The following is a 57,107-nucleotide window of genomic DNA, read 5'->3' as shown; positions in this document are numbered from 1 at the left end:
GGGCCACCAGTTCTTTGTGTTCCATCGTATCCCCTTAAGAAATCAGCTCACCGAGGAGGGCAGCTCGTCGTCAGGCATGACCGGCAACGGCGGCAGCGTCGTCAGAAACTGCTCCAGTGCCACGCGCAGCAGGTCGGAGAAGGTGCAATCCAAAGCCTTGGCATGAGCCAGGGCGCGGGCCTTGAGCTCAGGATCCAGCCGCAGGGCGATGACAGGGGTAGCCATGGTCGGTGTCCTCGGTGGAAGTTAGGCAGTTGGCTGTTGGGGCTTGGTCAGGGCGTCGAGCTGGGAGTTCAACCGCCAGATCTCCTGCTCCATGTGGAAGATCTTCTCGTCCTTTTCGATCATGGCGACGGCGGCATTAAGGGTTTCATCAGTGACATAGCTGAGCTCGGAAAAACCCCGCAAGCTGTAACCGATCAGCTCCGCGAACTGCTCGCGATCTGATTGGGTGAAATCCAGACAAGCGAGTGCGTTCATGTCGATACCCCCGTTATCGAGGAGGTGTACGACGATGGCGTTTTCCTTGAAGCGGGCAAGGCCGCTCTGGTCGATATACAGGGGCTGGATCGGGTGTTTCAGGGTCAGGCTGGCGTCGGTTTGGTGGCTCATGGTCGGCTCCGTTGGGTTCAGTGTGGTTGCAGGACTTTTACGGCCGGGCTTAGTAGCCCAGCGTCACCAGGTATTTGCCCATCACTTGCGCCTCCTCGTCGGTGACAGGGCGCAGCTCGGGCAGGGCCACGGCGCACCCGTCAGCGCCCATGTAAACCCCTTCCTGCTCGCAGAACTCGGCTTCACCGCGCCAGTCGCTGGCGATGGTGTCGGCCAATTCATTCAGATCGGCGTCTTTGTCGCAGCACACCAGAATGCTGGTGGTGTACTCGCACTCGCCGTTGAGCTCGGTAATGGCTGCAAAGAGATGCTGTTTCATGGGTGCTTCCTCGTCTGTGATGGGTTGGCTTGTTGTCCGGCTTGCACACCGGCCAGCGTGATCAGTTCACGCGGTTGATGGTGTGGCCTCGGGGGGCGTGCATTTCCAACACCCCGCCGCAGTAGTTGAAGGAGAACGTCCGATACGTGCGCTGCTCGGTGATCTTGTTTACCTCCACCGTTTGCGCCCGACTCCCAAACCAGAGCTCAATCTGATGGCCTTGCTTGACCTGCTCGATGGCGATTCTCATCTCTCTGATCTCCTCAATGCGGTGCGTGGTGGAGCGGGGCGCTACCTAGCGGCGACCGCCGATCTTTTTGCGCTTGAACCACTCGGGGTGACGTAGCTCGTCCTGCTTGCGGGCCTCGCTGGTGGCTCGCAACACTTCGCTGTTGTGCATCACAATGTCGGGTGACCGGCAGATGAAGGGGCGCAGCAGGCCGTCGTCGCCCGTTTCGGGGTAGATGTTCACGAGAAAATGCAGGCGGTCACTGCCCTTTGCGGTCTGACACCACACGCGATAGCAACCTGTGCCCTTGGCGTAGACCTTCAGGGCAGCAACTAAGGTGGCTTCCTCCTTGGCCTCCAATGACCCTTCCTCAAACTTCAGCATCAGATGAGCAAGGCAAGCCGTTGCCATATCAAAGGTGAACTGGTGAGGCACGAACTCGTACCAATCGTCTTGCGAGACGCAGAACAATTGGGTGCGCTGGGTGCGATAGTCACGCAGATAGAACATGTGAGAGTGGAGCGGGTTGCCGTGATTGAAGCCCTCCATCTCCCAACCACCAGCGGCGAGGTGCGCCTTGCTGATGGATTCATCTACGAACTGATCGTGCTCTATGTGGGTGGTCATCTTGCGGCTCCGTTATTGGTTATCGGTGATGACGTATGACAACCACTCTTCATGCGATGGCATCTCATTGAGGATCGCCATGAAGCCGGTACAGGCGAGGTCGTTATACCCGTAAAGGTCAACCCCACCCACCTGCTCATCGAGCAGACTTTGTTGCAGATAGAGGCACAGGCTTAAGGCTTGTGGGCCATACTGGATGGCAAGGCCGGTATAGGTCTCCGCCACATCCATCAGCTCGTAGGAGAAGCGGCGAGCGCGTTCCAGACAGACGTCATTGGCGTTATTTACTTCTGTGTGTCGAGTCATCCTAATCACCTGCGATTGACCTTTAACGGTAAATCCATGGTATGTAATACACCCACGCCTGTAAACCCCCCTGAGCAAAATAAATTTACTGTTATTGGTCAATCGGCATTATGGGTAGATCGGCTCGGTTTTCCTCTTCGACTCTTCTTTATTCCTACTTCTACTGCTGCTCTCCGGAAGGGATGACGCTCGGGGCAAACCCGATTTGGGACAGGTCATAGCCGAGCCGACAGTTGCGACTGCCAGGTGCGCGTCGCGTGCTTTCTGGCTGCTGTCCACTAAGGACGATGAGCGCCTGCGACCGGTGGACGTGTTCGATGACGCGGGACTGGCCAGCTCGGGTGCGGCGAGACGGGGCAGGCGGGTGATGGATGTCCGGCCTGCTCAATGACTGCGGGCGGAGTACCGGCGGCCCGGCTCCAGCCCGGCGGCAAACCGGCGCGAGGGGGGGGGGAGTTTTCCTCGGTGGACTTTGAGTGGGAGCTGATGCGCTCCAGCCAGAACGATGGGTGTTCGAGATGCTGGTGGTGGGGCGGTGGCTACCAGGTCACCGCGCGTGCGCCGGCCTCAGGCGCTGTGGATTTCCGCCAAGGACGGTAACCCGGAAGAACCGGGTGAGCTCCGGGCGTGCGAGCTGCTGCTGGGATGGGGGGCACCTGCTTCTGTGCCGGTCTGAAGACGTGGCCGGGTGGCCTGCTGTCCTTGCAGGACGTGGATGGCAGGTTTCACCCGGTGGGTGTCGCTAGTCTCTGAGCCCGCGACTAAGCTCCAGCGCCGCCATCGCTACGGTGCGCAGGTCGGCTTTGACTTCTTCACTCAAGCCCCAGTGAGATTGCGCCAGATGCAACAGGCGCAGGGCTGCGGCCTCGTCGTGGGCTACCTTCTCCCGCTTGCTATGGTATTGCGCGTAGGGCAGCTTGCTCAGGTCGAGCCTTTCGTTGATCTCTTGATTCACGCTCTGGCCATGGGAGGCAGCTTCGCTGGTCAAATACGCTTTCATGGCTTCAGTTATGCGCAGGTTGAATTGGACGCTTTTGTGGCGTGAGCTCTGTGTTGGCGGCGACTCATGACTCGCTGGCTGACAAACCTCAACCTTGTTTGTGGCAATAGACTCAGGAGCACTGATTTGTTCGTCCTGATGCTTAGTCCACTCCAACCGGAAGGCAATCTCCTGATTGAGGCTGAATCCATTTACCGTGGCGGTTTTGTCGAGGTAATCCTTCAGGTCGGCTGGCAAGCGTAGTTTGAACTGCGTCTTTCGCCTGAGCTTATCAATCCGTTCGTTAAAGCCGATAGACTGTTGAAACCAGAGCTTTGCCATCTCGCCATAGCCCTGTTCATCCTGTTGCTGGGTAAGGCGCAGGCGCAAGATAATCTCTTTGTTCAGGCTTAAGCCCTTTTCCGCCGCTCTATGCTCTAGCAGTCCTTTTAAGGCATTCGCAATGCGCAGATTAAAGTTTTCCGCCTGCCCAGATGCACCCTCTGTTTCCAGTGCGTCATTACTCATTTGTTATCCCTGTCTCGTGTCCACCCGCTCGGTGCAATGTAACAGGCAGCAGCATTCGCGCAAGGGTCACTTTGGGGTCACTTTGAAGAGTGTTCTGCCTCGATCACAGTCCTTGCCGGACGGGCAAGCAGGAAACAGCCCGAGGAGAGGTAAGCCGACAGGGGTGGCACGCCGGAGGACTACCAGGACACCTCGGTGAATCGTGGTGCTGGTTGCCTGTGGCAAGCTGTTGTAGTCCACGGACATCGAGCAAGCGGCGGGCCGGACACGGAGAACGGGGTGTTTGGGGCGGGTGGTGAAAACGAGAAAGCCAGCTGAAACAGCTGGCCTTCAAGGTCTTTCGCATTGGCTGGTGGGAATAGGGTCTAGCCGCTGCCGGAATACCTCCCGAACGTCCCTCTGTTTAAGTCTGACAGGCTCAAGTCCCACTTCCTGTCAGTCCGATCCGGCTCGCATAGTGTCCGGCTGCGTTTGGTTCAACTAAACCATAACACAGATTTTCTGGGATTCAACAGGGGAACTCACTGGGATCGTCCGGTTCCTGAATGTGCGGCGCTGACCGGTGAGCACTGGCTAGGCAGAAGCCAATCCACATGTTATTGACGGCTTCATGGGTGTACTCGCCGTGCTGGTTGCGTTCAAGTGCGTAGTGGTGTTGTGACATTATGCACTCAAAGTCGTCCCGCAACGCTCCCTCACAACCGATAAGTTCTTGCACCTCGATCATCGCATTTCCCCTCTGTCACTGTTCTTCACCCGCTCGGGTGAGCTTAGTCGTCTTCCGGTGGTGTCAGGCGCTCAAAGGCAGCGCGTGGCACGTACTCAATCCCGTCAATTATGACCTGTGGCATGGTGCTAAATCTCCGTTGACCCGACCCACTCCTTTCCAAGGAAGGCATCTGCGATCTGGTCTACGTGGATGTCGAGGGCGCACAGGGCGTCGTGAGTCCATCCCGCAGGAGGTGGGGCGAACTGCATCAGTACGTGTGCGCCATTCCAGCTGTCTACGACCAGTAGCGGTTTATGCACCAAAGAAGGCGTCAGGATCTCACATTCGCCGGGTTTCACATCGGTAATAAACTGCATCCCTAACCCTCTTCTCTGGCACAGGCTGTATTACAGTAGTTTACCTTTAACAGTCAATCGCGCAAGGGGTATTTCACTGTTTCACACCGAGTTTTTTAGGGGCATTTTGACCGGTTTTTGGCGCGTGCTGGTGGCTGTCCTTAAAGGAGCCGCTAGTGGTGGTGATCGTCCACCAGCTCCTCATCGTAGTGAAACGCCAGCGTCACTCTGCTTGGGGTGAGATCGGAGTCGTGACTTTCCAGCAGGGACGGGAGGCAATCCCAGACGGCGGCCTCCAGAGAGCCTTTGTGGGCAGCCTTAAGCGAAAGGCCAATCTTCTGGCAGGTGGCGTGTAGCAACCCGTTTTGCTGGGATACTTTCACCGGCAAGCGAACCCTCTCACGGGTTGGCCGCCGTTCGATGGAGGAGATCAACGCAGAGGTTGAGATGGCAAAGTGGCTCACGGACTCCCACACGGCCACTTTCAGCTCCCCATGCAGTTTGGTCAGCCGCGCTTTGATAGCGTCGTGCTCAGGGTCATCAGGGTGGTGGGAGCGCCAGATCTGCTGAAGCGTACTGGTGAGGTCGCTCAGAGTGAGGTGGTGGATTGCAGGGCCGATTTCGCTCTCCCCGAGTTGTGCCACCCGAAAGTCATAGTCGTATCCCGCCATGGTGAAGCAGCGCCTCACCAGCAGTTCGCCTTGCTGCTTGTCCGTGAAGCAGGCGTGAGCCGTTGCGATAAAGTCAGCACGCGACACGAAGACTTCGCCACGGACATGGGTAAAGCGCACCGGCCTGCCTTCGTGAAGACAGGTGAGCAACTTGCTCTGCCTCATAAAATCCCTTTCATGTGTGGGCATATGGTTGCCCTGACGCATTATGCGAAACCGCTGATCCAAAAAACAAGCCATATCACGGCGTGATGGGGCATAGCTGCACTGGCAAAGAGAGTGATCAAAAACAAGCCATATCATGGAGCTATAGGGCTTAGAGCCACTGCAAATGCGGCTGATCCAAAAACAAGCCATATCAGGGGCGAGAGGGGGCATTGCGCCACTGCCAAGGCGGCTCGCCGGGATAGAGCCCTTGGCCCAACCCCTCTTCTACTGGGCTCCCTGTGGCCACCAGGTAAACGCTTTGCCAACGGAGGAGAGAATACAGCGCGGACATTCAGTGTCTGGTCCAGAACGGCCACCGGGCGTGCGAGCAGCTGCTGGGATGGGAGGCATTGGGGTAATCGACCCAGACTGGGATGAGTTAGTGTGCTGGCTGTCCTGAACGGACGTGGATGGGCTGCGTGGCAGTGGAGGAGTCGGCCGACGTGGGTGGGACGTCAATCCCGACCGGTAAGCGACGCTCTGGTTTTCATCGCTCCGGGTTTCACGAAGTCCACGCAAGATCCTGACAATGGGCAACCCGGAATAGTATGGAGTTTGGGGTTATCTCTGAGGTTATCCACCGGCCAGATCCAATAACAGATCCTAAAGAGATCCTGATAGTACCTAATAGATCCCCATACCACGCCAGCCCTGTCGTGGCGCGGCTTACAGGCCGATGCGGTGTATGCCGACAGGGAGGATGGTGTACGCCGACTGGGTGGGTGGTGTACGTCGAGTGGGTTTTTGGTGTACGCCGACAGGGTTGGTGGTGTATCCCGACAGGGTATTTTGGGGTCTCATCCACATCCACCAGCATTCAACTCAACCGCTGTATTTTCAATGTATTACAGCCACATTCTGGGAATAAGGCTAACAGCCATCTGCCATGTTATCCACATCCACGGAGACCAGATCACGCCCTATTTGCGCTTCTGTGCGACCCTGGCTGCTCGTCTTGCCACCCCTGAGACCTTGTGATGAGCCCCGAACATGGCCGGAATCAGTCTGGTCTAGGGCCTTAAACTGCTGTTCTGGTAGTTCCTGCGTGCTCCGATATGGCGAAAAAGAGCCATGCGGGTCTAAAAACAGCCTCCGGTGTACTCTGAGTGGGTTATCTAGGGGGAAGGTGTATTACAGCTGGGTAAAGTAAATGGCGGTCTCCATCTGGGGCTTTTATCTGACTTGGTGTATGCCGAGTGGGTAGAAATGACGGAAATGCCCATGTGAAGCGACGTGCTGGGTGGGTGTATGCCGAGTGGGATGCACAACCAATAGCCCCCAAATGAGGCAGCTCTCTTGGTCGGTGTATGCCGAGTGGGTAGAGATGACGGCAATTCCCGTGTGAAGCGACGTACAGGGTGGGTGTATGCCGAGTGGGATGCGCAACCATTAGCGCCCAGATGACGCTATTTTCTCGGTCGGTGTATGCCGAGTGGGATAGGTGTATGCCGAGTGGGTAAAGTGAGGGCCTGTGTAAGGCAGTGTTAATGTCCGTTGGTACCAACGACTCGTTGATTGTGTGCTGTGACCCGCAAATACCGCGAGAGGTGTACTCTAATTGGGCTCGTTGGTGTATTCTAATTTGGCAATAATTAACGGGGGCCGCATGGGTCAGATAGACAATCCGCTACCAAGCACTGATACCACTGGCCTGTACGACGGTAAGACGCTGGTCATCACCAGCGCGACGAGTGTTCAACCTAACGTGTTGCTTCGTACCGGTGTGTTCACGCCGGTTGGCCGCACGACCGACGCGACCGAAGTCAAAACGCTGGACCTGAGCGCCGACCTGATCAGCCTCGATCTGTGTCAGACCGAAGGTTACGACCATGTGCAGATGCGGGGCCCACGGCTGAACATCGAAACGGATTTTCGGGTGTGGTGCGGCATTGTGTTTGTCTTCGCCACACAAGGCTATTCCGCTAACACCGTGAAGTTGCCGTTTTCCGAGTTTGCGAGAAAGTGCGGTTATCCTAGCAGGCGCTTCGATGCGAATCTTAGACGCCAAATTGGCGATTCGCTGGCACGCATTCAGGGCCAAAAGATGTCGTTCCGGCGTAAGAGCGCGGAGAAGGCCGTTCATACAGGGATGCTGTTACGGGCCATGTACGACGGTGAGGAAGATGTCGTCGAATTGATGGCCGACGAAACCCTCTGGGATCTCTACCGGCTGGATCATCAGGTGCTGGTCAGTCTGCAAATTCTCAAAATGCTGCCCCGAGCGGAAGTCGCCCAGACGTTATATCTGTTCTTCTCGTCGCTACCCAATAACCCGGTGCCGGTGTCATTCGAGCGGCTGCGTGAACGGGTCAGGCTTGAGACGTCGGACAAAGAGGCCAACCGCAAGATCAAGCAGGGGATCATGAAACTCCAAGCCATCGGTTATCTGTCAGGCTCGTTCCTTACAAAGAATCGGCAGCAGTATTACATCGTTCATGGCCGGGTGAAGCAGCTGGCGGTGCCTGTTGGTGTAGTGCCTGTCGATGTGGAGCCAGTTGATTTGGATTGATTGCTCGCTGTCCGCGAAAGACAATCTGAGTCTGCGCTCTCCCTCTGGTGCCCGTTCTGATGCCCGATCTTCTTGAGCTGTCTCCCCTCATTGTGCCACTGGCGGTCCTGCTGAGTATTCCCGCTTTGTGCGCCCTGCAAGAGTGGGCTCACGCACAGATGCAGCGTGTGTTGGGCTATCGACCCTTTTTGGTCCTGAGTTTCCCCGGCGTCGTGGCACACGAGTTGGCCCACGCGACCCTCAACGTGCTGTTTCTCCATCGTATCGACAAGATCAACTGGTTTGGCCCCCATCCAGCGCGGGGCAATCGGGTCACGCTAGGTTTCGTCCAGTACCGCTACAACCCGTTGTCCTCTTACCAGACACTCGGACTGGTGGTCTCGGCGCTGGCCCCGGCGCTGCTGTGCCCGCTGCTCATTAGCGGGCTGCTTAGCCTGACCGGACAGGGCGAACCCGGCACGCTGTCTCTTGTTTCCGCCCCAGACTTTTTGGCGGCATCTCGTGACTGGCGTTCTGGTCTGCTACTGCTCCTGTGCTACTCAGTGGCGCTGCACTCCACTCCGAGCATTGCCGATTACCGGATGGCCGAGCATGGTCTCACCCTCAAGGCGGGAGTTGCGCTTACCGCAGTGGTGGTAGCTGGATCCATCCTCTGGTCGATGCTCAGCGGCTGGTTTGCGCTGGACGGCTGGCAGGAGCAGGCCCTCGCACTGCTGGGCAGGCTGGGCGACTGCTGGCTGGAGGGCATGGTGTTCAGCGTCGTGACATTGCTGGCGACCAATGCGTTGTTGCTACTGCTTAGCGTCGTCCTGCTGCGGCAGGCCCGTTGAGGGACCAGAGAGGCCACCAGCTGAGACCGGCATGTTCCAGGCAAACCTTGGCTGAAGACAACCCGGTGCACTGATAATGTCTGTGCTGGACATTACCCACTCGAGAGCGGACAAACGACCCAGCTGCCGGGATGAGGTCTGCATCCGAGGTACCAGGTCATGCCGGGCAGAAGAGGCGGCCGGTAGTCGCTGACCCACCCGGACATTCATGGTCCGGTCCAGACCGAGCACCGGGTGTGCAACCTGGCGCTGCCGGGCAGCACTAAGCGATGATGAACCTGGGCTTTGGCTGTACCATCAAGTCAGAGAGTTTGTTGATCGGGGGGGTTATGGAGGAGTGGTCGGTGCAACTGCCGGACGACGTAGAACGACGGCTACAGAGGTTGGCTCAATCTACTGGCAGGACTTTATCCGAGCTCGCAAGACAGGCCATCTCGGAGTATCTGGCGCGTGAGGAGTTGCAGGTCGAGCAGATAGGGGCGGCACTGCGCGAGGCTGACGCGGGTGACTTCGGCCCTGAGCAGGAGATGGATCAATGTCATGAGGGCCTGCTGAGTGAGGCAGACCGGATCACGGAGAGAGTGCGCAAGGGGGAAGAGCGGTTGCACCCACTCGATGTAGTAGAGCGTGACCTTGGGCTCGATGGCCAGCCCTGACGCCACTTACCCGGCGGCGCTACTGCGAGTACCGCATGGACAGTCATGAACCGGTGCAGGATCCAGGCACGCGCCCCGGCATCAGCTTCCTTCGAGGACTGGCACTGTCTGAGCCGGGAACGACTGCTCCAGGTCACCGTAAATGCCATCGTCAACCAGCGATTCCCACGCCGGGTTTTGCTTGATCACCTCTTCATCGGGCGCAAAACGTAACCGGACTGTACCGGGGGTGAGGTAGGGGAAGTTGGCCTTAAGGAACCCATCCAGATAGCTCCACGCATCATGTACCAACTCTGTTAGGCTCTCATTTCTCTCGGTCAGCGAAATGCCTTCCACGGTCGCTGCATAGCGAAAGCCATCACACTCCGTATCGTATATGAATACATTGACCACAAGCACTGGGCGGTTGCGCCAGCGGGTTGCTCGCTGCTGGACTATCGCATCGGGTATCTCAGGCGGAAGTTTGAAGTGTCGCCGTGCATTCATGTGCGCGACCTGTAGCCAGCCATCCAGAAAGGCCAGCCGATCTAACGTCTCGTCGTGGTATTTAAACTTGGCGTAGTGTCTTCCCCATTCTTTGACCCCAGCCTTTGCCAGAGCCGTGATGGAGCAGAAGTTGATGGCCTCTGCGACCTTGTTCTTTTCCACGCGAAGGATCCGGAAATCAGCGTCATCTGCCACCATGTTGAGGGCGCTTTTGATGACTAGGTCGCTCAACATGTGGTGGTCTTTTCTCCAATCACCGTCAGGTGAGATGAAACAAAAGCGCGTGACACGGATGAAGTCATCCTTGGGGAGATACACTTCGTCGTCCACCAGCACGAAGCGCACAGGTGTTCCCTCATGACGCTGGACGAAACATGGACTTATGGGCCTCATAAGAACTTCCTTTGACTCAATCGAGCCAACCCAGTATGCGAATCCCGAGAGTCGGGTGCAAGACGCAAACCTTCACGTCGCTCCAGGTGAAAGTGGCAAAGGGTTGTTCTTGTCCCGGCGGGACTGGCAGGAGGATGTGACCTTGAATACAGCCGGGTTGTCCTGGTAACTCCAGGCGATGAAGGGGGTGGGCGTCCCTGACGGACGGCGAGAGTTTAGAGCAGGCCAGGTCATCTCCGGGTACCGTGGCGCTGAGCGCCCGGTTCCGGTGCGGCCCCCCTCCGATAAAAAACCATACCAGCGATGATCATTTATCCGGGGGGGGGAGACCTAAAGACTTATGCAGGGGGTTTTGCGGGTGGTTCGATGGCAAACTCCTCCCTGCATCTGGTAACCGGAGGTTCCCAGCCTGAAGAGACGGATGCGCCTCAATCATCATCTAGCATCAGATCGTTGTACCTCTGCTCTTCTTCTTCACGAGCCTTACACCGGCTGCAGATCGTGTCGTTTTGATGGATTTCTCCATCACGACCGTTGCTGTAGCGCTCGCTGTCCACAGTACAGCCGCATCTCCGGCAGTTATGGTAATAGGTAGTCATGGCGTGTCCTTGCGTGGTAGGGGATACAGCCTTAAGGGTATCCGCTCATGCCACACCCCGCGACCCGTCCACGCCGGTCGTTCCAGGGCGACGCAAGCCCGCTGTCCTAGCCGGACGCCCACCTGGTGGATTGCAGCCAATTGCACAGGCCCTTCACCCCGAGCTGTCCATCCCGGTGAGCAAGACCTGCTTTAGGCCAGCGCCAGACACCCGGAAGAATGCCCCCAGCATCACTGAAAATTATTTTCGAGCGCTTTCCCTGATATGTACGGATCGCCAACCTTGCTAGGGGCTTTGCCACAAGCGGTTTGCGGCGATCTCACGCACAAAATACCGCGCACATATCTTCGCGCACAGCGCCAATTTGGGCCTTGGCAATCAGTAAGTTATGAGTAATCTGACCCCACAATCATTATGGAATTACTGGATGCCAAGGAGTTGTAGATGGGATCATTGAGGTCAATGATGCGTGGTCTGTTTTACCCCGAGCGCGGGGTCTCAATGGACAAGTACAGGAAAATGAGTGAGCGTGCCGAAGAAGGATTCAATCTGGTTTTACGCGAGGTAGAGAGGAACAACCGCTTATTGGCCCAGAATGACCGGCTGCTCGACAAGATAGAACTCCTCATAACAGATCACGTCGCTTCCACCCAGACCATCCGAGAGTTAACCCAACGGCTAGACGATGTGTGTGAGTCTTGGGAGGAAGACGTGTCGACCATTAAGAAGTTAGAAAACGAACTGCGTGCAGCCGGGCTGCGTGTGACCATAGAGGAAGAAGCGCGGGGTGAGGAACAGACAACCCACTGACTAGCCTATTGGAATGCGGCTATGAAATAGCGCCCACACGACCAACGTCAGCCCGGCACTGTCGGGCTTTCACTTCCCCCTCCACCCATCTATCGCTTTCTGTCAGGGCAAGAGCTAAAGACGCTCACCGGGCAGGACATCCTCGCTCGAACACCGCGCCTCCAGCCCACGCCACCCTGCTCGACCCGCTCCGCCCGTGGCCACCTGGTGATGTCGTCCGCTTCACCGGTTAAAGTCCGCGGCGGATCCGCACACACGCTTCCGGGCCGAGGAGATGTCGGCCGACACTCCAGCACCGGGGTGGCACCCGCGTGCAGCCGGACCTGAAGACGCCGCCGGGCCCACGATCTCCTCCATGGACATTCAAGAAGCTCGAACTGGCGTGCCAGCAGCTGCTCGGTGACGTCGGGCTCCAGTTTTCCCCGAGGAGAGGGCAGGCGACGCAACCTTGACGCCCCGTGACGTGGCTGGCCACCAGGTGGCACGCATCAACCACCGGGCCTACCTTCCTGCACGGACTTCTACGGCTCAATCTGCCGTTCTGGCTCGATGAGGAGCGCGCGGGTCACCCAACTGCTGCGCCAGTTTGCACCGGGGTGCTGACCTGGCGGAAGACGTGACTGAAGACGTCGTCGGGTCTCAAATTCCTTCGAGGACAACGACAGGCTCATCCTGCAGGGTTTCCTGGCCACGAAGACTTCGTCGAACTCCAGCACTGGGGTGGGGCCACCGGCGGGACGAAAACCTCGGTACTTCCCCGTCCTGCGCGGAAGTCAGCGGGTTGGATCTGATCCCGGCGATGTCAGCTGACGTGAGTCGCGTGCCCGTCGGTACCGGGAGATGACCAGGCTGAAGACGTGAGATCCGGTCGATTATGTCCGCGAAGGACATCCAGGGTGCCATGCAGCCGGGTTTACCAGGCACGAAGACTTCGTCGAACTCTAGCACCGGGGTGGGGCCACCGGCGGCACGCGCGAAACCTCGGGGACAGGCTCCATTACGGACGCCCACTGTGGCAACCCGGCGGAGCAGATGTCGGCCGACGTGAGTCGCGTGACCGTCGGTACCGGGGTAGACCAGGCTGAAGACATCAGACCGGCACGATTTTGTCCGGCATGGACAACGGCGCTCGAGAACTTGCGTGCGAGCAGCAGCTGGATGAGAACTGCCTCCAGCGTGCATGGCCACCAGGAGAAGTGATGAGCTCCCTCGGCTCGGCTTCCGCCAAGGACAGGCAAGGGGTGAAACCGGCGGAGGAGATGTCGGCCGACACGCCTGCACCGGGGTGGCCACCGGCGGAGCAGCGTCCTGCGATAAACCGGCGGGAGAAAAACGGAAAGTGAAAGTGGAGGACGGACAGCCTCGCCCGGCACCGTGCGCTCCAGCCTGGTCGCTGCGCCTGTCAACCCGCTTTACTGGGTTGACCCCGGCGTTGAGAACGCCCAGCACGCTGCCAGGTGTTTACCAGGTGAAGTGCAGATCCCGGGATATTGTCGTCCTGCCCGGACATCGAGAGGGTCATGTTGGCCGAGGAGCCGCCGGACGACGCGCGTCGAGCGCCCGTCGGTACCAGGGCGTTCCAGGCAAACGTGATGAGCTCGGACCCAGATCTTCCTGCACGGACAACCACGGGCCCAAACCGGCGGAGGAGATGTCGGCCGACAGCACTCGAACATCCGTCGGTACTGGCCACGCCGGGTGATCACCTGGGAGATGGCTGCGCGTCGGGGCTTAATTGTCCTGAAAGGACGGGCGGGTGGGGCCGGGCGGCGGAGATGTGCCCGGCCTTGTGCGTGAGTAAAGGGTGGGGTGCTATCGTGACGACGTCCTGCGAGCCCTCATGGATTTGAAAGCCGTCTCGTCCTGTTCGAGATCACGCTCGATGCGCTTCTGCTCCAGATAGGCGAGCAATTCCATTTGAGATTGAACGCGCTTCAATGCCTCGGCAGTCTCGTACTCCTTGAGGGCACTTGCGCTCTCTTGTTGTTTAAGCCTTGCGAGGATGTGTTTCTGGGTGGCCTGAATGTCGCGCACCCACTTAAACCCTCGATAAATCGCGTACCCAGTGGCACAAGCTAAGACGACCAGATAAACGTCAAAGCTCAGCGTGAGAGCAGAAAAACTCATAAAATCGCCTCGGTAATTGCCCAGATATGGTGAAACATATCAAAAGCAGGCAGACACGTCAGTACGGGGAGCCCGGTACCGGCGGGAAAGCCAAGTGAAGGTGAATGTGGGTGACGGACAACCATGTGGGGACGCTGGCCGCTGCAGTCAGCTCGGGTAGCCGGACCTCCAGCGGATCTGGGGTGGTGCCGACAGGCGCGACCCGAGATGAGATCGCCCAGCACGCTGCCAGGAGTTTACCTGGTGAGTTGCAGATACAGGGAGGCTACCGTCCTGCCCGGACATCGTGAGGGGCAATGTGCCCGAGGAGATGTCGGCCGACGTGAGTCGAGTGCCCGTTGGTACCGCGGTGCCGCCGGGCTGAAGACGTGAGTTCCGGGTGTGCGCGTCCTTCACGGACAACGTCGGTCAAGCTCTGCAGGGATTCCAGGGAACGAAGCGCTCGTCGAACTCCAGCACCGCTGGTGGCCACAGGCGTGTTGCCGACCTGAAGACGCAGCCGGGCGCTTGGTGTACTGGAAGGACTTTATCACTCGAGAGCTGACATGCGACGCGCGGTGGGGTGAGGGGAGGGTGGCGAACTGAGTTGCGTTGGTCTTACCGGGAACCATGAACCGGCGCTCTATGAGCCACTATCCAGTCCGCCGAAATCTCGCAGTGAGTGACAAGCAGGGTAGGGTTGGCACACCGGGTACCAAACCGGCCAGCTTTGCAGCTGCCCCACCAAGCTCGTCATTTTGGGTGGCGGACCAGCTGACGTTGGCGGAACGGTTGGATCAAACCGTCGCTCCAAAGAGTCGTCAAACCATGGAGCCATCAACTAGCTCGCCATGGGTCGCATAATATCAAAGCGATCAATGAGATGGAACCAAAGAGAAGGCCCGTCCCGGTGCCTCTCCACTCGATGTCCTCGTCAGACAAGCAAGGGGCACTCCGACCTCACCAAGCTGCCTTACCAGCCTGCTGGTGCGGGCAGCGTCAGGATTTAGTCCACCTCTCGCTCTTCTAAAGTCCCTATCGCTCAGTCACTTATCGAAAGGCTGGACTAAATCGCTCTCCGGGGAAGAAAACTCGTCCACCCACCAGCTCGGGTTGCTACTGGCAACAACCGGGTCGGCCCGGCGCTGCAGCTGCGTGCTCATCATCTCCTTCGTGGACTTTCACCGGCCTTCACCGAAACGGCGACCTGGGGGGGCTGGTGGCCTTACCGGCGCAGCGGTGCTGGCCACCGAGTGATCACCAGGTAATCCGGATGAGCTCCGGCGCTCAGGCTCCGGCAAGGACGGGCACAAGAGCAAACCGGCGGAGGAGATGTCGGCCGACGCTCCAGCACCGGGGTGGCCACCGGCGGCACGCGGGAAATCTCGGGATCAGGCTCCGCTACGGACGGTAGGTGGTGCGGGTTGGCCGAGGAGCAGGCCCGCGGCGCGGGTCGAGTGCCCGTCGGTACCTGGGCGTTTGCCTGGCTGAAGTCGCGGTGAGGGCGCTCAAACTCCTGCCCGGACAGAGACGGGGTTGCCTGCAGTGTTTCCTGGCCATCTAAGTGTTCGTCGAACTCCGGCACCGGGGTGGCCACCGGCGGCACGCGCGAGCTCCGGTGGCTGAGGTCCGGCGAGGACAGGGGCAGGGTGAATTGCCCGAGGAGTTGGCCCGAGTACCCGGTCGCACGCCCGTCGGTACCGCGGTGACACCAGGCTGAAGGCACGGGTTAGGCGCTCAAATTCCGCCATGGACAAGGGCTGGGGGTCATTGCTCTGCTGTTGTCAGCAACGCACCTGGCGTGTCTCTTGTGGCGGGACGTTGTCTCTCAGTTATAATGAGGTGTACAATGTACACCACTAAAGGCCCCTAGAGAGTAATTGGCGCTTGAGTCACGCTATCGAGTTTATCGAAACCTCCATTTTCACCAAACAGATTAAGGCGCTTGCGACTGACGATGAATTGAAGTCGTTGCAGGTTGAATTGATTGCCGACCCCGAAAAGGGGGATCTGATCCAAGGTACAGGTGGCTTGCGTAAGGTCCGGATGGCGACTGGGCAGCAAGGGAAGAGTGGCAGTGCCAGAGTGATTTACTTCCTGGCTCATGCTGAAAAAATCTATCTCGTGCTGGCTTATTCCAAAAGCGAGAAGTCCAGCCTGACAGCCGCGGAAAAAGCAATATTGAAGAAACTGACCGCACAGTTAAAAGATGAGGATTGATATGAGCATGTTCAATGAGTTGCAAGCCTCTCTGGAAGAGGCCATCGCCATCAAGCAGGGCCGCAGCGAGGCATCAGAATTGACCCGCTATGAGGTGGCTGATGTAAAGGCGATCCGTGCGGCCCTCGATCTCTCGCAGCAGGAATTTGCTATCGGGCTTGGTACCAGTGTGGATACGGTCAAGAGCTGGGAAACCCGCCGCCGCAATCCAACCGGGCTGACTGCTAAGGTGCTGGCACTTCTTCAAGAGCGGCCCGAACTGTTCCGCGAACTGGCGGCCCATTGAAGGCCAGATGATATTGATCCTTTCAGAGCGGAGGTAGGCTAGGTTATCCCTTCTCCCGCCCTACGCGCGTCGAGTACCCGAGAACCCGGTCGCACGCCAGTCGGTACTGCGGTGTTCCCTGGCTGAAGATGCTGGTGGGTAGGTAAATTTCCGCCACGGACAGAGATGGGGGTTATCTGCAGCGTTTCCTGGCCGACGAAGTGTTCGTCGAACTCCAGCACTGGTCGTGGCCACCGGCGGCACGCGCGAGCTCCGGCGGCTAAGGTCCGCCACGGACGGGCAGGTGTGGGATGATGGAGGGGATGTCGGCCGACACCGGGAGATCTCAAGGATTGCTCCTGCCCGAGGATGTTGGTGCAGGAGCCAAGTCATCTCAATCTTGTCTCAATCGTCCTTGGAGCTATGTGGTTGCGCCGCTCCCAGGGTCTTAGCTTCCGCCTTGAACAGGTTCTTGCTCCACTCTTTGGCTTCCGCTTCCAACACCGTACCAGCGTGGGCGTTATTGGGAAACGTCTCGGGTAACACAAGCGTCTGTTGGACTATGTAAAGCACGCCAGCAAGTGCCGCCGTGGCTACCACGATGCGATGGGGCGTAATGCGCAGCCACTTCCGGAGCTCGTCCCTCGCGTGTGGGAAGGGCAGCTTATCGCTGTCCTTGCCGGACGGAATGTGCTCGTCCCCCGGCTTGACCTTATGTTGCCAGACACCCACCGCGATCGAGCGGTCCCCATGTCCCTGCAGTACACCAAAGCGCACCTTGTCCCCCAGTTGTGGGCGCTGGCCATCATGGCAATAGGCGGAGATATGGAAGAAAAACTCGCGCATGGTGTGCGCTTCCCTGACAAAACCAAACCCCTTATCGTCGTACCAGACAACCACTGTTCCATCTGTTCGCATCTCACATCCCTCTCGTACTGCCTATCGAATGCCCACTGCCGCTCTCCGGGGAAGAAAACTCAATCTCGCTACCCACCAGCCCGGCCTGGTGATCACCGCATGGCCTCCTACCTTCAGCCGATGTCCTCAACGGACGGGCACCTGGTGGTCAGTGCCCGAACTGCGCCTCGCACGGTTCTCCGTCGTGATTGCCATCGAGCTTGGTGTTGGGGCAGTTGTCGAGGAAGAACTTGGCCTCCTCATACGAGCCCATCTCTGAGCAATAAGTTCGCCCGTCGCAACTAAATTGGCTGGCCGCGACATCGAGGTTGTCATCCTGCTGCTCGTCGACAGCGCTTGAGTTGACCTGGCTCATCTGCGCGGTGGGTTGAGTGTCTTGGCCGGACAATAATGGCTTGGCAGCCCAGTACCCACCCGCCAGCAACGCCACACTCATCAGCAGGGAGGTAAACCTCGGGCGAGTAGATCGCGGATTAGGCCGACGTGGCGACTTGGGGGTGCTCGGGGCTCGATGTGGCTGGTGGACTTTGACCGGTGCCGGTCCATTGCCCCGGTGGACAGACTCTGCACGCGGACGCCCATCTCTCCCTTTCCCTACCTCAAAGCTCACGCTCTCATCAATCCGTGGTGGCACCCCATCTCGGGGGAAAGCCGAGATATGGACGAAATACTCCTCGTGATTCTCCTCGCATCGGATGAACCCGAACCCCTTGTCGCCGTTCCAGCGCACTAACTTACCCTTCAAACGCATCCTTCTTTCCTTCTCATCGGCACCTAACTCGTGATGCCACTGTGCTGTTGACCCCGTCCGTCACGGACTTATTCAGCCTGCTCCATTGCAGGTCTGGGGTCGTGATTGACCAGTATCGCTGCGGCTTCCCGAGCAGATTGCCGGTGTATAACACCCCGTGTTTTGTGGCCTTTTGCTGTATCCTTAAGCACTTATCCACAGAAACGGTTGATATGTCGCTGGATAGGTGTTTATAAGTCATTACTTTGAATGAGTTACGGCTGCTCCCGTGGCACCACGTAATACCATTTTCCGTCGATCTTTTTGCGAAACTCCTTCAGCTCCGAGAGCGGGAAGTTGAAGTAGTGCTCGCCATTTTCACGGAAGTAGGAAGACCGGATAGCAAATCCCTCATCCGTCTCCATCATTGCGTCCCGGTCCTTGCCGCGACCCCATCTCAACCGCTTCATGGTCTCAGCAAAGTCGCTGATTTCTCGCCAGCGATAACCTATGGGGTGCAATGCTGCTGACAGGGCTGATTGGTTGATCTCCTCTTCGTCCATATCCTCGTCTTCCTCCTCGAAGTCATCGTCATCATCTGGGGTAGGCTTGTTGTCCTGCACGACCACTGACTCCTGCTCACTCTCGGGTGTGTTGGACTGCACCTGGGTGACCGGTGTGGGGGCGGGATCCTTGTCCTCCACGGACGAAGGCGCTGGTGGGCTGTCCGGCAGAACAGCGTTCCCGGTGCTTTCGGTCTCTACTACGGCCATCACTTGCTCCTCTTCGTCCCCACGTTGAAGCCGCTCGAATACCGAGACAAACTCGCGGCGGTCTGGCTCCTCGCGCTTTGGCTCGGACACGGCGGCCATGATCTTCTGGCCACGGATACTGAGCTGGCAGCATTCCTCCTGCTGTCCCTGCTCATTGGGCATCATGACCACGTAGCAACGATCTGGGCTTGCCGCTGTTTCGAGGGTCGCTTGTATCGTCTTGCCCTGCGCCAGGGTCTCGATCACCTCGTCCACCTCCTTCAGCAGGTGCTTGGCCAGCAACCCGACTCGTAGATACGAAATGTCATTGATGGTCCGGTACATCAACACGCCGCTGTTGCGCTGCGCACTGCACCAGCTGAGCCACTGCCTTGCCCTGTCCTGATTGTCCTGACCGGACGCCTTGCGCGGCGCTTGAGCAGGCTTTGGCGACTGCACTGGTTCTGGGGTGGGGGTGGTCGGTTCGGCAACCACTTGCTCCGGGGTCGCCGGTGAAGGGCTGTCATCCTGCGGCACGGCTGGCTGTGCTACCTGGACATTGACTGCTACCTCCTGCACCGGGGTGTCCGGGGTCTCCACAGCAACCTCTGGCTCGCTCGACGACTTGGCAGCTCGCTTGGCTTCCAGTTTCTGTTTTCTCGACATGCCTCCATTGCTGGTGGCCGGGGGAGGTGGGGTCTCGTCGTCAGCATCAAGCTCATCGTCATCCGGCAGCTGTTCACTACCGTCTGCACGCTCGGCCAGGCGCTTCTTGACACGAGATCTGGCTCGCTTCTTTTTGCCAGCTTCTGAAACGCTCTCTGCTGCATCGGACTCGTTACCCGCGGCATCAGTATCAGCGTCGTCATCCTCGCTGTCCTGAGAGGACTGAGGCCCATTGGCGTCCGTATTTTCGTAGACGCTTTGGTTCATGGCGGCGTAGTCGTCCCAAAGTGCGCCAGATTCCTCCAGATACTCGTGCTCATAGTCAAAGAGGGGATAGTTGTACTCACTCACGGGAATCTGGTCCGGGTTCCCGCCACCAGTAGCGTCAGCGTGACCGTTCGCTGCCTGGGCAGCCCGTTCTCGTTCCAGCGCCTCTTTCACCGCCTCCTGCAGCGCCTTCTCCTTCTCGGCTTGCGTCGCTTCGGCCTCCGCCTTGGCCTTTTCCTCCAGTTCCTTACGCCGCTTGTGCATCTCCTCGGCGGACAAAATAACGGGCTGGTACAGGGAGCCTTTGCGGTACAGCATCATGTCCCCACCCTTGTTCAAGCACATCAATCCCGGCTGCGACTCAGGCAGCACCACGGACCCATAGGCGTAGTTAACGGACTTGAGCTTGACGAGCGAGAGCCAGGGGCGGTTGATCCGGTTGATGAGCAAGTCCTCTTGGATCTGCCTTGCTTCGTCTTCGGTGAAGTGTCCAGGTGACCAGAAAACGCTTCGGGTCTCTTTGTCCAAACTCTCGATGATGTGCTGCTCGATCAGCCGGTTGTAGATCTCGTTGACGTCGGTCGGGATGGAGACACCGGACGAGCGAATCTCCTCCATGATTGCCTCTATCGCCTGGGTGTAGGCGATGAAAACATCTCCACCAATGAGCCACAGCATCGCCCCCTTGGTGTTGCAGGTCCAATCCGCCGTTAGTCGCTGGCACGCCCTGATGAAGAGCGTTGCCAGCGAAAACTCCCTCCGCCCGGTCTCCTTGACGTGACGGCCCTGTATATCCTTCAGGGTGCTGGCACTGTCAGCGCGACGAAGCGCCAGCGAGATGTATTCTTCCCGCTCCGCGTAGTGCGAGATCGCCTCGTCGATCTCCATATACAGGTTGTCCGTCTTGCAGCTCGACAGATACTCCCTCGCCTCGGTGCTCAGTACGGACATGGTGATGTAGTTCGCGGCCCGCTCATGACTTCGGCCTCGACCGCGCTTGTACTCGACCTGGTAGCTGGCAACCTTATTTTTTAGGGCCCAGGTGGTCAGCGGCTCCACATGTGGAGCCCATACGGTGTTCTTGTCGACACAGGTCACCCTGATGTCAGAAAAAACCTTCCCTACGTCATGGAGTAGGGCGGCAACGAACACCGCGTAGAAGTATCGGGTGCGCCTGATGGTTTCCAGGTCGGGGTACGTTTTGGAGGGCAGGTCGATGTTGTATGCCTCACCCAGTGCGATCTTGGCGACCTCAAGACTGTGTGATAGCAACCCACCCGTTTCGGTGTGGTGATAATCCTCGCTGGCGGGTAGCAAATGAATGTACTCGGCCACCCGTTCTATCACATCGGTTATTAATTTAGTTGGATTGTATTTCGCGTGCGTTGTCGACAGCCCGGAACGCTGGATTATTTCATTGATGGTCCCGCTATGGGGCCGCAAGATGTCCTCGATGGACAAGGGTTGAATACCAATGATTGGCATCGGAGAATAATATACGCCACTCGGGACGATTTGATCTCCCGATACGGTACGGACAACCTGCAACAGTTCATTCCGTGGAGGAGGGCCCTTTTTATTAAAGCGCTTCGCTGTGCGGGCACACCACGCAAAGAGTCGAAAAATTGCGGAATCAACTTGCATACTCACTCCCCAAAAACCCAAAAGGGGCTTACGCCCCTCGCTATTACACTTTTTGGATAATCACTCGCAACCTGCGAACTTCTTGACCGTGCCAGCATATTTGACATGCTCCGGCCCTTCGAAGTGGTGCATGATGAATGTCCTCATGCTTTCCTGCTCGCTCAATAATTTCAGGAACTCTTCTGGCGTATAGGTACCACCGCTGCGACGTGAAATGTTGGTCACATAGTTGAAGTGCTCGGTGATGGCGTTCATCGGATAGAGCAGTTTCTTGTACGACATCTCGCGGCGTTCATCTGACATCAATCCCGCAAACCACAGTTGGTCTACTTCATACGCCAGCCCGTCAACACGGTTGAACTGATTTATGAAAAGACGCAGACGCGGGTGGTTGATGTAAAAATAATGCTTGGCTTCCCCGGCAACAGGAACGATGTCCAGCTTTGGAGCGCTACCAGTCCAGAGAACACGGATAGACTCCTGGTCAGAATTGATATTGTCCGTCATCTGCTTTAACAAATAATCCAGCCAATCGGTAATCTTCTTCTGGTTGACTGGGTCGTTAGCAGTCATCACGAGCAAAGTTCCAACACGCATAAAGGCGGTATTCGCCTTTTTGTGATTGGCACTATTAATGTGACGATTCAACATGGTGCTTTTTGTATTGAGCTCCATGGCCGCCTGTCCTGCACCTGCAACATAAGGTTGAGGCTTAGACCTTACATATTGTCTAGCGTTTTGATCTCCAGTTCCCTGCTTAGTTCCGCCTCGTACTCCGCGATTGTTTTCCTGACCTCCCCTTTGTTTATTTCCGTCAACTTGGGGGTTGTCGGGATGGCTGACTTGTCGATCTCCAGTTGCTGCTTCCATTCAAATACCCTCTCACACTTCGCCAAATGAACTATATGTTTGTGGATGCCTTCCTGTAATTCCCTCAGCGCTGCCAGTTGGCGTTCGGTACGAACAATCAGAGAGAATTCCCATGGTCTGGCATATGCCATAAATTGCTTTTCTGTGTAATGCAGTCCCTTTGCAGGTTTTATATCAACTCCGAGAATGCGGCCCTTGCGTGTTCCCTTTCTCGTGGGCTGGTAGTTTCTCCAGACAAAATAGATTTTGTTGTTGGCCTTGTGCCTGCGCATGTTTGGGGCATACCGACCAAGCTGCCGCCTATCTTCGGGCAGGTGACGCTGGTCCTGGTTCTTGCGACGAAACTCTTGCCAGTATCGGTCGATGATGACCTGGGCGAACTCAGCCACCGTTGCAGATGCCTTAGCGAGAGCTTCGCGCAGTGGCTCTGCGATCTCGTTACAAACAGGGCCCACAGGCATGTCTTGAACCATGATTTTTTGACCCCCCTTTTCCTGATAAATACTTGTCCGAAGGATCGGGATCTTCCGGACAAGGTGAGAGGGTTTTGGTGACTCAGTCCAAGTTCTCCTCCCAACGTGACCCAAGATACCGATGTGTGTGCCACTTTGCAAACACGCATAAATATGGATGAAAACGTGTAAGTTGTACGTCCGTAAAATAGGGGGCAAAAAATGATGCAAACCCAATCACCACGCGGGCTACAGCGGTTTGTACTTCAAAGTAAGGTTTGTATATCGCTGAACAATCAGTTCCACAGTCCTTCGGACAAGATAGGCGAAGGAACGTGGTAGTAACGTGCATACTTGGTCTGACAAGGGTTGTTGTGCAGACAGGATCCCAATCCTTCGGACAAGATAGGCGGAGGGTTGAGTGATTGACTGCACATGGCCTATCGGTTGTTTGGCTGTGGCTTGGATTGAATGCGTGTCAGGATCCCAATCCTTCGGACAAGATAGGCGAAGGAATGCGATCCTAATGTGCATATCTGGCCTCTGGACAACCAGAACCCAGCAAATGTACTGAGAGATCCCAATCCTTCGGACAAGATAGGCGGAGGAACGTGGTATTGAGTGCTTCCCGGTCAGGAACTGATTGGTGCTCGATTTGGCCGCCGTAAAGGCTGGCACTAGGCGTGTTTGGCAGGCGGTTTTGGAAGAGTCGCTGAGTAGGCTAGGGGAGAGAGTCACATTGGGAGGAATATAAAAACAGGGTGAAGAGATAACCCCTCACCCTGTGTCGTCCGTTATTTCAAATCATCATAATCATCATCTTCAACCTCTGGTCTGAGTTTTGCCGTGCCCTCTTGTGGAGGCGCTACGGTTTCAGATTTTGAACCCTTGGAAGAAGATTTTTTGGGAACCGGTTTGGCAGCCTGAGTATTAGAATCGCCTTCCTCAACAGCAAGATTAGCAAGAAGCAAAGATAGCAGGATCTCGATTTTTGCATTCTTGTTGGCATTGTTGAGCAAGGAGACCAGCGGGGCTGATAACTCAATTCCGTTGTTCAAATACTGTTTTAGTTTGGTGCCCAGTTGCGGCGCGGTAAGCGTGTTAAGGATGTCATCGGGCAAGCGCAATTGGACACGGTTAGGGTCTTTTGCTGGTCCCTTAGACATTGAATACACCCTTCAAATAAGCATTACCAATGTCCAGGCCAACCTTCACGCCAGTAGACTGAATACCGAACGCACAGGTGAAGCTCGGGTCCATAAGCACATCAGCATCATCCGGTTCGCTGACACGGAACTGGTCGATGGTGAAGATTTTGTATTTATTCGGTACCTGCTCCCGTAACACTTCCAAAAACGTATCGTCGTGTACCGCACCGCCACTGACAATGATTGACTTGATGCGATCTGGATAATCGCGGAAGGTATTAATGAGGTCTGGCAGATTGGTAAAGATGTGGTTATTAATGATGCGTGCTTTGTCGGATTTGCAGCATACCCATCCTTGATCTTTGCCTGACTCGTTTATGCCGTCGGTATTGCTAGGCTTCTTCTCTTCGTGCCATGCTTTTTCAGCTGTTGCCAGTTGCAGGGAAAGATCACGTCTGAGGTTGGCCACGCAGTCCTTTAATCCGGATACGCGCTTGTGGGTATCAATCCGTGGTTTGCCATCTACAACCAACATACTTTGCCAGTCGCCGCCGCCAATCTGGAATAGCGCGTAGGTTTGAGCGCGAGTAGGGATGACATTATAGACAGCTTGAGTTTCGTAGAGAACCGGCACTTCTTCTTGTCGTAATTTAACTCGACATACCTGAGTGGTGGCACCGGTGTTACCGACGCGGAACCTGATCTCTTTAACAGCCTCTGCAAGCGTGTCGAAATGGTCGTCGCTGAGTGCATTCTTGCTAGGGTCGCGGCGAAATTCATTCATGATGTGCGATGATACAGAGAAGCCCACGCTAATTTCGTGATCCCCTGCACCCAGACCCAGCGCAAGTATGGACTTGATGAGCAGTTGGAAGTGCAAGTCCTCGACGGTGCCCCCTTGAATGCGCTCGCCTGAATTGCTGAGTTCGGTAGCGGCCTTGCCGATAAGATATTTGTTGTCGCCGTTTTCGATCAGGATGGAACCCTTGATGTCAAAGTGGTCAACATGATTGTTGATACCGGCGATGATGGGTTCTAGTTTTACCTTTTTCATACGTTCCCTCTCATGAAGAGCCACTGTAGCGTTACTGGCGTGGTGGAGAAATGATGCCAATCTGGTGTCATTAAGGCGTCATCGGATGGACCTAATCATAAACTGCTCAGTCGCACAGTCAAGCGGCCTGACAATTCGGTGCTTATTTTTTAGTAAAGAATGCAGAAAAAGAAGTAGAAAAGAGCTGCATTATGAGTGTTTTTTTGTAGCAAAGCTCTTGTCAGCGATCGGCAGAAGGATATACTGGCCCCAAAATGCGCTGTATATATAACCAGCTTTTCAGCTTCTGAGAGGGCAAAATGGTCGGTCTGTTGAAGGTAAAACCGGTATGTCTGGCGGCACTATTGCTGGCCATCGCAGTGGGTAGCGGCTGTTCCAGCAAACCCGATTACGCCTTTGTAGGGGATAACTTTGTCCCTCACTACGAGCGTCTGGCGGACAGCATCACTCTTTCTGGGGCTCGCCAGATCACCGATACCCGTACCGGTTTAAGCGCCACGATGCTCTCTTATGTCCAGAACGTGCCCGAAGCCGACTTCGATTATCTCATCCATATTTACTCGTCCAAACCGCTCGATGAGATGCTGACTAAAGCCTGCATCAACCCGACCCATCGGATGCCCGTTACCAATGTCGAAGGCGCACACTTCTCGATTGATGGCTCGCCGGTGGAGATGGCCTTTATCCAAACTCAGGATAATTGGGGGTTGGTGTCGATTGCGGGGGTCAACAAGGACTACTGTGATGGAGGTGATCTGAAGGCGGTGTTCGTGTCCGGTAGAAATATCCAAGATGTGCCCTGGCTGGTGAAGGGCAAGCGAAGCATTCACCTCATGCGCAATGGGCGTTTCGATTACGAGCTGCCACCCGCCTTTGTCATGGTCTCCAACAGTGATGACTTTGCTAGGTCCGGTCTGCTGGTCGTGCGCGGACTTCATAGTGTCGAAGCGCCGGTCAATCTGACCCAAGCCAACGCCATGGATCTGGATGCGCAGTATGTGATGACCCCGACCTTCTTTGACAACCCAAGTCGCTGACCTTCCATAGTCAGCTATCCTGAGAGACAACAGCTCCCATTGACCCCAGGCACCGATAGGTATCTGGGGTTTTTTCTGTCCCCTCGTTGGCAAAACCAGCCTCAACCCCCTCTATTAATGCCTGTTTTTGCACCATGAGCGCATTTAGCTGTTGGTCATTTCCCAATGACGAATATAATCAAGATCAGCTTTTAACGCTTAGGGTGTGCGTTTATGAATAGAGGCAAGTACCTTGGGTTATGCCTGCTAACCGCGGTGGCCAGCTCGCATGTATCCGCAGATCCAATGGAAGAGCGGCAGGCTCAACTCGTGCAGGAGCGCGAGGCATATCTGCAGGGAATCGAGCAAAGAAACAGTGCAGCCACACAGGGCTGGCACTGGTACCAGGATCCGACAGAAGAAGAGGCGTCGCAGGAGCAGCCTACCGAGACCAGCGAACCAGCAGCTGCTCCACCACCCGGTGAGATGGTTGAGATCGACGTCAAGTGGCTGCGTGACAACCTGCCCAAGTTACTGGACGACGCGATGAACAATCCGGGTGACATGGAAAAGGTGAAGGTCTACTGGCTTGCACAGAAGATGGCCGTTGATATGGCCACGAAATTCCAAGATGAAACTCGCCGGATGTATATCATGAACCCGCAGATGAGCGAGGATAACCGGCGGCCGGTCACCCAGTTCCAACTGACATCTCATAACGAGCAGGTGAAGGCAGGGAAGCAGGCGGCAGTCCAGAAGGTCTTCGATAAGGCCGGTCTCTGGTTTTTCTATGCCTCAACCTGCCAATACTGCATAAAAGAGGGTCCGATCCTCAAATATCTGGAGCGCATGTACCACGTCAACATCCTGGCCGTCTCTATGGATGGCCAACCGTTGCCGGGGACAGAGTTTGAGGATGTGGTGGTCGATGCAGGCGGCCAGATGTCCCAACAGCTTGGCGTAACCAAGACCCCCAGCATGTTCCTCGTCTCCAATGACGGCCAGAAGATCCACAAGCTCAGTGAAGGCTTGGTGACCTTGGAGGACATGCTCGAAAGCATTCTCTACATAGCGCAGGCCGCCGGGTTTATCACCGAACAGGAGCTGCAGGAATCGAGAGATGTCCGCCAGTACCTGATGACAGACTCCCCATCCGGTGAGCAAGCAGTGTCAGATCCCGAACAGCCGCAGGTCAATGCCCCGTCCTTGGTTGCCATCCCCAAGAGTGAACTCGAAGCAGGACCGCAGGCCCTGATCGCTCACCTTGAATCACGGCTCAACTTCCCGAGCCACAACTCTCAGTTAGCTCCCGTTGCAATGTCAGGAGGACAGCAATAATGCGCTACCTATCACTTCTGTTGCTGGTCTTTGGGTTATGTAGTCAGCCCGCTATGGCTGACAACCCGATGAAGACCATCTTCTCCGACATGATGACCAACAGCACCCAACCCACGACCTTCAGCACCGCGAAGCGCTTTGGGGCCACCGGGGGTGGCTTTGTGGCGCGGGTGCCGAAGATCACCCCCAACGTCATCTCGGTGGTGCCGCCCAAGGTGAACGTCGGTTGTGGTGGAGTGGACTTCTTCACCGGTTCGTTCTCCATCATCAACAAGGACCAGATGGTGCAGGTCATGCGAGGGATCGCAAACGGCGCTGCAACTTATGCCTTCCAAGTAGGTATGCAGGCGGTGTGTGCCACCTGTATGTCTACCCTGGAATATCTCTCCGCTGAGCTAAATAAGCTCAACGCTTACAGCCGGGATGCCTGTACCGCCTCGTATGAAATGATCGCCAATAACGCATTGGGCGAACAGGGTTTGAAGCATGTCAGTGATAATTCGTTCTTCAAGCCGATGAATGTGGTGAAAGGGATATTTAATGATGATGGCGACGCCGACGCATCTCCCCTTGATCAGGCCAGTACCGCCAAGAAGGCCGATCCTGATGCGATAAAAGATACTGAGTACAACCTGGTTTGGGATCAGCTTAAAAACCAAACAGTCAAAAGCTGGACCGTGGAAGGGCTCTCCGGGTACAACTGGCCTGAGTTGATGCACTCGTTGCTCGGAACCATCGTAGTCACTGTGGTTGATAATAACGCCGACCAAGCAAGTTTCGACATCAAGCCATGGCCGCCAACTCTTTTGGCGCGAGATCTCCTTCACTCTGCCTCTCAGGTGCAACTGCTCACATGCGGTAATGACCAAGCAGATTGCATGACCCCGGCAGTGCAAACCGTCACCAACTGGAAGGGCCTTGCCGACTCGTTAGCCGAGCAGATGTTGGCCATCCATAAAAAGATCTATGCCCAAACTGACCTCGATGCTTCAGAGCAGAACTTCACGAAGGTGCTTGATGCCTCATTTTATCAGTACCTCGAAAAGGCCCCCCCAGGAACGGCTGACGCGAACATCATCCTTTATTCCAAAGTGCTGTCCAATGCTGTGCTCTCGTCCTCTATCCGTGGCTTTGTTGCCCGGCTTAAAAACTGGATGGGGGCCAAAAAATCGGATCAAGAAGCACACCTCGTTGCGCAACTCGATAAGGCAATGGAGGGGCTGGTACAGCAGATGGCCGAGTTGAACGATGAAACCTTGTTGGCCCAGCAACAACTGGTCTTTAACTTCCAGCAGCAAGAACAGCTCATCCGTGTTCTTGGAAATAGTAAGTAGGGGGCCGGTACATGTGGAACGTCTACATCTCGGGTAACTTTGACATGATCGTGGCTGCGTACAATGCGCTGGCCATGATGTTCTCTGACGGGCACAACATCTACTACGGTGCGGCAGTGATTTCACTGCTGTTCCTGTTTATCACCGCTCTTCAACGGGTGAGCGACGATTCGCACAAGCCTGTCCAAAACTTCTTCTTTGGCTGGATCATCTTCATGATGCTCGCCGGTCCGACATCAAGGGTCACGGTGCTCGTAGAGAGCCGGATCACCCAGCAGGTGCAGACGGTTGATAATGTGCCGTTGCTAGTCGCCATCTCGGGTAGTATCGCGACCACGTTGCTCTCACGTATCACCGAAGATCTGCAGACAGCCTTTGAGGTCATCACCCCCATTAACGGTTATGGAGCGCAAAATACCGGCACCATTGACCCGCTGCGGGCACTGATGAAGCTCAATCAGCAAGACTATATAACCGGTTCGCTCTGCATGTTAGGTGGGGGCAACGTCGATTATTGCGGAACGCTCAATAACTATATGAGGGACTGCGTGGGGCGTGACCTTGTGACAGGTGGCCCAGCGCAGGATGTGTCACTCAACACGATTTCGCACGCTGGACCTTCCGACATCATTGATACGATAAAGGTCAACAATAACAACTGGACGACAGAGAACGTTGTGCGGTCCGGTTCTCCCACAACGATGAGTTGTTCACAGACATTCACCTATTTGAAGGGGGCGTTAACAGGCCCGCAGTACAAAGCTCAGGTTGATGCGTTCAACGCAAAGATGGGCATTGATGAGAAAGCGATCGAGGATGCCACCGCTATGCTGACTGGCTCTGCAATCGCTGTCTACGATATGGCCTTACAGAGGATGATATGGTCAGCCACTAAAAACGGGCTGGGAAAAGCCTTTGATAAGGTTGGCCTGCAAACTGAAATGATGCAGTTCACGGCCAAAGAACAACGCTTGGTGAAGATGGCGGGCTCGTATGAAATGTTTAATGAACTGGCTCCGGCTCTCATTACGTTCTTCGAGTTCTTCAGTATTTTCATCGCGCCATTGATGCTGCTGATGCTAGTGACCGGTAAGTTCGGCTTACAGGCCGCCGGTAGCTATGCGATGTTCGTTATGTTCACCAACCTTTGGCCTCTTATCGCGGTTGGGGTTGAATCCTATTTGAACTATGCCCTGACCACTGACATGTCATCGAGCGGTTCCTTTGGTCCTGCTGCAATGTCATGGAATGGGAGTCCAGGGGTGTTGGAGAAGGCTCAGACCTATCTGGCAGTCGGCTCGATGATGATGGCGGCGATCCCCTCATTGGCGATGGCGGTCCTATACAAGGGCGTCCACAGTATGCAAGGCGTTGCCAAGCAAGCCTCACCCGATGCCCCGGTCAATGCCCATTACGTTGCCCCGAATATTGCCAGCGCACCGGATAATGGCGCTACGAAAATGGGGTCCACGACCTCGACGTGGGATCCCTATTCCAGTACCGGTGGTGGTGTTATCTCCAGTGCCAATGGTCCGTTGTCGTCGGTGGTTAACGCGGGCTCAGCTGTTGGAAGCTCAATCTCGAAAAATCTGACTGCTGCTCATCAGAGAATGGATCAAGCGATTGCGAGCGCTCAGGAGAGCTACGCACAGGTGACACAGGCTGGTAGGTCTGCGTTGAATAATTCGAGCTTCAATACGAGCGAGAAAGCGCAGATTTCAGATTCCCTTAATGCTACGCAAAGCGCGGTAAAGGCTTATGCAGAAGCATTCAACATATCCTATGGCGAGGCTGCCACAAGAATTGCACAAAATGCGAATGCTGCTTCCAAGGAATTTATGGCCCAGGTTGGTGGGGGCTTTGACTTCGGAGTGTTCTCAGCCACAGGGAAACTCGGTGCTAAAAGTACATCTACAGAAACGGATACACGAGGTCAAACTGAGGAGGCAGGAGAGAACCATTCATCGGGACGCTCAGGTTCGACATCAAACGCAATGGCCAACTCGGTCAATGCTGCGTTTACTAAAGCCAGTGATTACCTCACCGGTCACACCATAGCGGGCAATGCGTCATATTCCGATGCAGCCAATAAGATGGTGAGTAGCACCAAAAACTATTCAGATAGCAAATCTGTAGTCGACCAAATGGCCTACGCGAGTAATGCGAGTACCAATGGTTCCTTGAATGCCTCGATTGACATTGGCGAACTCGCACAGCGTGCGAAAATGGCAGGCAATGTGTTTGATGCCCAACAGACCGTAGACCGGGTCATGGCGCAGAACGCTGATGCAAGGGAATCGTTCCTTAAAGCTGGCGTGATTGGGGAGGATGGCCAATTAACTGACAACGCAAGAATCCGTATCAATAAAATTGCAGATGGTGCCAAATTTACCGGGGTAGGAATTTCCAATGTTGCGGCTACGTCCATTGGTGCCGCCACTTATCTGATTGAAGCTGGCATGAGCCTGACTGGTGGCTTGGATTCCGATGACCGCGCTGTAGCGGCGGCGGTATACCGGGATATGAACGAGACGGCACCAAATGCAGGGTTGCAGCAACTCGTTAAGGTCAATGAAGCTGCCTCTCAGGAAGACAGGGTCAGTAACTATGTGGAGCTTAATGACGGTGCAGCTGCCAACCTAGCAGGGCAGGTGGCGGGAGGTACAGCTAAAACGCAAACTCTGGCAGCTGGCGAGTTTGGTGAAGCTCAGGGGAATGTTAATAGCGGTCAAGCGACTGTCCACGCCCAAGATAGTGAAAATAGGGGTGAAACAGTAGGCGTGGCTATGAGACAGGCTTTAGCCAATAACGGCGGTAAAGATGATGTCACCTATCCCTTAGCGCCTAACCGTGAGAATGGGACAGCTGCAACAATGAAAAGTGTCACTGGGGCCTTGCACGTTGAGGGTTCCGATGCGACTGAGACAACACAAGCTAAGGATCTTATGGAGTCTAACAACTTCTGGCTGGGTCAAACAGTGGGTGACTCACTTGTTGGGTTCGGGGTCAATCTTTTGCCGGATAATGCGTCCATGAATAAGGGACGTGAATGGCTCGATGAAGCAGGGGATAAGGTCGCCAATATGCCCGGAGTTCCGCAGCTAAAGGAGGGGGCTGAATCATTTACCACTAATATGGATAAAATGGTCGATCAACTTTCTAAAGGCTTCCCAGGCAAAAAGTGATGCCAAGCATTTTCCAGCGGGATCTCAGCTGGTTGACCACAGAAGGGCCCAAGGGGCCCTTTTTGTTAAGGCTTGGCGTTTGTTTCAGAATGCCTCTTCGAGGACAGGGTGACGCTCCCCACTCACGGCAAGCAAGTCAGGCTGTATATCGACCGCATTAGGGTGCTTCCTTGCATCATCGAATTTGACGTGTCCCTTGGCTTTCCGCAGTGAAAGCACATCAGCGCAGGGCAGCATGACCGCTGCTTTTAGCCGGTAATCGGTCTCAAAGAGAATGATGGCCACATGATCAAATGCGCCCGGTAGATACTTTTCGTAGTTGGTGCGGTTTTGCGTTTTGTCGGTACCCTGCACCCGGCTTTTGACTTGCACCGAGCCCCAGCGCTTGCACGTCAGGTCGTAATCCCGGTGATTCGTGGTCATCAGCACTCCCTGGAAAGCGGACGCGACAAGCCCCTCCGCATACCACTCGGGATGCCCCGTGTGGTGCTCGCGTAGCAGCTCTCCCTGCAACCGTGTGACAAGTGCCACTTTCTTGTCTCGTTCCATGACCGTCGCTCCTAACATGAAAATGCCCGCTAAATGGCGGGCAGCTACGCAATGTGTTGTCAATATTGATAATGACAATACCCACACATTAATCAAGTCTATTTCAGGGCGTCATGTCCTGGCTTTGGGCAAATCGGCAAGGTTGGTGGTGTAACGCGGGCTGAGGCTTTCTCGCTTTACATCCCAGTCATGCTTAAGCCCTCCGGTGGCTCCGAAGAACAGCTTTCCAAAGCGCCCCTTGCTGTTAATGCTATCGACCACCTGCATCAGGGCGGCGCGACGGGGATCTTGTGGTTCAGCGGCAAACAGGTCGCCCTGCTGGTGTTCGACCGACGAGAAATCCGTCAGCATCACACCAGCCTTTGAGTAGCGGTGACCCTCTTGCCAGATCCCGTCTAGGAGTGGGCTGATTAGGCCCAGTAGAGCGCGGGTGTCGTTGGTCGGCACCACGAGCCGGGTACTGGTCTGGTTGGCGTAGTAAGGCTGGTTGCCAAAGCGGCTGGTGGCGATATGAAGGCTGATGTGGCGAGCACACTGTCTCTCTGCTCGTAGCTTTTGCGCCGCCTGCTCCATGAAGTTCGATATGGCCTGTTTCATTGCGACCCGATCGGTAATCCGCTCACCGAAGGTGCGCGAGACAATGATCTGCTGTTTCGCCCGGATTTGGTCTTCGAGGCCCAGGCACGGGATGCCGTTGAGCTCCTGTGCGGTTCGCTCGACCACCACACCATATCGCCGCTGCAGAGTCTTCGGGTCGGCCGCGGCGAGATCGGCAGCCGTCATGATCCCCTGAGCCTCCAACTTGGCCGTCAGCTGACGCCCGATCCCCCACACCTCGCTCACCGGAGTGATGGCCATGAACTCGCGCCGTTGCTCGGTATCAGACAGGTCCACGACGCCGCCTGTGCTTGGAGTTGACTTGGCTTTTAGATTGGCCAGCTTCGAAAGAGTACGTGTTGGTCCGAAGCCGATCCCGACCCCCAGACCAATAAATTTAGCGATGCGATTGCGTATCTGCTGGCCATATGCGATGGTGTCTCCGACACATGATGGGAGCCAAATGAAGCGCTCGTCGATCGAATATCGACTATAATGCGGCACCATGTCTGCGATGATGTCTTCAAACCGCTGGGTGAGGTCGAGGTACAACGCGAAATTGCTTGGCCTCCAGACGCCGCCATTTGCTTCGAAGAAGTCCTTCACCTGGAAGTAGGGCGTTGACATCTTCAGGCCGAGTGCCTTCGCTTCGGGCGAGCGAGCCACAATGCACCCTTGAGATGAGCTCAGAACGACCAGAGGCCGTCCTTTCAGTTTGGGGTCAAATAGGGTTTCGCAACTGCAGTAGGCATTATTGATGTCTACCAAACCATAGACGTAGCTCATGGTCGTTTCAGGGTTTTGTGGATGCTGTGGGTAATGACCCCCCAGATCACGAGATCGGATTCGTCATGCAGGTGGATCGCCGGAGTGGCCGGATCGGCGGAAACCAGAGCTGGCCGTGGGAGCTTCTGCAGCGTCCTGATGACGAACTCACCTTCATGGACAGCTACCACGATGTCACCGTCTTCCACGGACACTGAGCGGTCTATCACGATGAGGTCGTTGTCATGGATCCCATCGCTCTCCATGCCCATCCCGGTTGCCCTCATGAAGAACGTCGACGCAGGATGGCTGATTATGACCTGATTGAGATCAATAGGTTGTTCTTGAAACTCCGTACCTGGTTTGGGAAACGACATCGCTTGCTCATCTGATTTAATACTGTGTTTACATACAGTATAACAGCTCGCATGGCTTAGCGCACTGGGCCTCGGGAGGCTCCCAGTCCATGGCGGACAGTAGCGGGGGAGGAGGGTGTGTGATGGGGAACACACTTAAGAGGAAAGTCCTTTGACACTGTATGCAGCCCTGTCATGTTGTAGGAGCTGGCCAGCCTCTGTGGTCAGCAACAGAGCCCCCACTGTTCAAACTGGGAGCTTCGTTGTTCTCCTCTCCAACCGAGCGCAACGATGTCTGAGGCCCAACTGCTAAAGAGGGCAAAACGGCCCCCTGCTACGCCCACCGTAGCTAGGGGGCTTTTTTATGCGAACTAACCGTACTCATTCAATGTGGCGAGTTGTGCTGCTCGACACGGTTTATGTGCTGCCTATGTGTTACTGTGCGGCACTTTAAACCTAGAGGGGTGTATTTTGAAATTCAAAACACTGGCAATGCTATGCGCAATGAGTTTTTCTGCGGTCGCTCATGTAGATATAGACCCTAACGATGAATATGGTTATGGCCAGCATGATGCGCAGAGTTTTAAATTCAGCGTAGAGAGTTGCAATGAGAAAGTGCCGGTGCTGCTTGGTAATGCTCAAAAGAAGAAATTTACGCAGAATGACGTGTCACTATTTAAGGTGCTGCATGAGAAAGTGATGGAGGAAAATAATGTTGCAAAGGAGGCATATCGCAGTGGAATTAAATTGGTCAACATGCCCCCCAAGAAAGACCTCGACAAATGCTATGGCTACTTATCAGATTACATGAGTCTTTACAGCGCAGCCCTCTCTGCTCGGGGTTAGCATCTGGCGTTCCACTATAATGCCTCGCTGTTTACTAATCCCTGCGCTTTGGAGTCCTAAACCCCAGGTGATAGATAGCAATCATGGTACTCACGAAGAAGAGTAAGAACGGCAGCACAGTCCTGAATGGGAATGCACTGGGGGCCTGCCCCTCTCTCGGTATGGTCATCATCTTATAGTCACGAAAATGCCAGATTCGACCGCTCATATCTGCCAGACGGTAAGACCGGTCCCAGGCGGTGGTGACATCACCCGTGAGGGTTTGATCGTTCGGAAGTGTCACGGTGACTTGATGGCGAACAGTGCTGACCGATTGCCATTGAACGCCAAAATCCATGACTCGCATTGCCAGCCATAACCAGCACAAACCGGCTAGAAAAATCACAGGGACATCGAGTGTTCTATTCAACATTCATTGGGCTTCCTTGCGAAGACAGCCAGATCTGACCGCCTGCAGACTTGGCAGGTAAGTACCGCTTTGCAAATTAGTGGTATGCCTCAACCAGATGCTCACCGCGGGACGAATAGGTGAATATGCCGCTTCCACATTGCCCACCGATCGCTGGCTGCATGTAGCCCTGCCGGTGGTCCCAATCCTCACACGTCTGTTCGATCTGGTCGTAAGTGACCTTGAATCGTTTGGCGACATCTCGGAAGGTCGGGTACTGAGCGGCGTTGTTGATCAATTCATCCACCAAGCAGCAGTTCCCCAGCGGCTTTTCCTGGATTAGTTCAGTGCCTGTCGAACAGGCATTCCTAGTCCTATGACTTTGTTCAATACCTTTACCCCAGCCAGCATTTCGCCGACCTGGGCATTGTGGTTTCTCAGGCTCAGTTTGGGACTAATCAGCTGTTTGTAACGGTACATCGCCGTTTCCGCTTTCGACCGCTGGTGATATCCGGACTGTTTTTGCCATTCGCCCAGTTCACCGGCTTTAAGTGCCTCAACGGCTTCGTTTCGTGGATGCCCTTCTTCCCATAAAGCGGCATTCTTGCGCGGTGGTATGGTGGCCTTGATACCTTTTTTCTTTAGCAGGGCATGGCAATCCCGTGTGTCATAGGCGCCATCGCCACTGACCTGTTCTATCTCGCGCCGCAACGGATTGAGCAGTGTCGGCAATACCTCGTTATCAGCGATGTTTTCCAGACTGCTTTCTGCTGCAACGATGGCATGAGTAGCAGCATCCACAGCAAGGTGCAGCTTGCGCCAGACACGGCGTTTCTCCTTGCCGTGCTTACGCATTTTCCACTCACCTTCGCCGTAAACCTTGAGCCCGGTGGAGTCGATGACCAGGTGTGTCACTGTCCCCTTGCTCGGTGCCCGGTAGTTGATTTCCACCGTCTTGGCCCGCTTGCTGATGCAGCTGTAATCGGGTGATTTCAGTGGCACAGCCATCAGTTTGAACAGCGAGTTAATGAAACCTTCAAGTGCGCGGAGGGGTAGATTAAAGAGCCCCTTGAGCATTAAAGCCGTTTCGATGGCTGTGTCGCTGTAGTGAAACCCTCTACCTCTGCGCCCATGGTGGGTATGGCAATGCCATCGCCGGATAGCTGACGCATCCATCCAGATAGTCAGAGAACCACGTTGTACCAAAGCCTGATTGTACTGTTTCCAGTTGCTGATCTTGTGTTTTGGCTTGCCCATCTGACGCTCCTGGGGGTGAACCTAAGAGATCAGATCACTGAACTGCCGAATAGTTCCCTGATTTGAGCAACAACGCCGTACTGAGCGCCTATCGCTTTCGCTGCAGGCGTGGTCGCATATTCGCTGGCATAACTGAATAGTTCAGATGGAGACACAGAGCATTCCTCTAATCGCGTAGGGGTGAAGCCATCACGCAGCGTGGTTAACATCCTGGTATGGGGTGGGCTGGGGTTCATCGGTGGCCGTTACACTGGTCGGCATTGACTACAGTGATGGCCACCCGGTGTCAGTGTCGGGGATCATGTGGGGTCCGCTTCTTTACTTCAGGAGCAGGGTAAAGCTCCTCGTGATAGAGGGACACGAGGTGTTTGACGGCCGCCTCGATCTCACGCAGTCCCGTCAGGCGTTTAGACAGAAGCCCGCGGTTGACGCCATGTTTCTCCGCAGCCTCCTTCTGAGTGCTGCCTAACACCATCACTTCATACATGGCCTGGATAATGGCGTCTGAGGTCATCTTGGTCAGCGCTATTAGCCCGTCGAATTGTTTCTTGTTCATCTACGAAGTCCTACAACAACCAACGGATGATAAGGGTCATATTCTCTCTCCGGTAAGCGTCCCTCAAAGTAGCTTGGGACGCCCCATAGGCAACATCGAGTATCCGTCCGGGCAGGACTCTGACCATGATGTGGTCGGGCTACCGGGCAGAGTACCCATCTATCATCCCTGCTAGGCCGGTCATAAAGCAAGAAAAATGACTAATAAAGGTCATTTGGTTGCTCGGAGTGGCAGTCTTAGCCGGACATTTTGATTCTGCAGCGTTAAAAATGAAAAAAGCCACTGTGTGTTGAACACGAGTGGCTTAGTGAGTTAATGGAACATCATGCCGGTCAAGGTCACGAGTTCACGTAAGTTGCGGAACAGCTGGCCGTGCGCTGCTTTCGCAGAGCTTGGCTCGTTGTCGAACATGCACATCTCTTTGATCACGTAACCCTTCATGGGAACACGTTGGAGATAGCACAGAGCGGAGTTGTCCGCAGTGGTAATGGCACCGTTGAGCAGGGTCACCTTGAGGGTGTTAAGACAAACTCTATATTCGAAACCATCTCCTTCCCGAACAATGCTGTTCTCGGTATCGAGCGTACAGCGCCGTTGCTGACGTTTCAGCAGATCAGCGAGTTGAGCAGTGATGGAGGTGCAACCACCGGCGTTAAGCAGGTAGGCGGCGTTCAGTTGGCTCAGATTAGTGATGCACATAATATGTTTCCTTTGCCAAAAGGCATTTAGGTCCAAAAAGGACATGGTCAAGACCGGTCAGGTCTTTGATCGGGGGGTATATCCAGAAGGATTGGAGCAATGCCCTCTCAGGTGAGAGGGGCATTGTTGGGGGGGTTGCTTAGGCTGCTTTGTGGGTCGGGGCGCTGAATTGCGATCCGGCACCACCAGACAGTGCTGCGAGCATATTACTGCCCAGCGCAAAGCCGACTGCTTCGAATGGTGGCCAGCAGACAGACTGCCCAAGAACCTCATGGGCGGTTGTATCACTTAACCCGTCGATAATACTGACGGGAATACCTTTACCTCTAGCGTGCTCAATAGGAGTGAGCAAACGAGAGAGCGCAGGATCAGTTGGATGACAAATAAACGGCTCGGTGGAGCGCGCCTTATTATACCCCTTGGCCACACAACCATATTTTTCGTCGCTTGCTTTAATTAGCTGGCGGCGAAATCCTTTCCCAGCCTCTAAATCTCTCAATTCTTTATCTGCCAGGTAATCATAAGTTTTCCACATCGGTGAATTATCTGGAATATTCTCCAAAATATCACCAACACAGGATTCTTTGACCTTGGTAGGAATCAGAGTTTCGAGCACTGCCGTTTCCATGGCACCGGGGGTTCTGGCAATAACACAAAGCCGTTGCCGATCCTCGATACAGCCATGTTGACTGGCATCTAAGATGGTTTCTTCCAGCACGTAACCGCGACTGGAAAGCACCGAACGGATGACCGCCATACTCGCCGTGGACGAATATGGGACCACGTTCTCGATGACCACAATGCTGGGGTTTAGCGCAGTTACCGCCGAAAGGAAGTAATAGAACAATGCCCCTGCTTCTTGATGGTCTTCAGCGCAAGCCAATTTGTTTTTAGCTCTGCCAGATAAACTAGCGCCTGTGCATGGGATTCCAGCACAAACGACATCTACAGATGTGCCGCGTGGATTGAAATGCTCAATACCACCCTCAAACAAAACAGAATCTGCTTTGAACAAATGGTAGTTGTTGGCGAGCGAACTCTCCAGATACTTCGACTCAAGCTCTACGGCGACCTTCACGTAACTGGTAACACCAGCACGTTCAAGCCCTGCATGAACTGCATTGTCCAGTACACCACCGCCGTGGAATAACGACGCCACAGTGATAGCTTCCCCCGTCGCCAGCTTGCGCTGAAGACGTTCGACCCGCTCCTTAGCATCACTGCTAGAGACCTGGGCGGTTATCACCATTTTCTTGTCACGAATGGCAATGCGGATCTCTTCCGATTCGGAAAAGAGGTCCAAAAATTCACGACTATTCATGTCAATAACTGGGAGATAACTCTCGTCCGAACCCCTCAGCTTGCGCCGAGAGACCGTGCCAGAATAATTCTCCAAGTCAGTCCCAAAGGTCACTTTCACTTGGCCCGTGTCACCGCCGATGTAAAAATGACCCACTAACGCCGGAGTAAAGTTGACCCACCTGGGCCAAGATCGTGGCTTTTGAGCCACGCCCATGTTGACCCAGGAGTTATCAGTGGAAATCAGAGTGTTGGCCCGTCAGGGCATGAGCATCCGGGCTATCGCCCAGCAATTGCGGGTGTCCCGTAACACGGTTCGCAAGTATCTGCGCAACCCGGGCCTGCCAATCTATCCCAACCGAGCAGCCCGACCAACCAAGCTCGATCCTTTTAAACCCTATCTGCAAGCGCGTATCCAGGCAGCGAAGCCACACTGGATCCCGGCGACGGTTCTGCTCAGGGAACTGCGAGAGCATGGTTACACTGGCGGGCTCTCCCAGCTCAAGGCCTGGTTATCGCCTCTGCGCCATGACGCCTCTGGCACCATCGTCCGTTTTGAAACGGCCCCCGGTAAACAGATGCAGGTCGATTTCACCATTATCCGCCGCGGCAATCGGCCTCTAAAGGCCTTTGTTGCTACCCTGGGATTTAGCCGCGCCAGCTATGTCCGTTTCTTCGATCACGAACGTAATGATGCCTGGTTGACCGGACTGCGTGAGGCTTGTCATTTCTTCGGTGGGGTCCCGCAGGAGGTGCTATTTGATAATGCCAGCACCATCATCCGCGAACGGGATGCCTACGGTGAAGGTGACCATCGTTGGCACCCGGCCCTGCTCGCCTTGGCCGAAGAGTTCGGTTTTCGCCCCCGCGTCTGCCGTCCCTACCGGGCCCAGACCAAAGGCAAGGTCGAGCGCTTCAACGGCTACCTCAAACGCAGTTTTGTCACCCCACTAGCAGCCACCCTCAAGCAGGCAGGACTGGCGCTAGATGTGTCAACCGCCAATGCCCATATCGGCCCCTGGTTGCAAGACATCGCCAACCAGCGTAGCCATGGCACTACCGGTGAAGTCCCGGCTATCCGATTGCAACAAGAGCTGCCTCATTTTCTACCCCTGCCACAGGCGCTACCCGTTAGTCCCGGCACCACGGCCACCGCGCGCCCCATGCCGCTGGAGAGCTTGCAGCATCCGCTATCGGTATACCAAGACCTGCTGGAGGTGAACGTATGAACTTGCAGCATGAACGCCTGATGGCCCTGAGTCAGGCGCTGCGCTTGGAAGGGATTGCTGCCCAGTGGTCAACACTAGCTCAGAAGGCGGCCAACGAGGAGGCGAGCTTCGCCGATTATCTGGAGTGGTTGCTGCACGCAGAGCAGACCTTGAGGACCGAGCGCACCCGCCAGACCTTGCTCAAATTGGCCACGTTACCCGTGGTCAAAACGCTGGAGCAGTACGACTTCGGCTTTGCCAGTGGCGCACCTCGCAGCCAGTTGCAGGAGTTGGCCAGCCTGGCTTTTATAGAGCGTAGCGAAAACATAGTGCTGCTGGGCCCAAGCGGAGTGGGCAAGACGCATCTTGCCATCGCACTGGCCTATCGGGCTCTGATGGCTGGCATCAAGACCAGATTTATCAGCGCAGCAGACCTGATGTTGCAGCTGCAAGCAGCTCAACGACAGGAGCGGCTTAATGCCTACTTCAGCCGTGTCGTGATGGGGCCGCGTTTACTGGTGATCGATGAGATAGGCTACTTGCCGTTTGGGCGTGAGGAAGCAAACCTGTTTTTCAATGTGATCGCCAAACGTTATGAGAAAGGGAGCCTGATCTTGACGAGCAATCTGCCCTTTAGCCAGTGGGCCAGCACCTTTGCCGATGATCAGACACTAACGGCAGCTATGCTCGATAGACTGTTACATCATGCACACATCGTTCAGATCAGCGGTGAAAGCTATCGTTTGAAAGAGAAACGCAAAGCGGGGGCCACACCCAAAACCAATTAACCCCATGTCCGGGTGGATCACTTTTCAATCGGCGAAATTAGCCAGAGTGGATCAGTTTTCGGTCGGCGTTGACAGGCCCGCGTCCTGATCGAAATTCAGTTGGTATTTCATACCAATCTCGATTCCTTCGCGTTCCAATTTCCGACCTTCGAGCCACACGCGGGGTAAACCTTTATTTGTAGAGCCGATCTTAGTTGCGATTACAGTAGCCATAATAAAAATCTCCATTGCCAAAAGGCATTTAATTCCATAAAGGAAGGGTGTCGTATTACCGAATGGGTAAGTGAATAAGCCTGAAGGAAATCAGGCTGATTTTGAGCGCAACATAACCATCAGTTGAAACGCCTCTTGGTAAAGTCGTTCCAGGTTGTCGTAGGTAAGGTAAATAACAGCTCCATTTAAGAAAGCTGCCTTTTTCCAACCAGCGACCACAGCTACTTCGAGAGCAGAAATATACTCATCGACATTGCTATGCCCAATCTGATACCGGTGCCCGTCCATTACCAACCAAGCAGAGGCTTGTTTAGTGCAGGTATGGGTACAGCCAGCATCAAACTGGTAGGTATCGACATGCAGCATGTCGAAAGAGATGGAATATTGGCCACAATCAATATCAAACACGTAAGTCGAATTAAGCACTGCACAGTTGGAATCAATTTGACGCGACGTAATGGAGTCGGCGTGTTTGATGGCAATAGCGTTGATCTGTTCCATGATAAATATCTCCATTTGCCATAAGGCATGAATTTCCATAAAGGGGTTGGCAGAAACCAAAGTTTCTTAGGGACCAACCAAGAAGGTGTGGTCCCTAAGCGGGTCATGCGTACATCAAAGCGGCAGTCCACACATGGCCGAACAACCGCTCACCGAGCGCAAGGATCTCGCTGGCGATACGGTTGTGGCGGTAGGGTGTGCCGATGACCAGGTTTGCTACACGAGTGGCCAGCAGAACTACGTGGCTATCGGTATCCCCCTGGAAGAGGTCGTGTTTGGCTTTGAAGTGCAGCGCCAGGAGGTCACCCTCTATGCGAGCCAAATCAGCCATGACTTCCAACTGCTCCAAACTCACCAGCGTTTCGGCCAGCGGGGTCTGGATCTTACAGACAGCGTCCACACCCTGAGCCAACAGGCGAGTAGCTTGGCTACTCAGCGTGCGTGCTTTGGGGTGGGAGAGAGGGCTTGCAACAAAGGCCATCGCGTCGTTAAGAGCGCGATTAGCCAAAGTGTAACGACCCTTCATCCGGCACTCTTCTGCATACGAGAAGAGCGCATACGCCCGGTTTACCCGTTCCTCTTCGCTTTTCAGCGTTTTGGCGTCGACATTTCTAACAGTGCAGGCTTGCTGTCCAGCTGCGGTATAGAAGCGCAGCGTGAAAGCGATCTGACCGTCGCAAAGCACAGCGAAATTCGCATAGCCTTGTACTGAGGCGGACATTTGCTTTACCAGCGAAGTAACGAACTGTTCGCAGTCTTGGTTATTACCCTCGAAGACAAAGTTGGTCTGGCTATCAAGGGTGTAGGCTTTGAAGTTGCTCATAGGGGTGCTCCATGCACGACAAAGGCACCTCACGAGGTGAGGTGTCTTGCGTCGTCAAAATGCCAAAATGGCGGTGATGACCGAGAAGGTCGTTAGGTGGCTCAGTGAGCCTTTGAGGTACTGCTAGACATGAGTTGGCGCATCAGGTCGGTCACCATGGCCAGTCCCCGTTGCCAGGTACTGGTTTCAGTGAGCCGATCAAGCTCGCCGGGAATAAGCGTGCGATAGCCCATGTAGATGGCGTCTCTCAGAGCTTCTTCCGGGGTGGTGTAACACATGTGGCTTTGCGGGCCATGGCTGTCGTAGAAAGAGAGCCGATAGCCGCCGTTATAGCGCGGTTCGGGGAACACACAGGCTAGGTCTGCACGATCTCCTCCACGGCTCAACTCCAGGCCACACGCATCGCCGCCGTTTCTGGCAACGATGTCGTCTATCACCTTTTGTCGGCACTGGTTGATGTAGTCCTGTTGCTCCAGCAGAACGGTGATGATGTCGATGTCGACGTCATCAGAGTCTGCCGGTAAGCGGGCCAGGAAATCTGACATAGAAGCGGTAGGTTCCACCGCCAGGTCGGCAATCAGATCAGGGCAGGCCCTGATCTCAGCTTTACTCGGCATGATGTCACCCTCCTCAGTGGAACTCGGCATTGAGCGCTTGAACTGCCCAATCTGTCCCGATATAGCCCCACACCTCGTCAGACACACCCGTTTCCCATTCAGGATCATCTTCGGTGCCTACGTTTTCGAACGTCGCTACGACAATCCCATAGCATTCGCCAGCGAGATAAGCGTTGTACTCATCGAGCACGTTTTGACACAGCGCAGTCCGAGCCCGGTCGCGTCCAGTCTCCAGCATGGCGGCGGTAGCCGTTTTGCCAGAGGCGAACTTCACGAGCCAAGTCCACGCATCTGCCCAGGTAGCGAACTCCGGTTCCACACTCTCTCCCGTTGTTACCTTCCATCCTTTGCCACGACCCATGTCTTCGATGTTGCCGAAGGCATAGATGGACTCGTTGTGGTTGATATTGTCGAGAGCGAGCTCATCGGGTACCCAGACTCCAGCCCTACGTGCGGTATCCCAGTGGCAGCTGTTATGCGTCCCACTGATACTCCACAGCGTGCCTGAGTGCTCATAGCAATCGAGTGATACAGCGTCACGGTTACCAATGACGCCGCGAGCAACCAGATCACTCCACACATCGGTCGCCACTTCCAAAGAGAACGAGAAGTCCCAGAGGTCTTTCCCGCTCACGCTCCCACCAGCGGCCTGCTGCTTCCAGAAAGCGGTAGCACGGCGCTTGAGGTACGCGGTTGTGGATTCGGTCTTGCGACCGGTGGACTCAGCCCAAACACAAAATTCGGCCCGGATAGAGGCTTGCCGTATCCATTCCTTACGGAACGCATCTTCGGCAGGGCCCCCGTTGCTCAACAGCTCCAAATCTGGCTGCCAGTCGGCATCCAGAGCCAGCGCTTCTTGCATGTGCGGGTGTTCGTCTCGTGCGTGACGGTGTGCGGTGAACAGGTGTCCCTGACCATCGCAACATACCATCGGGTCTTCACCATCCAGATCGTCAGCCAAATAGCCGACCTTGAGGGTATTGCCCTCTTGCTTGACTATGAAATCCTCGAAGTCCATCACGAAGGAGGGTGCTACGGGGAAGTCCAGCTCACCAATTTCGGTTTTCAGTGCGGTAGTGTTCATTGAATTGCTCCATTGCCAAAAGGCATGTAATTCCAGAAGGGAAATGTCGTATCGCCGGATGGCGATGAGGTACAGGCAGGCATTGGCCGATTCAGGGTGAACCAGCCTGGTGCGTGCTTAAGTGGGGGTGTGACCGATGAGGGTCACGGAATGACGCCAGGCCCACGACTGCACCCGGTGGGGTGAGTAGTGGGCTGGTGGCGTGTTTACTTGCGGCCCATGACCATCTGCAGAACCTCAGCGAACATCTCGGGGAGATGTTCAAGGTCAGCGCAGAAGGGTTGGAGCTCAGGAGCCAGACCGTGCAGCATTTCGTTACCATCGCCAAAGCGAATGGCACAAATCACACAGCCGTGCTCTTGTGCGGCAGGAACGACGTCCCGCAGGTCACCATAGCCATCGGTGAGGATGAACACGATCTTCGTGTCTTCCTTCCGGTGAGCCAGATTTCCCATTGCAGCAAAGGTGGCTTGCGCCGTCTCTGTGCAACCATTTGGCCAGGACAATTGGCTCAACTGTCCGCGGGTCTCCCAGTCATGAACGAGGTTTGCATCGTCATTGAACTGGATAACAGACACCGCGAAGTCCTTGAGACCTTGCAGAGCTTTAACCAGGGAGGCACAGGCCACACCCGCCGGTTGGTGAGTGACAGGCCACATGGATCCACTGGTGTCCAGCATGATCTGCACGGCAGCAGAGGGGGTCTTTGCACGGGTACTGTGCTCAAACACCCGCAGATTGCCCGCAGGGATACCAGCTAACCGACGCCCGTTGAGCTTGCTGCCCGAGGTACGAGCAGTGGTTTTGCTGGTGGTAAAGCTCGCGCACCATTTCTTCAATGAAGTTTGAGCTGATTGCACTGCACGTTGGTTGATCTCGTACTGGCACTTGTTCGGGGTCATGTAGCGGGTCAGCACCATGGAATCCACGAAGGGATCCAGTGTGCCGGGCTCATACGTTTCCTCGAATCGAGCGTTCATGCGCTTGGCCACACCAGAGCAAATATCCTCCGGCATGATCTCGTCACCACAATCGTCGAACCAGTTACGGTCAGGTGTATCACCCTCGCTCGGACCGTTGCCGGTACCGTTCAGAGAGTCAGTGTCACCGCTTGCGTCACCGTCAGCTTCGCCTTGGGCATCGCCTTGGGCATCACCATTGGATTCACCGTCAGCATCGCCTTGGGCATCATCATCGGATTCACCGTCAGCATCGCCTTGGGCATCACCATCGGATTCACCGTCAGCATCGCCTTGGGCATCACCATCGGATTTACTGTCAGCATCGCCTTGGGCATCACCATCGGTATCACCTTCAGCATCATCGCCTTCGGCATCACCATCGGTTTCACCTTCAGCATCATCGCCTTCGGCATCGCCATCAGCGTCACCATCAGCACCGTCGCCTTCATCTTCCGATTCCTCAGAGTCAGACTGCTGTTGTTGCTGTTGCTGTTGCTGTTGCTGTTGCTGCTCTTTCTGCTGCTGTTCCTCTTCTTTCGCCTCGTTCAACCAATCAACAATGTCGAGGGCCAAAACGAGAGCGCCTTGGGAAGAACTGATCTTGCTCAGCCGGACAAAGCCTTCCACGAACTTCGCGTGAAGCTCAGGGCTGACGCGACCTTGCAGCAGGGAGAAAGCCAGTTCGGATCTCTCCTTCATGGCCAACTGCTTGAGCAGGTGATAGCGCCCACCGTAGAGGTAGAAGCAGGACACCAGCGAGGTCAGGCCCATGCCTTGGGAGGGCATAGACCACATATCGCCACCTTCGCACAGCTTCTGCACCATGCGATTGAGGTTGATGGCAGCGCCTTTGTAGCGCAGACCAATCAGAGCCTCGATCCGAATATCCTCAAGGATGTTGGTCAGGTGTTTCACAGTGCTACCGGCAGCATACGAGGCTTTCACCACGTCCCAGTCGGTAAAGCGGACATGACCACATTCATGGTCGATGTAGCCGTCCACCAAGAGCATGTCCTGTTCGGTCATGTTTTGGTTGATGGCAACCGTGATCACCCAGTTATGGCCAACTTGTTGGCAGTAGGTGCCATGGCCAGTTACTACCTTGGTGTTTGCTCCGCCAACGGTGGAACCCAAGGTGCTCAGAACCCGCAGGTTTAATTTTTTCATGATTTCATTCCTTGAAAAAAAAACCCTCCGGTTAAGGAGGGTTGATGGCCAGAAGGCATAGTTAAATCCCAAAGGATTCCCAATCGTATCCACCGTCAACCGTTACAGCTGGTGCTGCAACAGTGGCCGGGGTGAACACGGGTGCAGGTGCTACCGAAGTGGTACCTGCTGGATTGAAGATGCTGTTAAGCAGATCGCCATCGACTTCAGCCTGGTTGTTGGTCATCCAGGTATTGATTGCCTGTGGGTCTGCCAGCACACCGAGGTATGCGAGCACGTTCATTTGCTTGTCACCAACCAGGGGCGGGACAAGCGTGGCGGCCAGGGTGTCAAAGGCATCGCTAAACGACCCAAAAGCTGGGTGCAGTATCGCGAAGTCTTTGCACTTCTCAGCAAGCCGTTTGATGGGCTTAATCGACTTGGGGTCGATCTGAGATTTACCGAGCAGCTTATTGATCATGCCTTGCGCGTCTTTGGATATTTCATCCATCGCCGTGTCGACAATCTCATTGGCACAACCATTGAGGTCGTCAGTGAGAGGTTGGAAGACCGACGGAGTCGGCATGTGGATCTTGAACGTTGCCCGGAAGGTATCCCAAGGCAAGCGCACTGCATCAATAACACTCTGCACTGCAGCAGGTTGTTTGCTCTTGTGGTCGTCGATCAAGCGATCGTAAACCGGCTGAAGCAAATCAACCTCATTCATGAACCGTCCCTTCTCTATCTCAAACTCATGGATCAGTTGATCCAGTTTGGCGAGAGGTACCAAGGTACCTGCTCCCCATGCAACGCCGTAAGACTGGATTAACCGGTCGATGGCGTGATACACGGTCGACTTGAAGCGCAGTTTGTCACCTGGGAACCAGACGACGGAGCCAGCGTTGATGGCATCACCGTTCAGGTGGTTGCCATTCAGCACTGCTTCTGCACCTTTCAGAGTTGCCTTGCCGTCAGACCCACGCTTGATGGGGCTTTGGACCAGAGCAAAACCAACTTTCATCAACACTTCCATTGAATCGTTCATAAGATCTTCCTTTTTCGCAGAGCGAATAGAGAGCGCACAGCGCTGGGGTTTCATATCCGCCGGACGTGCCAAATCTCATCAGTCATGTCTGACTGATGGGGCATCGTCCGTTGGAGTAGGGGTTTACCTGTCCGAGAGAACAGGGGGTGAAACACGTTGCAACATTGCAGCGGGCTTCGATTCCTGGGTGTGATCAATCGCACTAGCCATTGCTGACTAATGTGAGGGACACAACAGGAGGGGCTTGCCGGGGGGAGACTGCTTAGAGGGTATTGTTCAGATCACCAGTGGTGGTGAGGTCTGTAGACAAGTTCATACCCAGTATTCTCTGGCAGATGCCATCAAACACTTCACGGTCGGCTTGGCTCAACATATCGCGGTAGGCGAAGTTGATAGCCTCGATGAGGGGAGTTTTCGAACCGAACGCCATGGCAGCTTCCAGCACGTTGCGCTGAGCGCGGGTGCTATAGATGCTGTCCATAGGACGGTCAATATTCCCATCACGTTCAGGACCGAGAGCCGCATCGCGACACTCATTGGCAAGTCTAACCATTGCGGTCAAAAAGCCTTTTTTGAAGCGAGGGAAAGCCATTTCTAGCATTCTCAACTCTTCAGATGCAGGAAGGTACTTAACCTCTATTCCAGCCCAACGTGCGCGAAACGCAGCGTCGAGAGGACGGGAGGACAAATACCTGACTGAAGTACCATCACCGATAGTGTTGGAAGTGCCCCACACACGAGTGTTTGGGTGCTTATCAATCACTTCACCGGTTTCAGGTATGGTGACAGATTTGCCATCACAGATTGCGTGTAAGCGACTGGTGACTTCATCGGAGACCTTATCGACCTCGTCAAACAGTATCCAGCCACCATCACGATAGATCTTCATGATGTCTGACAAAACGTACTTCGTAATCACTCCATCGCCTTGCGGGTTTGGAAGTAATCTGACGCCGCCATCAAGGATGTCGGGAGTCATCGAGCCGTGGCATTCAACTCGTGCGAGCGGAATACCAAGTCGAGCAGCGAGGTAAGTGACCAGTTCAGTTTTACCTGTACCGGTTTCACCACGCAGAAGCAGGGACTGTCTCATGGATGGAGAGCTGGCCCAGATCAATGCTTTCTTACACTCCATAGCTGGCACCACATAATTGAGCGGAGCAGCTGGAACGAGTCCGGCATATTTACCTGGGTTAGCGCAGTGAATAGCTGGGAATGCAATTCCGAGCTCTGGCAACCTGATATTTGCAGCTTCCAATCCGAAGACTGGGGTATCAACAACAACAGGGTCCAGAGTAACAACGTTAGTAGCGTTCATATAAATCTCCTTGTCCGAAAGGGACATTGTCATAACCAAAAGGTTTGGATCTCTGGCCGAATAGTCAGAGAGGGGGTCATAGCCAAAGGGCTTAATTCAACTAAGGGGTAATCAGAGGTCTAGCAACAAGCACTCGCGTACCTGTTTAACAAACTCACGACGTGAACAGTTATAGACATCCAACCAATCAACGCCTTTCTTACCTTCTTTGTCGAATCCTGGGGGTTCCATAGGAACGAGGATCCGAACACAGAAGCCTTCTTGCCGTAATCTGACCGCCAGTGTTTCAGCAGAATCAAGTCCAGCTCCACCGTTGTAGTCGTAGTCAGCGAATATGATCACTTTCTCGACTTCTTTGGGGATCTGTACGGCTTCAAGCAGAGCAGTTGAGTAACACGACCAGGTAGGGAGTCCAGAGCCAGCCATTACAGCAAGTCCAGTCTCGATGCCTTCGGTGAGTGCCAAGATGTTCCCACGCGGTCCTTTACGGGTCGGTGCGAGACGAATGGCGGAGCCCAACAGTTCTTTTTTCTGGCACGGAGGAGGCAACATCATCTTGCGATGAGCGCCTTTGATGCCATGACCGTTTTCATCAAGATAGAGCCGATGGACAGTAGCAACTGAACCGTCTGGCTTTCTCATGACTCCAAGGATGGCGTTTTTGCGAGACACGGTGGCGTGTTCGTCGCGGTGGTAAACATTGGTTGCAACGAGCAGATCAGCGCACGGTATCGCAGGGATGCCACGGCTTTCGCAGTAACTCTTGTAGAGACGGTGACCAGCGGAGGGCTGAGCACTGTTCATCAGGGCACGCAGAGTTCCAGCACGCTTCTTTATCTCATCCTCGTGGAGGATGGGAACGCGGTTGGAAACAACATGTTTGACCTGGGTGGGAGCAACTGTACCGCCGAGCAATTTGATGATGTGCTTGGCAGCTTTACCGGGGTTATTTTCACAGGAGGGTTCAAGGTGCATGATCATATCAATTCCACTAGGAATACGACCGAGATCGTTATGAAAACCAGCGCCTGAATCTTCCCAATCTTTATAGAGCCTGAATTTAGTATCGCCTTTGCCAGTAAATGGGCAGGGCACCTGAGACTTTGTGGCGGCCTGCATAACGCTTGGATAAAGCGTATATACAGAAGACCATCCACCGCGAGAAGACACAAGATCCCACGCTTGTTGAATGATACTCATAAAACCTCCACATTATTTCTTAGCACGCAAGTAACTCGGAGTGTCATAAAAACCCTCGTCATACATTGGAGCCAGCGGTTGCACATGCTTGTTACTGAACATCTTTGCGAACTTCTTCATCAGCTTTTTCATATAAAACTCCTGCCAGAAGGCGTTAATTACCAAAAGGTATTAGTGGGTTACTCAATGAGTGAAATACTCAGCGAGTGGGTATCCAAAAGGATGGATGGTTGGTATTGCAGTGCTCAATCAGCGGAACTTATCTGAGGTCAACACTTCCTCGGGAATAATGCCGAAGCAGTTAAATCCACGAGGCAGGACTACAGGAGTGTATCGCTGAGAACAAGGCTCGACGAACAATCCGGGTGGTAAGGTATTGCTTTGCTTTTTGGAATTTGGAACGGTCTAGCGTGACTGGGTGTGCGAAGTGAGCAAGTCACAAGCAACCAGAAAGAGAGACCATTAGAAAGACCGGGTTCCTAGATGGAGATATAGGACCAGAAGGGGGGGAATATCCGAAAGGGATGGGGGTGGTATCGAAATAACACAGAGCTCAATCAGCGGAACTTAGCTGAGGTCAACACTTCCTTGGGAGAGAAAGCCGGAGCAGTCATCATCGCAAGGCAGGACGACAGTAGTGTATCGCTGAGATTAATGTAGTTTCGATGGTTCCAGAAGGAAGGGTACTGCAGGTGTTGCGGTTTTGAGAGGGCAACGGACTCTTAAAGCAAGCAGCGAGGTGCGTTGTGATGTTTTCACTAACAACTCGTTACTGTCACGTACTGCGATTACAGGACGCCGCGTTTGATTGACAAGGAACGCTTAAACTTGCGTGAAGAAAGCACTAAACAAGCAATATATGCTTGAGAAGATTATTCAACACGATTGGGGAAACCGGGCTTGGTCTGTGTGACCAAGGGTAAGTGCGACGCATGACAATAGCCCCAGTCCTTCAAACCCTGTGGCAGCGTAAAGCGGCAGGCTTGGGGAGTGGGGTCACTGTCACAGCGCAAAGCGCGGGGCTTCACATGAGTGCTGATGTCCTGGGAGGACGACAGCTGGTGGAGCCGATGGCCCAAGAGGGCGGAGTATGCGGGCAAAGGGTAGCCTCACGACTAACATATTTGCACAACTTTACCCTGTCAAGCCATCATGCAGCGTTTATGTCAGAAAAGGGACCGTAGCCCGGTTCGTTCGGATCGGCCAGATAGCGCACCCATTTAACCGGCAGCAGGCGGTCCAGCAGCAGCTCATCGAGATAGTGGGACCGCTCCCCGTGGGTATGGAGTTCGAGGCGATGAATAGCCCGCGTCATCCCGACATACATCAGGCGGCGCTCTTCCTCGATCCCCTCTTCGGTATCGACCTTGGGACTGGGGATGCTTTTCACGTTGCAGTCCACGATAGCCACATTGTCCCACTCCAGCCCCTTCGAGCCGTGCAGGGTGGTGAGTACCACGACGGTAGGCTCCAGCTTGAGCTCCTTGTTCTCCCGCGTCGGCGTCAGCCTGCCGACAAACATGGTCAGCCGCTCGTGCCAGCTGCCGGTGCTCTCCTCCAAGATCTTGAGGATGCTCCGTGCAATCGCGAGGTTCTTCTTCTCCTCGACCAGCTGCTCAATGGCTGCAGTCAGGAGGGTTATGTTGCGCTTGATAAAGACCGGGTTGATGGTGTCGGCAAAGACCGTCGTCACCACCTGCAGCAGCTGCTTCCCCTTGCTCTCGGGAAGCAGGTACAGGGCCGCCGAGATGTTCATGGCTCCCCGCTTTTCGAACTCGTTGAGGTCGTCCCCCTGTAACTTCATCAGGGCGGTCAGGGCGTAATGAGCGCTGTCATCCACGTTCTGGTTGAGGATCATTCTGAACACCCGCAGCAAGCTATCTCCGGTGGAGGTGGTCCAGATCGAGCGGCCCGCTGTCCTCCGGCAAGCAATCTTTTGGCTGTGCAGTAGCAGCTCAATCTTGTCCAGATGAAAACCCGTGCGTGCCAGCACTGCCCAGCTGCCGGTGTGGCGGGTGATGTTCTCAACCAGGCTCTCATAGGAGAGCTCGCGGTTTGCGGCTTGAATGATGGTCACGTTGCCCGCGTGGTCGGCGGCCGCCTTCATCTCCTTGGGGATCCGTCCCTGGTTGGTGGTGATGATGCGCTCAGCGGCCTTCAGGATGTCGCCGCCGCAGCGGTAGCAGGTAGAGAGGTAGTAGGTCTTGGCATCAAAGCGCTCGGTGAACTGGGACATGATCTTGAAGCCGAGTCCCCCCCGGAAAGAATAAATGCTCTGGTCATCATCACCGACAGCGGTGATGGACACCCCGCTGAGCGCATGTTCTTCCATCCAGGCCAATTGGACCTCGTCCGTGTCTTGGAACTCGTCCACGATCATGTGGGTGATGGCGAGCCGCTTGATTGCGCCCTTGCGCAGACCAAACACCACTTCTCTGCACATCAGGTTGAAGTCGATGAGATTGCGCTCTTCCAGCACACTCAGGTAGGTGCGGGTGATGGTGGAGATGGTGTTGACGTCCATGTTCAGCTGGCGGGTTTCAAGGTCGATGGTCTGCTTGGCTTCGTCGTGCTCACCCATATAGCCGCAGGCCATCATGGCTTCGCTGACCTTGCCCTCAAACCGTCCATCCATGATGAGGTCACACTGCTTGGGCAGGGTCTTGTACTGCTCAAGGATGATGCCGTGGAAGGTGGAGACCCCAACCCGGTCGAAGTCCTTTTTACTGAGCAGCAGGCGTAGTTTATTGGCAATGCTGGTGGTGGCGGCGCGGGTGAAGGTGACCATCCAGGGCCGAGCCTTGCGGTTTTGCTCCAATAATTTCACCAGTCCCGCTATGCAGGTGGTCGATTTTCCGGACCCTGGCAGGGCGACGGTCAGGTTGTTACCGGTGCGCGACACGACCGCGTCGGCAATGATGGCTTGTTCGCTCGACAGCATGAGAAATCCTGTTCAGTTGCTAACCAGAATGCTCTAAGATGGCAATCACGGCCAATTAAATGCGTTTATGGAGGCGCTATGCTGAGCAAGATACCCGCCATCCCGTTCACTGGCAATAAAGCGAGTGGCTTGCGCTTCTGTCACTCGTGCTATGGCTTGGTGGAGTCAGCCAATGACTGCACTTGCAGTGTCTGTGGCGTTGAATTTGGCCAGCGTACTGCTTTGGTTCGACGGATTGTGGCACCGGCTCTGCTGGCCCTGTTCACCGTAGGGGTGAATGCCAGTGAGTGTCCGCAGCTCTACCTGGCTGAGCGCGAGCCCGAGATCACAGCACCCCTAGAAGGCGATTTTTATGAGTTGTGCGGGTCTGAACATGCGGTGATGCTGTCCGCACAGAATCGCACCGCGATCTATTCTGTCGAAAAGCTGACCCCGCGACAGATAAAGGGGGCCTTTGAAATCAGCCGCGGTGACCACGAGTTCTACGAGGATTACCGCTTGCCGGAAGAGGTGCGAGTGTCGTCCTTTATCTATAAACATTCGGGACTCGACCGAGGCCACCTTGCGCCAGCCGGAGACTTCAGCACCCAGGCCACCCAGCGGGAATCTTTTGCCCTCTCCAACGTGGTGCCGATGACCCCAGAAGTGAATCGTGGGATCTGGTCGGACATAGAGCAGACGGTGCGTTACATGGCCAAGAAAGGGGTAGTCAACGTGGTCACAGGGCCGATCTATCTGGGCGAGGTGAAAACCCTGCCTGGCACCATGGTCCCGATCCCGACGGCCATCTTCAAGGCAGTGTATTCACCCGGAGCAAACAGCGTTGGCGTGTACCTGGTTGCTAATGGCACCGATCAGAGTGTGGCCAAGCTGAGCCTGGCCGAATTTACCAAGCTCAGTGCGCTCGATGTCTTCCCCGGACTGCCAGATGAGATCAAGCAAATCAAGGGCGCGTTGCCGGATCCGATTATTCGATGAAAGGTAGGTTCTTCAAGGCTTTGCGAGGTCGGTCAAAGTATTTTCAGCAATGATTGATACCCTGCTGCGCGTGGTCATCCGATGGGCCACAGAGAAGCGACAGACGCCAGCCCGCAGGAATGGAGAGTCGAACAGTGATTGTCAGTGCTGCAGGAGCGCCATGAGGCTCAGGTAGCAGAGGTAGGCAAGGAGGTAGGCTTTGCAACAACAGGTTGTGCGGTTAGAGCCGCTGGATAGGCAGGCGCTGGTCGCTGCTATCAAAGACAATATGGGTTCAAGGGTTGAGTTCGCGAACGGCTGCTATCTGCATCTGGAGCCGCAATACGGCCTGCTCTGGGGCTGCACCCCCTACGGGAGGGATTGGGCGTGTCAGGCAGGCAACCAGGCGGCATCGGTCATTGCCAAGTGGGTGGCGTTCTGGAATGAGCCGCGTGACGAACATGGCATGTTGATGAACGTTGCTGACGAGCCCATCCTCGAAGCGGTTTAGACCCTCGATATAACCGCTGCCCGATCTGCGATGACTCGGGCAGTCACGTAGTCTCCACAGGGTTTCCTGGCTCGTGCAGGAAGCCCTTCATTGCTTCGGCTTTCGCGCCGTGGGTTGCAATCTTACCGAACTCGTAATCTACTGTAACAAGGCGTTAACCTTGACAGGGAGGTTCGTGTGCGCAAGCGGAAGGGATTGATAAAAGGCAATTTTGAGTTGCGGGATGTGTGCCGCTCGTTTGTGATTGGCGGCCTATGCGGGCTTGGTTGTGGGGTGATCCAGACCGGCTACAGCCCCTACATGTGGCTCTGTTTTGGTACCTGTGCCAGCGCCTGTGCGATGTCCCGAGCTGTTCACTGGAAGTTCCGGCGCTACTATCTCACCCGGCGCGTACAAGGGCTGGAGACCCACTAGGAAGTGAAAAGGGAAGCAGGGTCACTGCTTCCAATACAGGTTTGGTCTGAGTTGATGTCTGGGTATGGGAAACCCTAAAGACGTTTCCAACCTATCACGCACTAAGTGGTCCGTCCAGTGCGAGCCGCGGCTCTCCACCCTCACTCTGCAGCACGATGTTGCGACACTTCGGATAGTTGCTGCACCCTAAAAATGGCTGGCCCTTCATCGCGCCCCGTGTGCCTATTCGCGGCACCAGGAAACCTTCGCACTTCACACAGGGCTGGAGGCTGACTTCAACAGCTGCTGCACCCGCGCTCCCCGGCGCAGGCTTCTCCATGATCTCGATGGTGTGGCACTTAGGGTAAGCGCTGCACCCCCAGAAGTGTTCCCCCTCTAGCGCTCCGCGCTTGCCGACCCGTGTCACCATCGGGCTGCTGCACTTTGGACAGAGCTTCCTGACGTAACCGCTGACGTCTTTCGCGCCGCTCAGCTCGTCTTGCGGGGCCACGTTAGGCAGGTCAGTCCGGGTAAATACCGGCTCATTGGCGGCCACTGGGGCGGTGCCCGCGGTTTCCTCGCGCTGGTGTGTGGCTGGAACCGGCTTTGGTGTGGTCGCAACTCTCGACCGGCCCCGTTTGCCATGGCGAGCATTGAGGTTGGCTATGTGGGCCTTATTGGTCTTGTAGCCTGGGGTGAGTCGCTGCTTTTCGAGCTTCCTGATGCAGACCTTCACTTGTTCATCGGAGAGCAAGACCTCTTGCTTGCGCTTGACCCAAGGGACCACACCACCCTTGATCACGTTGTCTGGCATCGGGGTCTTGAACTTCGCATCGCCTAAGAACACGACCAGCGAGTGGATCTGCTCATCGGCCAGCGCCAGCACCTCTTGTATGGTCTTCACATGCAGGTAGTTCTGCCTGAGAGGATTCTGGAATCGAAATTTTTTGCGGTAAAACGTCTGGGTCCAGGTCGGTTGCTTGGCGTCACCGAAGATCCAGCCGCCCATGTTCTTGGTCTCGATCACGAACACCCCATAGGGTGACACCAGCACATGGTCTATCTGGGTGGTGCCGTTTGGTGTAGGCAGGGTGAGGTCATGGAGCAGATGGTACTTCTTGCGGTCAAGAAAAACCCGCAGGGCAAAGTTAGAGCCCATCTCAGCTAACTTCCCTTTGCCCCATGAGGTGCGCCCCACCACGATGAGGGCTGCAAAGAACAGAAAGACGAAGAGGTTGATTCCATAGCTGGCCTGAAAGGTAGTCATCAGCTGGGACAGCCGTTCCATAGGGGACGCTCCATGTAAAAAAGCCGAACCCACATCTGAGTTCGGCAACAGGTCAGGTGGCTTTGGGGTGAACCTGACGATTCGGAGTGCAAGGAGCGTTCATGTACAGAACCTTAAGCGGCAAGCGAATTAATAATACCGTCTAACGTGTTGTTTTGCTTGGATTTTCTCTGCCTACTCTTTTTGCCGTTTTTGGATAAATACACCATTGCCCACTCCAACTTCTCTGTTATTTCCTGCCACGCACCATGGATGATGCTCGCCAATATCGGCATTAACCAAAGCGCGCTGTTTTTGGCAATCTTCAGCATCGATAACTCCGCGCTGCCAATCAGCGTCAGCGCCAGCCGACGTTTGACCAGCAAGGCCAGCAAACTAGCCCAGATCAAGCCTTCCGCTATCGCTTTTTGTCGTGTCGCGAACGCCTTCAACCGGTTATGTGATTTCAGCTCTTTGAACAACAGTTCGATCTGCCAACGGCAACGATACAATGCCATCACCTTCTCGGCTGGCCATCGCTCACGCGGAAGATTGGTCATCCATATACAGAACCGTTTTTCCTCTGCAAACCAACGTCTTATGAGTCGATATTTATACTTTCCCGAACTCACATCCAGATCCAGAACCTCGGCTCTGCAGCTTCTCCGATCGATATCCTTGAGCTTTTTTCCGAGTAACTTGGGCATTTCCCTGCCGTCCTGTCGGTAAGCTGCCTGTACTTTGGGATTGAGATTTTGACTCCCTCTGACCAGATAGCTTCCTTTGGCTTTGGTCACATCAGCAAAGTACTCGCGGCTGATGTAACCGGCATCCGCCAATAACAGTTTGTTATTTAACGAATTTGCGGCCGGAAGATGCTTGCGCTCCGATTCGGTATCCGCCGTGATACTCATCGATATCGGCGACTGGTCCAGCAAGGACATGGTCATATGACACTCTACCGCAGCGGGGCTGTGCTTATTGAATCGGCCCGGGAAATGTTCTGCCAATTGCGGATGTAACGCGAATG

55 protein-coding genes and 1 pseudogene (1 of these 56 running past the window's edge) are annotated in these 57,107 nt (G+C 55.0%); 15 read left to right on the top strand and 41 right to left on the bottom strand.

Going from position 1 to position 57,107, the window contains the following annotated elements; translation table 11 throughout:
- From HKD46_RS10885 to HKD46_RS10845, 9 genes are all read right to left on the bottom strand, one after another.
- Window positions 1-25 carry the 5' portion of a hypothetical protein gene (locus tag HKD46_RS10885; protein WP_114523059.1) on the bottom strand. The gene continues 260 nt to the left of window position 1, outside the view, so the window shows 25 of its 285 coding nt (coding positions 1-25); its start codon is at window positions 23-25; the stop codon falls past the left edge of the window.
- Between the two features lie 17 nt (window positions 26-42).
- Complete coding sequence (locus HKD46_RS10880) at window positions 43-225, bottom strand: hypothetical protein (RefSeq protein WP_114523060.1); 183 nt, start codon at window positions 223-225, stop codon at window positions 43-45.
- A 21-nt stretch (window positions 226-246) separates the two neighbouring features.
- Window positions 247-612, bottom strand: a complete 366-nt coding sequence (locus HKD46_RS10875; protein ID WP_173418144.1) for a hypothetical protein — start codon at window positions 610-612, stop codon at window positions 247-249.
- Between the two features lie 49 nt (window positions 613-661).
- Entirely contained in the window at window positions 662-931 is a 270-nt protein-coding gene (locus HKD46_RS10870; RefSeq protein ID WP_114523061.1) for a hypothetical protein, read from the bottom strand.
- Between the two features lie 61 nt (window positions 932-992).
- Window positions 993-1,181, bottom strand: a complete 189-nt coding sequence (locus HKD46_RS10865) for a hypothetical protein (RefSeq protein WP_114523062.1) — start codon at window positions 1,179-1,181, stop codon at window positions 993-995.
- A gap of 45 nt (window positions 1,182-1,226) precedes the next feature.
- A complete protein-coding gene (locus HKD46_RS10860; protein ID WP_114523063.1) occupies window positions 1,227-1,787 on the bottom strand; it encodes a hypothetical protein in 561 nt (186 codons plus the stop codon).
- A 12-nt stretch (window positions 1,788-1,799) separates the two neighbouring features.
- Window positions 1,800-2,093: a hypothetical protein gene (locus tag HKD46_RS10855; protein ID WP_114523064.1), complete on the bottom strand. Its 294-nt coding sequence runs from the start codon at window positions 2,091-2,093 to the stop codon at window positions 1,800-1,802.
- A 742-nt stretch (window positions 2,094-2,835) separates the two neighbouring features.
- The gene (locus HKD46_RS10850) at window positions 2,836-3,600 is read right to left on the bottom strand and encodes an Arc family DNA-binding protein (RefSeq protein WP_114523065.1); all 765 of its coding nucleotides are present in this window, start codon (window positions 3,598-3,600) and stop codon (window positions 2,836-2,838) included.
- 1,238 nt (window positions 3,601-4,838) lie between these two features.
- On the bottom strand, window positions 4,839-5,501 hold the full coding sequence (locus HKD46_RS10845) for a hypothetical protein (RefSeq protein WP_114523068.1): 663 nt from the start codon (window positions 5,499-5,501) through the stop codon (window positions 4,839-4,841).
- 1,648 nt (window positions 5,502-7,149) lie between these two features.
- Here HKD46_RS10845 and HKD46_RS10840 point away from each other — a divergent pair.
- The 3 genes from HKD46_RS10840 (at window position 7,150) to HKD46_RS10830 (ending at window position 9,538) form a co-directional block, all read left to right on the top strand.
- On the top strand, window positions 7,150-8,052 hold the full coding sequence (locus HKD46_RS10840; protein ID WP_114523069.1) for a RepB family plasmid replication initiator protein: 903 nt from the start codon (window positions 7,150-7,152) through the stop codon (window positions 8,050-8,052).
- Between the two features lie 59 nt (window positions 8,053-8,111).
- Window positions 8,112-8,882: a hypothetical protein gene (locus tag HKD46_RS10835; protein WP_114523070.1), complete on the top strand. Its 771-nt coding sequence runs from the start codon at window positions 8,112-8,114 to the stop codon at window positions 8,880-8,882.
- Between the two features lie 269 nt (window positions 8,883-9,151).
- Window positions 9,152-9,538 carry a CopG family ribbon-helix-helix protein gene (locus HKD46_RS10830; RefSeq protein ID WP_409240928.1) on the top strand — a complete coding sequence of 129 codons (387 nt, stop codon included), beginning with the start codon at window positions 9,152-9,154 and terminating at the stop codon, window positions 9,536-9,538.
- An 81-nt stretch (window positions 9,539-9,619) separates the two neighbouring features.
- Here HKD46_RS10830 and HKD46_RS10825 read toward each other — a convergent pair whose 3' ends face one another.
- Window positions 9,620-10,369 carry a hypothetical protein gene (locus HKD46_RS10825; protein ID WP_171865425.1) on the bottom strand — a complete coding sequence of 250 codons (750 nt, stop codon included), beginning with the start codon at window positions 10,367-10,369 and terminating at the stop codon, window positions 9,620-9,622.
- A gap of 476 nt (window positions 10,370-10,845) precedes the next feature.
- A complete protein-coding gene (locus tag HKD46_RS10820) occupies window positions 10,846-11,016 on the bottom strand; it encodes a hypothetical protein (protein WP_171865424.1) in 171 nt (56 codons plus the stop codon).
- Between the two features lie 444 nt (window positions 11,017-11,460).
- Here HKD46_RS10820 and HKD46_RS10815 point away from each other — a divergent pair, with 444 nt between their 5' ends.
- Window positions 11,461-11,826 (top strand): hypothetical protein, encoded by a 366-nt coding sequence (locus HKD46_RS10815; RefSeq protein WP_171865423.1) that lies wholly within the window; start codon window positions 11,461-11,463, stop codon window positions 11,824-11,826.
- Window positions 11,827-13,638: 1,812 nt separating this feature from the next.
- On the opposite strand, the gene HKD46_RS10810 is transcribed toward HKD46_RS10815, so the two are convergent.
- Window positions 13,639-13,953, bottom strand: coding sequence for a hypothetical protein (locus HKD46_RS10810; RefSeq protein WP_114523075.1), 315 nt, complete (start codon window positions 13,951-13,953; stop codon window positions 13,639-13,641).
- A 1,866-nt stretch (window positions 13,954-15,819) separates the two neighbouring features.
- Between HKD46_RS10810 and HKD46_RS10805 the strand changes: the two genes are divergently transcribed.
- Window positions 15,820-16,152, top strand: a complete 333-nt coding sequence (locus tag HKD46_RS10805) for a type II toxin-antitoxin system RelE/ParE family toxin (RefSeq protein WP_114523084.1) — start codon at window positions 15,820-15,822, stop codon at window positions 16,150-16,152.
- Between the two features lies 1 nt (window position 16,153).
- Window positions 16,154-16,438, top strand: a complete 285-nt coding sequence (gene nadS, locus HKD46_RS10800) for a NadS family protein (RefSeq protein WP_114523085.1) — start codon at window positions 16,154-16,156, stop codon at window positions 16,436-16,438.
- A gap of 384 nt (window positions 16,439-16,822) precedes the next feature.
- Here the strand turns inward: nadS and HKD46_RS10795 are convergent, their stop codons facing one another.
- From HKD46_RS10795 to HKD46_RS10765, 8 genes and pseudogenes are all read right to left on the bottom strand, one after another.
- Window positions 16,823-17,335, bottom strand: a complete 513-nt coding sequence (locus HKD46_RS10795) for a cold shock domain-containing protein (RefSeq protein WP_114523086.1) — start codon at window positions 17,333-17,335, stop codon at window positions 16,823-16,825.
- A 148-nt stretch (window positions 17,336-17,483) separates the two neighbouring features.
- Window positions 17,484-17,771 carry an excalibur calcium-binding domain-containing protein gene (locus HKD46_RS21360; protein ID WP_235673822.1) on the bottom strand — a complete coding sequence of 96 codons (288 nt, stop codon included), beginning with the start codon at window positions 17,769-17,771 and terminating at the stop codon, window positions 17,484-17,486.
- Between the two features lie 129 nt (window positions 17,772-17,900).
- Window positions 17,901-18,086, bottom strand: a pseudogene (locus tag HKD46_RS21620) (cold-shock protein); the annotation flags it as partial.
- 254 nt (window positions 18,087-18,340) lie between these two features.
- Window positions 18,341-21,394, bottom strand: coding sequence for a MobH family relaxase (gene mobH / locus HKD46_RS10785; protein WP_161507958.1), 3,054 nt, complete (start codon window positions 21,392-21,394; stop codon window positions 18,341-18,343).
- 60 nt (window positions 21,395-21,454) lie between these two features.
- Window positions 21,455-22,069: a hypothetical protein gene (locus tag HKD46_RS10780; RefSeq protein ID WP_161507957.1), complete on the bottom strand. Its 615-nt coding sequence runs from the start codon at window positions 22,067-22,069 to the stop codon at window positions 21,455-21,457.
- A 44-nt stretch (window positions 22,070-22,113) separates the two neighbouring features.
- Window positions 22,114-22,737 (bottom strand): conjugative transfer protein MobI(A/C), encoded by a 624-nt coding sequence (gene mobI, locus HKD46_RS10775; RefSeq protein WP_161507956.1) that lies wholly within the window; start codon window positions 22,735-22,737, stop codon window positions 22,114-22,116.
- A gap of 773 nt (window positions 22,738-23,510) precedes the next feature.
- Window positions 23,511-23,882: a hypothetical protein gene (locus HKD46_RS10770; protein ID WP_114523091.1), complete on the bottom strand. Its 372-nt coding sequence runs from the start codon at window positions 23,880-23,882 to the stop codon at window positions 23,511-23,513.
- Complete coding sequence (locus HKD46_RS10765; protein WP_114523092.1) at window positions 23,875-24,918, bottom strand: hypothetical protein; 1,044 nt, start codon at window positions 24,916-24,918, stop codon at window positions 23,875-23,877. Before HKD46_RS10765 ends, HKD46_RS10770 begins: the two co-directional genes overlap by 8 nt.
- A 299-nt stretch (window positions 24,919-25,217) precedes the next feature.
- Between HKD46_RS10765 and HKD46_RS10760 the strand changes: the two genes are divergently transcribed.
- From HKD46_RS10760 to HKD46_RS10745, 4 genes are all read left to right on the top strand, one after another.
- Window positions 25,218-25,955 (top strand): hypothetical protein, encoded by a 738-nt coding sequence (locus tag HKD46_RS10760; RefSeq protein ID WP_114523093.1) that lies wholly within the window; start codon window positions 25,218-25,220, stop codon window positions 25,953-25,955.
- 213 nt (window positions 25,956-26,168) lie between these two features.
- Window positions 26,169-27,272, top strand: coding sequence for a conjugal transfer protein TraF (traF, locus tag HKD46_RS10755; RefSeq protein WP_114523094.1), 1,104 nt, complete (start codon window positions 26,169-26,171; stop codon window positions 27,270-27,272).
- Window positions 27,272-28,606, top strand: coding sequence for a conjugal transfer protein TraH (locus HKD46_RS10750; RefSeq protein ID WP_114523095.1), 1,335 nt, complete (start codon window positions 27,272-27,274; stop codon window positions 28,604-28,606). The genes traF and HKD46_RS10750 overlap by 1 nt, the downstream gene beginning before the upstream one ends.
- A gap of 11 nt (window positions 28,607-28,617) precedes the next feature.
- Window positions 28,618-31,791, top strand: a complete 3,174-nt coding sequence (locus HKD46_RS10745; protein WP_114523096.1) for a conjugal transfer protein TraG N-terminal domain-containing protein — start codon at window positions 28,618-28,620, stop codon at window positions 31,789-31,791.
- Window positions 31,792-31,875: 84 nt separating this feature from the next.
- Here the strand turns inward: HKD46_RS10745 and HKD46_RS10740 are convergent, their stop codons facing one another.
- From HKD46_RS10740 to umuD, 3 genes are all read right to left on the bottom strand, one after another.
- On the bottom strand, window positions 31,876-32,340 hold the full coding sequence (locus HKD46_RS10740; RefSeq protein WP_161507929.1) for a hypothetical protein: 465 nt from the start codon (window positions 32,338-32,340) through the stop codon (window positions 31,876-31,878).
- Between the two features lie 111 nt (window positions 32,341-32,451).
- Window positions 32,452-33,723: a translesion error-prone DNA polymerase V subunit UmuC gene (gene umuC, locus HKD46_RS10735; RefSeq protein WP_114523098.1), complete on the bottom strand. Its 1,272-nt coding sequence runs from the start codon at window positions 33,721-33,723 to the stop codon at window positions 32,452-32,454.
- Window positions 33,720-34,079, bottom strand: a complete 360-nt coding sequence (gene umuD / locus HKD46_RS10730; protein WP_114523099.1) for a translesion error-prone DNA polymerase V autoproteolytic subunit — start codon at window positions 34,077-34,079, stop codon at window positions 33,720-33,722. The genes umuC and umuD overlap by 4 nt, the downstream gene beginning before the upstream one ends.
- 450 nt (window positions 34,080-34,529) lie before the next feature.
- Here umuD and HKD46_RS10725 point away from each other — a divergent pair, with 450 nt between their 5' ends.
- Complete coding sequence (locus HKD46_RS10725) at window positions 34,530-34,904, top strand: hypothetical protein (RefSeq protein WP_171865422.1); 375 nt, start codon at window positions 34,530-34,532, stop codon at window positions 34,902-34,904.
- Window positions 34,905-34,938: 34 nt separating this feature from the next.
- Here HKD46_RS10725 and HKD46_RS10720 read toward each other — a convergent pair whose 3' ends face one another.
- The 6 genes from HKD46_RS10720 to HKD46_RS10695 form a co-directional block, all read right to left on the bottom strand.
- Window positions 34,939-35,316, bottom strand: a complete 378-nt coding sequence (locus HKD46_RS10720) for a hypothetical protein (protein WP_114523101.1) — start codon at window positions 35,314-35,316, stop codon at window positions 34,939-34,941.
- A gap of 73 nt (window positions 35,317-35,389) precedes the next feature.
- Window positions 35,390-35,599: a hypothetical protein gene (locus tag HKD46_RS10715; RefSeq protein WP_221414065.1), complete on the bottom strand. Its 210-nt coding sequence runs from the start codon at window positions 35,597-35,599 to the stop codon at window positions 35,390-35,392.
- A 32-nt stretch (window positions 35,600-35,631) separates the two neighbouring features.
- Window positions 35,632-36,549: an IS5 family transposase gene (locus tag HKD46_RS10710; RefSeq protein WP_171865420.1), complete on the bottom strand. Its 918-nt coding sequence runs from the start codon at window positions 36,547-36,549 to the stop codon at window positions 35,632-35,634.
- 286 nt (window positions 36,550-36,835) lie between these two features.
- A complete protein-coding gene (locus tag HKD46_RS10705; protein WP_114523103.1) occupies window positions 36,836-37,105 on the bottom strand; it encodes a PapB/FocB family fimbrial expression transcriptional regulator in 270 nt (89 codons plus the stop codon).
- Window positions 37,106-37,417: 312 nt separating this feature from the next.
- Window positions 37,418-37,804: a hypothetical protein gene (locus tag HKD46_RS10700; protein ID WP_171865419.1), complete on the bottom strand. Its 387-nt coding sequence runs from the start codon at window positions 37,802-37,804 to the stop codon at window positions 37,418-37,420.
- A 139-nt stretch (window positions 37,805-37,943) separates the two neighbouring features.
- The gene (locus tag HKD46_RS10695) at window positions 37,944-39,125 is read right to left on the bottom strand and encodes a DNA cytosine methyltransferase (RefSeq protein WP_171865418.1); all 1,182 of its coding nucleotides are present in this window, start codon (window positions 39,123-39,125) and stop codon (window positions 37,944-37,946) included.
- A 193-nt stretch (window positions 39,126-39,318) separates the two neighbouring features.
- Here HKD46_RS10695 and istA point away from each other — a divergent pair, with 193 nt between their 5' ends.
- Together istA and istB are read left to right on the top strand one after the other, a co-directional pair.
- Entirely contained in the window at window positions 39,319-40,332 is a 1,014-nt protein-coding gene (gene istA, locus HKD46_RS10690; RefSeq protein WP_101880927.1) for an IS21-like element ISAeme17 family transposase, read from the top strand.
- A complete protein-coding gene (istB, locus tag HKD46_RS10685) occupies window positions 40,329-41,099 on the top strand; it encodes an IS21-like element ISAeme17 family helper ATPase IstB (RefSeq protein WP_043172592.1) in 771 nt (256 codons plus the stop codon). The genes istA and istB overlap by 4 nt, the downstream gene beginning before the upstream one ends.
- Before the next feature lie 51 nt (window positions 41,100-41,150).
- On the opposite strand, the gene HKD46_RS10680 is transcribed toward istB, so the two are convergent.
- From HKD46_RS10680 to HKD46_RS10635, 10 genes are all read right to left on the bottom strand, one after another.
- Window positions 41,151-41,312, bottom strand: a complete 162-nt coding sequence (locus tag HKD46_RS10680) for a hypothetical protein (protein WP_171865417.1) — start codon at window positions 41,310-41,312, stop codon at window positions 41,151-41,153.
- Between the two features lie 90 nt (window positions 41,313-41,402).
- Complete coding sequence (locus HKD46_RS10675) at window positions 41,403-41,813, bottom strand: hypothetical protein (protein ID WP_171865416.1); 411 nt, start codon at window positions 41,811-41,813, stop codon at window positions 41,403-41,405.
- A 103-nt stretch (window positions 41,814-41,916) separates the two neighbouring features.
- Entirely contained in the window at window positions 41,917-42,636 is a 720-nt protein-coding gene (locus HKD46_RS10670) for a hypothetical protein (RefSeq protein WP_171865415.1), read from the bottom strand.
- Window positions 42,637-42,737: 101 nt separating this feature from the next.
- Window positions 42,738-43,253, bottom strand: coding sequence for a hypothetical protein (locus HKD46_RS10665; protein WP_161507897.1), 516 nt, complete (start codon window positions 43,251-43,253; stop codon window positions 42,738-42,740).
- A gap of 13 nt (window positions 43,254-43,266) precedes the next feature.
- The gene (locus HKD46_RS10660) at window positions 43,267-44,337 is read right to left on the bottom strand and encodes a hypothetical protein (RefSeq protein WP_114523107.1); all 1,071 of its coding nucleotides are present in this window, start codon (window positions 44,335-44,337) and stop codon (window positions 43,267-43,269) included.
- Between the two features lie 206 nt (window positions 44,338-44,543).
- On the bottom strand, window positions 44,544-46,466 hold the full coding sequence (locus HKD46_RS10655; protein ID WP_171865414.1) for a VWA domain-containing protein: 1,923 nt from the start codon (window positions 46,464-46,466) through the stop codon (window positions 44,544-44,546).
- 61 nt (window positions 46,467-46,527) lie between these two features.
- Window positions 46,528-47,490 carry a DUF3150 domain-containing protein gene (locus HKD46_RS10650; RefSeq protein WP_161507895.1) on the bottom strand — a complete coding sequence of 321 codons (963 nt, stop codon included), beginning with the start codon at window positions 47,488-47,490 and terminating at the stop codon, window positions 46,528-46,530.
- 262 nt (window positions 47,491-47,752) lie between these two features.
- The gene (locus HKD46_RS10645) at window positions 47,753-48,808 is read right to left on the bottom strand and encodes an AAA family ATPase (protein ID WP_161507894.1); all 1,056 of its coding nucleotides are present in this window, start codon (window positions 48,806-48,808) and stop codon (window positions 47,753-47,755) included.
- Window positions 48,809-48,919: 111 nt separating this feature from the next.
- Window positions 48,920-50,008 carry a toprim domain-containing protein gene (locus tag HKD46_RS10640; protein WP_171865413.1) on the bottom strand — a complete coding sequence of 363 codons (1,089 nt, stop codon included), beginning with the start codon at window positions 50,006-50,008 and terminating at the stop codon, window positions 48,920-48,922.
- Window positions 50,009-51,158: 1,150 nt separating this feature from the next.
- Entirely contained in the window at window positions 51,159-52,949 is a 1,791-nt protein-coding gene (locus HKD46_RS10635; RefSeq protein WP_171865412.1) for a UvrD-helicase domain-containing protein, read from the bottom strand.
- 78 nt (window positions 52,950-53,027) lie between these two features.
- Between HKD46_RS10635 and HKD46_RS10630 the strand changes: the two genes are divergently transcribed.
- Together HKD46_RS10630 and HKD46_RS10625 are read left to right on the top strand one after the other, a co-directional pair.
- Window positions 53,028-53,927, top strand: a complete 900-nt coding sequence (locus HKD46_RS10630; protein ID WP_171865411.1) for a DNA/RNA non-specific endonuclease — start codon at window positions 53,028-53,030, stop codon at window positions 53,925-53,927.
- Between the two features lie 199 nt (window positions 53,928-54,126).
- The gene (locus tag HKD46_RS10625) at window positions 54,127-54,417 is read left to right on the top strand and encodes a hypothetical protein (protein ID WP_114523321.1); all 291 of its coding nucleotides are present in this window, start codon (window positions 54,127-54,129) and stop codon (window positions 54,415-54,417) included.
- A gap of 508 nt (window positions 54,418-54,925) precedes the next feature.
- On the opposite strand, the gene HKD46_RS10620 is transcribed toward HKD46_RS10625, so the two are convergent.
- Both HKD46_RS10620 and HKD46_RS10615 read right to left on the bottom strand, forming a co-directional pair.
- Window positions 54,926-56,098 (bottom strand): nuclease-related domain-containing protein, encoded by a 1,173-nt coding sequence (locus HKD46_RS10620; protein WP_161507892.1) that lies wholly within the window; start codon window positions 56,096-56,098, stop codon window positions 54,926-54,928.
- Window positions 56,099-56,211: 113 nt separating this feature from the next.
- On the bottom strand, window positions 56,212-57,107 hold an 896-nt coding region (locus HKD46_RS10615; RefSeq protein WP_171865410.1), incomplete at its 5' end, for an IS4-like element ISApu2 family transposase.

This window comes from Aeromonas sp. TW 6, from assembly GCF_013168745.1.
Taxonomy (GTDB): domain Bacteria; phylum Pseudomonadota; class Gammaproteobacteria; order Enterobacterales; family Aeromonadaceae; genus Aeromonas; species Aeromonas caviae.
The sequence above is the reverse complement of the archived record's forward strand: the minus strand, read 5'-3'. Positions and strand labels throughout refer to the sequence as shown.

Excerpts from the sequence above, each read along its gene's own strand:
- HKD46_RS10880 (WP_114523060.1), bottom strand. The coding sequence starts at position 225 with ATGGCTACCCCTGTCATCGCCCTGCGGCTGGATCCTGAGCTCAAGGCC.
- HKD46_RS10875 (WP_173418144.1), bottom strand. The coding sequence starts at position 612 with ATGAGCCACCAAACCGACGCCAGCCTGACCCTGAAACACCCGATCCAG.
- HKD46_RS10870 (WP_114523061.1), bottom strand. The coding sequence starts at position 931 with ATGAAACAGCATCTCTTTGCAGCCATTACCGAGCTCAACGGCGAGTGC.
- HKD46_RS10865 (WP_114523062.1), bottom strand. The coding sequence starts at position 1,181 with ATGAGAATCGCCATCGAGCAGGTCAAGCAAGGCCATCAGATTGAGCTC.
- HKD46_RS10860 (WP_114523063.1), bottom strand. The coding sequence starts at position 1,787 with ATGACCACCCACATAGAGCACGATCAGTTCGTAGATGAATCCATCAGC.
- HKD46_RS10855 (WP_114523064.1), bottom strand. The coding sequence starts at position 2,093 with ATGACTCGACACACAGAAGTAAATAACGCCAATGACGTCTGTCTGGAA.
- HKD46_RS10850 (WP_114523065.1), bottom strand. The coding sequence starts at position 3,600 with ATGAGTAATGACGCACTGGAAACAGAGGGTGCATCTGGGCAGGCGGAA.
- HKD46_RS10845 (WP_114523068.1), bottom strand. The coding sequence starts at position 5,501 with ATGAGGCAGAGCAAGTTGCTCACCTGTCTTCACGAAGGCAGGCCGGTG.
- HKD46_RS10840 (WP_114523069.1), top strand. The coding sequence starts at position 7,150 with ATGGGTCAGATAGACAATCCGCTACCAAGCACTGATACCACTGGCCTG.
- HKD46_RS10835 (WP_114523070.1), top strand. The coding sequence starts at position 8,112 with ATGCCCGATCTTCTTGAGCTGTCTCCCCTCATTGTGCCACTGGCGGTC.
- HKD46_RS10830 (WP_409240928.1), top strand. The coding sequence starts at position 9,152 with ATGATGAACCTGGGCTTTGGCTGTACCATCAAGTCAGAGAGTTTGTTG.
- HKD46_RS10820 (WP_171865424.1), bottom strand. The coding sequence starts at position 11,016 with ATGACTACCTATTACCATAACTGCCGGAGATGCGGCTGTACTGTGGAC.
- HKD46_RS10815 (WP_171865423.1), top strand. The coding sequence starts at position 11,461 with ATGGGATCATTGAGGTCAATGATGCGTGGTCTGTTTTACCCCGAGCGC.
- HKD46_RS10810 (WP_114523075.1), bottom strand. The coding sequence starts at position 13,953 with ATGAGTTTTTCTGCTCTCACGCTGAGCTTTGACGTTTATCTGGTCGTC.
- nadS (WP_114523085.1), top strand. The coding sequence starts at position 16,154 with ATGAGCATGTTCAATGAGTTGCAAGCCTCTCTGGAAGAGGCCATCGCC.
- HKD46_RS10795 (WP_114523086.1), bottom strand. The coding sequence starts at position 17,335 with ATGCGAACAGATGGAACAGTGGTTGTCTGGTACGACGATAAGGGGTTT.
- HKD46_RS21360 (WP_235673822.1), bottom strand. The coding sequence starts at position 17,771 with ATGAGTGTGGCGTTGCTGGCGGGTGGGTACTGGGCTGCCAAGCCATTA.
- mobH (WP_161507958.1), bottom strand. The coding sequence starts at position 21,394 with ATGCAAGTTGATTCCGCAATTTTTCGACTCTTTGCGTGGTGTGCCCGC.
- HKD46_RS10780 (WP_161507957.1), bottom strand. The coding sequence starts at position 22,069 with ATGGAGCTCAATACAAAAAGCACCATGTTGAATCGTCACATTAATAGT.
- mobI (WP_161507956.1), bottom strand. The coding sequence starts at position 22,737 with ATGGTTCAAGACATGCCTGTGGGCCCTGTTTGTAACGAGATCGCAGAG.
- HKD46_RS10770 (WP_114523091.1), bottom strand. The coding sequence starts at position 23,882 with ATGTCTAAGGGACCAGCAAAAGACCCTAACCGTGTCCAATTGCGCTTG.
- HKD46_RS10765 (WP_114523092.1), bottom strand. The coding sequence starts at position 24,918 with ATGAAAAAGGTAAAACTAGAACCCATCATCGCCGGTATCAACAATCAT.
- HKD46_RS10760 (WP_114523093.1), top strand. The coding sequence starts at position 25,218 with ATGGTCGGTCTGTTGAAGGTAAAACCGGTATGTCTGGCGGCACTATTG.
- traF (WP_114523094.1), top strand. The coding sequence starts at position 26,169 with ATGAATAGAGGCAAGTACCTTGGGTTATGCCTGCTAACCGCGGTGGCC.
- HKD46_RS10750 (WP_114523095.1), top strand. The coding sequence starts at position 27,272 with ATGCGCTACCTATCACTTCTGTTGCTGGTCTTTGGGTTATGTAGTCAG.
- HKD46_RS10745 (WP_114523096.1), top strand. The coding sequence starts at position 28,618 with ATGTGGAACGTCTACATCTCGGGTAACTTTGACATGATCGTGGCTGCG.
- HKD46_RS10740 (WP_161507929.1), bottom strand. The coding sequence starts at position 32,340 with ATGGAACGAGACAAGAAAGTGGCACTTGTCACACGGTTGCAGGGAGAG.
- umuC (WP_114523098.1), bottom strand. The coding sequence starts at position 33,723 with ATGAGCTACGTCTATGGTTTGGTAGACATCAATAATGCCTACTGCAGT.
- umuD (WP_114523099.1), bottom strand. The coding sequence starts at position 34,079 with ATGTCGTTTCCCAAACCAGGTACGGAGTTTCAAGAACAACCTATTGAT.
- HKD46_RS10720 (WP_114523101.1), bottom strand. The coding sequence starts at position 35,316 with ATGTTGAATAGAACACTCGATGTCCCTGTGATTTTTCTAGCCGGTTTG.
- HKD46_RS10710 (WP_171865420.1), bottom strand. The coding sequence starts at position 36,549 with ATGGGCAAGCCAAAACACAAGATCAGCAACTGGAAACAGTACAATCAG.
- HKD46_RS10705 (WP_114523103.1), bottom strand. The coding sequence starts at position 37,105 with ATGAACAAGAAACAATTCGACGGGCTAATAGCGCTGACCAAGATGACC.
- HKD46_RS10700 (WP_171865419.1), bottom strand. The coding sequence starts at position 37,804 with ATGTGCATCACTAATCTGAGCCAACTGAACGCCGCCTACCTGCTTAAC.
- HKD46_RS10695 (WP_171865418.1), bottom strand. The coding sequence starts at position 39,125 with ATGAATAGTCGTGAATTTTTGGACCTCTTTTCCGAATCGGAAGAGATC.
- istA (WP_101880927.1), top strand. The coding sequence starts at position 39,319 with ATGTTGACCCAGGAGTTATCAGTGGAAATCAGAGTGTTGGCCCGTCAG.
- istB (WP_043172592.1), top strand. The coding sequence starts at position 40,329 with ATGAACTTGCAGCATGAACGCCTGATGGCCCTGAGTCAGGCGCTGCGC.
- HKD46_RS10680 (WP_171865417.1), bottom strand. The coding sequence starts at position 41,312 with ATGGCTACTGTAATCGCAACTAAGATCGGCTCTACAAATAAAGGTTTA.
- HKD46_RS10675 (WP_171865416.1), bottom strand. The coding sequence starts at position 41,813 with ATGGAACAGATCAACGCTATTGCCATCAAACACGCCGACTCCATTACG.
- HKD46_RS10670 (WP_171865415.1), bottom strand. The coding sequence starts at position 42,636 with ATGAGCAACTTCAAAGCCTACACCCTTGATAGCCAGACCAACTTTGTC.
- HKD46_RS10665 (WP_161507897.1), bottom strand. The coding sequence starts at position 43,253 with ATGCCGAGTAAAGCTGAGATCAGGGCCTGCCCTGATCTGATTGCCGAC.
- HKD46_RS10660 (WP_114523107.1), bottom strand. The coding sequence starts at position 44,337 with ATGAACACTACCGCACTGAAAACCGAAATTGGTGAGCTGGACTTCCCC.
- HKD46_RS10655 (WP_171865414.1), bottom strand. The coding sequence starts at position 46,466 with ATGAAAAAATTAAACCTGCGGGTTCTGAGCACCTTGGGTTCCACCGTT.
- HKD46_RS10650 (WP_161507895.1), bottom strand. The coding sequence starts at position 47,490 with ATGAACGATTCAATGGAAGTGTTGATGAAAGTTGGTTTTGCTCTGGTC.
- HKD46_RS10645 (WP_161507894.1), bottom strand. The coding sequence starts at position 48,808 with ATGAACGCTACTAACGTTGTTACTCTGGACCCTGTTGTTGTTGATACC.
- HKD46_RS10640 (WP_171865413.1), bottom strand. The coding sequence starts at position 50,008 with ATGAGTATCATTCAACAAGCGTGGGATCTTGTGTCTTCTCGCGGTGGA.
- HKD46_RS10635 (WP_171865412.1), bottom strand. The coding sequence starts at position 52,949 with ATGCTGTCGAGCGAACAAGCCATCATTGCCGACGCGGTCGTGTCGCGC.
- HKD46_RS10630 (WP_171865411.1), top strand. The coding sequence starts at position 53,028 with ATGCTGAGCAAGATACCCGCCATCCCGTTCACTGGCAATAAAGCGAGT.
- HKD46_RS10620 (WP_161507892.1), bottom strand. The coding sequence starts at position 56,098 with ATGGAACGGCTGTCCCAGCTGATGACTACCTTTCAGGCCAGCTATGGA.